Origin of the sequence: Microcoleus sp. Pol11C2, assembly GCF_036701505.1 — a bacterium.
Lineage (GTDB): Bacteria > Cyanobacteriota > Cyanobacteriia > Cyanobacteriales > Microcoleaceae > Microcoleus.
In genome coordinates this window covers 230,687-288,357 of record NZ_JAUBQX010000001.1, presented here as the reverse complement: position 1 = coordinate 288,357, position 57,671 = coordinate 230,687, and the positions used below count along the sequence as shown (strand labels likewise).

52 protein-coding genes and 1 pseudogene are annotated in these 57,671 nt (G+C 45.0%); 26 read left to right on the top strand and 27 right to left on the bottom strand.

Going from position 1 to position 57,671, the window contains the following annotated elements; translation table 11 throughout:
• Position 1: 1 nt before the first annotated feature.
• The 5 genes from QUA42_RS01260 to QUA42_RS01240 all read right to left on the bottom strand — a co-directional run bounded on the left by QUA42_RS01260 (position 2) and on the right by QUA42_RS01240 (position 10,956).
• Entirely contained in the window at positions 2-736 is a 735-nt protein-coding gene (locus tag QUA42_RS01260) for a glutathione peroxidase (protein ID WP_333134388.1), read from the bottom strand.
• 200 nt (positions 737-936) lie between these two features.
• Complete coding sequence (locus tag QUA42_RS01255; RefSeq protein WP_333134386.1) at positions 937-2,766, bottom strand: tetratricopeptide repeat protein; 1,830 nt, start codon at positions 2,764-2,766, stop codon at positions 937-939.
• The gene (locus QUA42_RS01250) at positions 2,759-6,850 is read right to left on the bottom strand and encodes a tetratricopeptide repeat protein (protein ID WP_333134384.1); all 4,092 of its coding nucleotides are present in this window, start codon (positions 6,848-6,850) and stop codon (positions 2,759-2,761) included. Before QUA42_RS01250 ends, QUA42_RS01255 begins: the two co-directional genes overlap by 8 nt.
• 24 nt (positions 6,851-6,874) lie before the next feature.
• Positions 6,875-9,679 (bottom strand): tetratricopeptide repeat protein, encoded by a 2,805-nt coding sequence (locus QUA42_RS01245; protein ID WP_333134382.1) that lies wholly within the window; start codon positions 9,677-9,679, stop codon positions 6,875-6,877.
• Positions 9,680-10,092: 413 nt separating this feature from the next.
• Positions 10,093-10,956: a calcium-binding protein gene (locus QUA42_RS01240; RefSeq protein ID WP_333134380.1), complete on the bottom strand. Its 864-nt coding sequence runs from the start codon at positions 10,954-10,956 to the stop codon at positions 10,093-10,095.
• 871 nt (positions 10,957-11,827) lie between these two features.
• On the opposite strand from QUA42_RS01240, the gene QUA42_RS27635 reads away from it, so the two are divergent.
• Positions 11,828-11,950, top strand: a complete 123-nt coding sequence (locus QUA42_RS27635) for a hypothetical protein (protein ID WP_445301272.1) — start codon at positions 11,828-11,830, stop codon at positions 11,948-11,950.
• Positions 11,951-12,273: 323 nt separating this feature from the next.
• Here QUA42_RS27635 and QUA42_RS01235 read toward each other — a convergent pair whose 3' ends face one another.
• Entirely contained in the window at positions 12,274-12,453 is a 180-nt protein-coding gene (locus QUA42_RS01235; RefSeq protein ID WP_333134378.1) for a hypothetical protein, read from the bottom strand.
• A 1,652-nt stretch (positions 12,454-14,105) separates the two neighbouring features.
• Between QUA42_RS01235 and QUA42_RS01230 the strand changes: the two genes are divergently transcribed.
• Positions 14,106-14,303 carry a hypothetical protein gene (locus QUA42_RS01230; protein WP_242724634.1) on the top strand — a complete coding sequence of 66 codons (198 nt, stop codon included), beginning with the start codon at positions 14,106-14,108 and terminating at the stop codon, positions 14,301-14,303.
• Positions 14,304-15,005: 702 nt separating this feature from the next.
• On the top strand, positions 15,006-15,206 hold the full coding sequence (locus QUA42_RS01225) for a hypothetical protein (RefSeq protein WP_333056545.1): 201 nt from the start codon (positions 15,006-15,008) through the stop codon (positions 15,204-15,206).
• Positions 15,207-15,354: 148 nt separating this feature from the next.
• Here QUA42_RS01225 and QUA42_RS01220 read toward each other — a convergent pair whose 3' ends face one another.
• Positions 15,355-16,104 carry a pentapeptide repeat-containing protein gene (locus tag QUA42_RS01220; RefSeq protein ID WP_333134376.1) on the bottom strand — a complete coding sequence of 250 codons (750 nt, stop codon included), beginning with the start codon at positions 16,102-16,104 and terminating at the stop codon, positions 15,355-15,357.
• A gap of 54 nt (positions 16,105-16,158) precedes the next feature.
• On the opposite strand from QUA42_RS01220, the gene QUA42_RS01215 reads away from it, so the two are divergent.
• The gene (locus tag QUA42_RS01215; protein WP_333134375.1) at positions 16,159-16,671 is read left to right on the top strand and encodes a phosphoribosyltransferase family protein; all 513 of its coding nucleotides are present in this window, start codon (positions 16,159-16,161) and stop codon (positions 16,669-16,671) included.
• A 228-nt stretch (positions 16,672-16,899) separates the two neighbouring features.
• On the opposite strand, the gene dxr is transcribed toward QUA42_RS01215, so the two are convergent.
• On the bottom strand, positions 16,900-18,090 hold the full coding sequence (gene dxr, locus QUA42_RS01210) for a 1-deoxy-D-xylulose-5-phosphate reductoisomerase (protein WP_333134373.1): 1,191 nt from the start codon (positions 18,088-18,090) through the stop codon (positions 16,900-16,902).
• Between the two features lie 127 nt (positions 18,091-18,217).
• Here dxr and QUA42_RS01205 point away from each other — a divergent pair, with 127 nt between their 5' ends.
• Both QUA42_RS01205 and QUA42_RS01200 read left to right on the top strand, forming a co-directional pair.
• The gene (locus QUA42_RS01205; RefSeq protein WP_333134486.1) at positions 18,218-19,801 is read left to right on the top strand and encodes a DUF2079 domain-containing protein; all 1,584 of its coding nucleotides are present in this window, start codon (positions 18,218-18,220) and stop codon (positions 19,799-19,801) included.
• A 9-nt stretch (positions 19,802-19,810) separates the two neighbouring features.
• Positions 19,811-21,247, top strand: coding sequence for a DUF2079 domain-containing protein (locus tag QUA42_RS01200; protein ID WP_333134371.1), 1,437 nt, complete (start codon positions 19,811-19,813; stop codon positions 21,245-21,247).
• Positions 21,248-21,345: 98 nt separating this feature from the next.
• On the opposite strand, the gene cas6 is transcribed toward QUA42_RS01200, so the two are convergent.
• Positions 21,346-22,470 carry a CRISPR-associated endoribonuclease Cas6 gene (gene cas6, locus QUA42_RS01195; protein WP_333134369.1) on the bottom strand — a complete coding sequence of 375 codons (1,125 nt, stop codon included), beginning with the start codon at positions 22,468-22,470 and terminating at the stop codon, positions 21,346-21,348.
• A 311-nt stretch (positions 22,471-22,781) separates the two neighbouring features.
• Between cas6 and QUA42_RS01190 the strand changes: the two genes are divergently transcribed.
• The 6 genes from QUA42_RS01190 to QUA42_RS01165 all read left to right on the top strand — a co-directional run bounded on the left by QUA42_RS01190 (position 22,782) and on the right by QUA42_RS01165 (position 29,365).
• Complete coding sequence (locus QUA42_RS01190) at positions 22,782-23,144, top strand: ferredoxin-thioredoxin reductase catalytic domain-containing protein (protein WP_194012549.1); 363 nt, start codon at positions 22,782-22,784, stop codon at positions 23,142-23,144.
• Between the two features lie 146 nt (positions 23,145-23,290).
• Entirely contained in the window at positions 23,291-23,698 is a 408-nt protein-coding gene (locus QUA42_RS01185; RefSeq protein ID WP_333134367.1) for a DUF309 domain-containing protein, read from the top strand.
• Positions 23,699-23,824: 126 nt separating this feature from the next.
• Positions 23,825-26,515, top strand: a complete 2,691-nt coding sequence (locus QUA42_RS01180; RefSeq protein ID WP_333134365.1) for an AAA family ATPase — start codon at positions 23,825-23,827, stop codon at positions 26,513-26,515.
• A 229-nt stretch (positions 26,516-26,744) separates the two neighbouring features.
• The gene (locus QUA42_RS01175) at positions 26,745-27,215 is read left to right on the top strand and encodes an LptA/OstA family protein (RefSeq protein WP_333034780.1); all 471 of its coding nucleotides are present in this window, start codon (positions 26,745-26,747) and stop codon (positions 27,213-27,215) included.
• Positions 27,216-27,388: 173 nt separating this feature from the next.
• The gene (lptB, locus tag QUA42_RS01170) at positions 27,389-28,117 is read left to right on the top strand and encodes an LPS export ABC transporter ATP-binding protein (RefSeq protein ID WP_333034782.1); all 729 of its coding nucleotides are present in this window, start codon (positions 27,389-27,391) and stop codon (positions 28,115-28,117) included.
• Positions 28,118-28,198: 81 nt separating this feature from the next.
• Positions 28,199-29,365, top strand: coding sequence for an LptF/LptG family permease (locus QUA42_RS01165; RefSeq protein ID WP_333134363.1), 1,167 nt, complete (start codon positions 28,199-28,201; stop codon positions 29,363-29,365).
• A gap of 176 nt (positions 29,366-29,541) precedes the next feature.
• On the opposite strand, the gene QUA42_RS01160 is transcribed toward QUA42_RS01165, so the two are convergent.
• Positions 29,542-30,909 (bottom strand): hypothetical protein, encoded by a 1,368-nt coding sequence (locus QUA42_RS01160; protein ID WP_333134361.1) that lies wholly within the window; start codon positions 30,907-30,909, stop codon positions 29,542-29,544.
• Positions 30,910-31,372: 463 nt separating this feature from the next.
• On the opposite strand from QUA42_RS01160, the gene pgl reads away from it, so the two are divergent.
• From pgl to QUA42_RS01130, 6 genes are all read left to right on the top strand, one after another.
• Complete coding sequence (gene pgl, locus QUA42_RS01155; protein WP_333134359.1) at positions 31,373-32,092, top strand: 6-phosphogluconolactonase; 720 nt, start codon at positions 31,373-31,375, stop codon at positions 32,090-32,092.
• A 206-nt stretch (positions 32,093-32,298) separates the two neighbouring features.
• Positions 32,299-33,090 carry an FHA domain-containing protein gene (locus QUA42_RS01150; RefSeq protein ID WP_333134357.1) on the top strand — a complete coding sequence of 264 codons (792 nt, stop codon included), beginning with the start codon at positions 32,299-32,301 and terminating at the stop codon, positions 33,088-33,090.
• An 82-nt stretch (positions 33,091-33,172) separates the two neighbouring features.
• Positions 33,173-33,664 carry an FHA domain-containing protein gene (locus tag QUA42_RS01145; protein WP_333134355.1) on the top strand — a complete coding sequence of 164 codons (492 nt, stop codon included), beginning with the start codon at positions 33,173-33,175 and terminating at the stop codon, positions 33,662-33,664.
• Between the two features lie 55 nt (positions 33,665-33,719).
• The gene (locus QUA42_RS01140) at positions 33,720-34,457 is read left to right on the top strand and encodes a PRC-barrel domain-containing protein (protein ID WP_333034788.1); all 738 of its coding nucleotides are present in this window, start codon (positions 33,720-33,722) and stop codon (positions 34,455-34,457) included.
• A gap of 280 nt (positions 34,458-34,737) precedes the next feature.
• Positions 34,738-35,187, top strand: a complete 450-nt coding sequence (locus QUA42_RS01135; protein WP_333134353.1) for a hypothetical protein — start codon at positions 34,738-34,740, stop codon at positions 35,185-35,187.
• Positions 35,184-35,636 carry an FHA domain-containing protein gene (locus QUA42_RS01130; protein ID WP_333134351.1) on the top strand — a complete coding sequence of 151 codons (453 nt, stop codon included), beginning with the start codon at positions 35,184-35,186 and terminating at the stop codon, positions 35,634-35,636. The genes QUA42_RS01135 and QUA42_RS01130 overlap by 4 nt, the downstream gene beginning before the upstream one ends.
• Before the next feature lie 141 nt (positions 35,637-35,777).
• On the opposite strand, the gene QUA42_RS01125 is transcribed toward QUA42_RS01130, so the two are convergent.
• The gene (locus tag QUA42_RS01125; protein WP_333134349.1) at positions 35,778-36,356 is read right to left on the bottom strand and encodes a DUF1997 domain-containing protein; all 579 of its coding nucleotides are present in this window, start codon (positions 36,354-36,356) and stop codon (positions 35,778-35,780) included.
• A gap of 208 nt (positions 36,357-36,564) precedes the next feature.
• Between QUA42_RS01125 and pheA the strand changes: the two genes are divergently transcribed.
• Both pheA and QUA42_RS01115 read left to right on the top strand, forming a co-directional pair.
• Positions 36,565-37,491: a prephenate dehydratase gene (gene pheA, locus QUA42_RS01120; RefSeq protein WP_333134348.1), complete on the top strand. Its 927-nt coding sequence runs from the start codon at positions 36,565-36,567 to the stop codon at positions 37,489-37,491.
• 50 nt (positions 37,492-37,541) lie between these two features.
• A complete protein-coding gene (locus QUA42_RS01115; protein ID WP_333134346.1) occupies positions 37,542-38,186 on the top strand; it encodes a pentapeptide repeat-containing protein in 645 nt (214 codons plus the stop codon).
• 35 nt (positions 38,187-38,221) lie between these two features.
• On the opposite strand, the gene QUA42_RS01110 is transcribed toward QUA42_RS01115, so the two are convergent.
• From QUA42_RS01110 to QUA42_RS01075, 8 genes are all read right to left on the bottom strand, one after another.
• On the bottom strand, positions 38,222-39,160 hold the full coding sequence (locus QUA42_RS01110; RefSeq protein WP_333134344.1) for a PspA/IM30 family protein: 939 nt from the start codon (positions 39,158-39,160) through the stop codon (positions 38,222-38,224).
• Between the two features lie 216 nt (positions 39,161-39,376).
• Positions 39,377-40,018, bottom strand: coding sequence for an LON peptidase substrate-binding domain-containing protein (locus QUA42_RS01105; protein WP_006632192.1), 642 nt, complete (start codon positions 40,016-40,018; stop codon positions 39,377-39,379).
• A gap of 408 nt (positions 40,019-40,426) precedes the next feature.
• Positions 40,427-40,744, bottom strand: coding sequence for a 30S ribosomal protein S10 (gene rpsJ, locus QUA42_RS01100; RefSeq protein WP_006632193.1), 318 nt, complete (start codon positions 40,742-40,744; stop codon positions 40,427-40,429).
• 189 nt (positions 40,745-40,933) lie between these two features.
• The gene (gene tuf, locus QUA42_RS01095; protein ID WP_333034796.1) at positions 40,934-42,163 is read right to left on the bottom strand and encodes an elongation factor Tu; all 1,230 of its coding nucleotides are present in this window, start codon (positions 42,161-42,163) and stop codon (positions 40,934-40,936) included.
• 101 nt (positions 42,164-42,264) lie between these two features.
• A complete protein-coding gene (gene fusA / locus QUA42_RS01090; RefSeq protein ID WP_333134342.1) occupies positions 42,265-44,337 on the bottom strand; it encodes an elongation factor G in 2,073 nt (690 codons plus the stop codon).
• Between the two features lie 345 nt (positions 44,338-44,682).
• Entirely contained in the window at positions 44,683-45,153 is a 471-nt protein-coding gene (gene rpsG, locus QUA42_RS01085; RefSeq protein WP_006632196.1) for a 30S ribosomal protein S7, read from the bottom strand.
• Between the two features lie 145 nt (positions 45,154-45,298).
• On the bottom strand, positions 45,299-45,679 hold the full coding sequence (gene rpsL / locus QUA42_RS01080) for a 30S ribosomal protein S12 (protein ID WP_006632197.1): 381 nt from the start codon (positions 45,677-45,679) through the stop codon (positions 45,299-45,301).
• A gap of 99 nt (positions 45,680-45,778) precedes the next feature.
• Positions 45,779-45,922 (bottom strand): hypothetical protein, encoded by a 144-nt coding sequence (locus QUA42_RS01075; RefSeq protein WP_333134340.1) that lies wholly within the window; start codon positions 45,920-45,922, stop codon positions 45,779-45,781.
• A gap of 212 nt (positions 45,923-46,134) precedes the next feature.
• Here QUA42_RS01075 and QUA42_RS01070 point away from each other — a divergent pair, with 212 nt between their 5' ends.
• Complete coding sequence (locus QUA42_RS01070; protein ID WP_333134338.1) at positions 46,135-46,338, top strand: hypothetical protein; 204 nt, start codon at positions 46,135-46,137, stop codon at positions 46,336-46,338.
• A 218-nt stretch (positions 46,339-46,556) separates the two neighbouring features.
• Entirely contained in the window at positions 46,557-47,411 is an 855-nt protein-coding gene (locus QUA42_RS01065; RefSeq protein ID WP_333059034.1) for an Npun_R2479 family HD domain-containing metalloprotein, read from the top strand.
• 156 nt (positions 47,412-47,567) lie between these two features.
• Here the strand turns inward: QUA42_RS01065 and QUA42_RS01060 are convergent, their stop codons facing one another.
• The 6 genes and pseudogenes from QUA42_RS01060 to QUA42_RS01035 form a co-directional block, all read right to left on the bottom strand.
• Positions 47,568-48,083: a transcriptional repressor gene (locus QUA42_RS01060; RefSeq protein ID WP_333134336.1), complete on the bottom strand. Its 516-nt coding sequence runs from the start codon at positions 48,081-48,083 to the stop codon at positions 47,568-47,570.
• 484 nt (positions 48,084-48,567) lie between these two features.
• Positions 48,568-49,049 (bottom strand): annotated as a pseudogene (locus QUA42_RS01055) (chlorophyll a/b binding light-harvesting protein); the annotation flags it as partial.
• A gap of 549 nt (positions 49,050-49,598) precedes the next feature.
• Complete coding sequence (locus tag QUA42_RS01050) at positions 49,599-50,336, bottom strand: response regulator transcription factor (RefSeq protein WP_333034951.1); 738 nt, start codon at positions 50,334-50,336, stop codon at positions 49,599-49,601.
• 596 nt (positions 50,337-50,932) lie between these two features.
• Positions 50,933-51,895: an FTR1 family protein gene (locus QUA42_RS01045; RefSeq protein ID WP_333134334.1), complete on the bottom strand. Its 963-nt coding sequence runs from the start codon at positions 51,893-51,895 to the stop codon at positions 50,933-50,935.
• A 96-nt stretch (positions 51,896-51,991) separates the two neighbouring features.
• A complete protein-coding gene (locus QUA42_RS01040; protein ID WP_333034807.1) occupies positions 51,992-52,426 on the bottom strand; it encodes a ferritin-like domain-containing protein in 435 nt (144 codons plus the stop codon).
• A gap of 118 nt (positions 52,427-52,544) precedes the next feature.
• Positions 52,545-52,730: a hypothetical protein gene (locus QUA42_RS01035; RefSeq protein WP_333134331.1), complete on the bottom strand. Its 186-nt coding sequence runs from the start codon at positions 52,728-52,730 to the stop codon at positions 52,545-52,547.
• A 250-nt stretch (positions 52,731-52,980) separates the two neighbouring features.
• Between QUA42_RS01035 and QUA42_RS01030 the strand changes: the two genes are divergently transcribed.
• Positions 52,981-53,154 (top strand): hypothetical protein, encoded by a 174-nt coding sequence (locus QUA42_RS01030; RefSeq protein ID WP_333134329.1) that lies wholly within the window; start codon positions 52,981-52,983, stop codon positions 53,152-53,154.
• A gap of 579 nt (positions 53,155-53,733) precedes the next feature.
• On the opposite strand, the gene QUA42_RS01025 is transcribed toward QUA42_RS01030, so the two are convergent.
• Positions 53,734-53,874: a hypothetical protein gene (locus tag QUA42_RS01025; protein ID WP_333134327.1), complete on the bottom strand. Its 141-nt coding sequence runs from the start codon at positions 53,872-53,874 to the stop codon at positions 53,734-53,736.
• Here QUA42_RS01025 and QUA42_RS01020 point away from each other — a divergent pair.
• From QUA42_RS01020 to QUA42_RS01010, 3 genes are all read left to right on the top strand, one after another.
• Positions 53,869-54,798, top strand: coding sequence for an energy-coupling factor ABC transporter permease (locus tag QUA42_RS01020; RefSeq protein WP_333134325.1), 930 nt, complete (start codon positions 53,869-53,871; stop codon positions 54,796-54,798). The genes QUA42_RS01025 and QUA42_RS01020 overlap by 6 nt on opposite strands.
• The gene (locus QUA42_RS01015; protein WP_333059027.1) at positions 54,791-55,447 is read left to right on the top strand and encodes an energy-coupling factor transporter transmembrane component T; all 657 of its coding nucleotides are present in this window, start codon (positions 54,791-54,793) and stop codon (positions 55,445-55,447) included. The genes QUA42_RS01020 and QUA42_RS01015 overlap by 8 nt, the downstream gene beginning before the upstream one ends.
• 181 nt (positions 55,448-55,628) lie before the next feature.
• Positions 55,629-56,363: an ABC transporter ATP-binding protein gene (locus QUA42_RS01010; protein ID WP_333034814.1), complete on the top strand. Its 735-nt coding sequence runs from the start codon at positions 55,629-55,631 to the stop codon at positions 56,361-56,363.
• Between the two features lie 97 nt (positions 56,364-56,460).
• On the opposite strand, the gene QUA42_RS01005 is transcribed toward QUA42_RS01010, so the two are convergent.
• Entirely contained in the window at positions 56,461-57,465 is a 1,005-nt protein-coding gene (locus QUA42_RS01005; RefSeq protein WP_333134323.1) for an ion transporter, read from the bottom strand.
• Between the last annotated feature and the right edge of the window lie 206 nt (positions 57,466-57,671).

The following is a 57,671-nucleotide window of genomic DNA, read 5'->3' as shown; positions in this document are numbered from 1 at the left end:
ACTAAGCAACTGCCAAATAAGACTCTAGGGCTTCGGAACCACCGATCAACTTGCCGTCGATAAATACTTGCGGCACAGTTGTAGCCCCAGTCATAGCCCGGAGCGATTTGGTTGTGATCTCCCGGCCCAAGACAATTTCTTCATAATCCAAGCCCTTTTGACTCAGCATTCCCTTAGCCTTAGCGCAGAAGGGACAGCCCATTTTTGTAAACAGTGAAACTAGCTTCGGCTTGGTTGCTGCGGAGTTGATGTAGTTGAGCATTGTCTCGGCATCGGACACTTTGAAAGGGTCGCCCGGTTCCTCTGGCTCAATAAACATTTTTGCAACCACGCCATCTTTTACCAGCATCGAATAACGCCAAGACCGCTTCCCAAAGCCTAAATCTGTTTTGTCTACCAGCATTCCCATGCCTTGGGTAAATTCGCCGTTACCGTCGGGAATTAACGTCAGATTGTCTGATTCTTGGTTTTTTGCCCATTCGTTCATCACAAAGGTGTCGTTGACGGAAATACAAACGATATCATCTACGCCATTTTCTTTGAAAACTTTGGCCAATTCGTTGTAACCGGGGAGGTGCGTTGACGAACAAGTGGGAGTAAAAGCTCCCGGCAGCGAGAAGACTACTACGGTTTTACCTGCAAATATATCATCCGTGGTGACATCCACCCACTCGTTGTCTTTGCGAGTGCGAAAGGTGACTTTGGGTACTCTTTGACCTTCTTGGTTCGTCAGCATGATTTTAAATTTTTGGGTACTTGGGTTCAATTCCTTTGCTTACTTTAGCGTACTCATAACGAGTATGACTTGTCAAGGGGAGGCGGGTTTTTTTTAGTCAGTTGTCAGTTGACGGTTGACCGTTGACCGTTGACCGTTGTCAGTTGACTGTGGTGAGCTTTCCAGTCAACAGTCAACAGCTAACAATGCCCAATGCCCAATTACCAATCAAGTTTTCGGCCTAAATACTCCTCTAACTGCTGATTGTAAGGTCGAAAATAATCCCTTAACCAATCGCGAATTGATTGATTGACTGGCTGGTAAGAACCGGGATTAGCATTTTGGTATTCAGACAATTGATATTCCGGCAAATCTAAGAATTCTAAAACTTGCTTGACAGTTGTCGCCGCACCTGCATAAAAATCTTCACTTTTCAAAATTAACAACTGTTCTGAGGGAAAGAAAGCCCGCCAGTTTTTTATAAATTCTATGTACCTACCGCGAGCTAAATAATTTCCTGGTTCCTCGCCGATGATGTATTCTGGATTTTGATTCAACCGTTCAATTTCATCGCTAATTACTCGATCGAGCGATCGCGCTTCCCAATTTAAGCCAGTCAAGCGGTAAAATTGAGAAATCGCCCGATCGACCGGATTTCGCAAAAGTACAATCAGTTTAGCCTCTGGAAACAGCCTGTAGAGCCGTTCCGGTGCTTCCCGACAGTCAAAATAGCTCGGACTTGCTTCGCCCGTCAAAAATTGCTCTCCCGGAGGCATGGGCGGAAAATGAGCCAAATACCAATCAATCCCTCTGTCAAAGTGCCACGAGAAAAAATCCATCTCCTTTTTAATCGGAGTCAAAATTTGCGGGTGTTGGGCTAAATAAGTATAAAGAGAAGTTGTGCCGCACCGCTGAGAACCAATAATTATAAAGTTAGGAAATTGGACTGGTTTTAAGTCCCAATTTTGTAGAACAGGCATCTTGCCTGTTCTATTACTTAGAATAGATGCAAAACTTTGTTTAAAACTGACTGTTCGATAAAAATCAATCGCCTCGGCAATTTTACCTTGCCTCGTCAAAGCTTCTCCCAAATTCAGATAAGGCCAAAAAGCCTCCGGTTTAGCTGCAACAACTTCGCGGTACAAGTTCTCAACTTCATCCAGCTTGTTTTCCCTAACAAAAACTTCCCACAAATTGTAATAAAACCACCAAGGAAGATCGGGATTTATTTCTATTGCTTGGAAAAATGCCGCCGCCGCTTCCTCCCAATATTTTTGGTGGCTCAAAACAGCACCTAAATTGTAATAAGACCAGCAATCATCGGGTTTTTGGGCGACAGTTGCGCGAGAGGAGGCTAATGCGCGATCCTCTTCGAGGGCAAGGCTTACGCACTTTTCTTGCTGCTGCAACAACTCCTCTAATTTCGCTGAGTTGCCTTCATAAGTCGGCATATTTGTCAATAGCAAATTGTAAATAATTATTGCGCTTTTTGGGCGATCGTACTTGGCTAAATTATTTCCTAACAGCAAATAAAACTCCCAATTTTCCGGTGTAATTTGCAATTGAGATTGTTCTAACACTAAATTTAAATCTGACTCTGTTTGTCCGAGAGCGTATCCCAACTTCTCGTAAATTCCCGGCAAATCGCCGTCAATTTCAATAGCTTTTAAATACGTAGCGATAGCTTCATCCCACTGTTTTAGTTTAGTTAAAGCGTCGCCTAAATTGCAAAAAGACCAAGCAAAATCAGAATTGAGGGCAATCTCGCAGCGGTAAGCAGCAGCAGCTTCTTCCCATTGCCGAAGTTTCACGAAAGCATCACCCAGATTGTGATAAGACCAAGAAAAATCAGGATTTAATTCAACAGCTTTTTTGTAAGCAGTGACAGATTTCTCCCACTTTTCAAGTTTTAGCAAAACATCGCCTAAACTGTGATAAGACCACGAAAAATTGGGATTTAATTCAATAGCTTTTGTATAAGCAGCCACAGCCTCATCAAACCGACCGCTTTCTTGCAGGGAATTTCCCAAATTGTGGTAGTCATTATCCATGCAAAACTCCTGCAATAGTCAGTAATTTTTCCAGCGAGTTCAAATCCAACCGCATATTCTTATGTAAAGGTTTTGTCGGAGTTCCATCCTCTACCAAATCGCCAATTAAATAGTAATGTTCCAAACCGCACAAATTGCTAATCATCCAATAACAATGCGGAACGTAAAGGGGAGAAAAAATCTCAATTACCTTAGTTCCGGAACTGCAAAAAACTAGATTAGTCAATCCCCCTCCGTGAGGTGCGACAACTATTTTAGCAGCCGCCAAACACGATGCTTGTTCCGCTATCGACATCGTTTCCAACTTGACACTGCGAAACCCTAATTTTTCTAAGTATTGAAGTACCTCTTCCTCGTTGACAATCCGCCGATAGGATGCTTGTTGGCGGCTGATATAAATTCGCTCTGAATAGTCTGTATTTATCCGCTGCTTTTCATTTAAAAATGTCTGTTTTAGAAATTCACACTTCCATTTTGAAACCGCTCCCGATCCGTCATAAGATATTGACGGAACTATTAATTTATCGGCGGTAATGTGTAAACTGCAGCGACTTTCTAAAAGTTTATCTTGAGAAATTTCTAAAGTATTTAAAGTTTCTGCTTGATAGGAAGAATCCGAGGCATTGACAACAAACTTATCTATAGTTTCTATCAATCCGCTCCGCTGCAAAAGGTCAAATCGCGTAATCACATCAAACATCCAATGAAAATAAGCGGCTCCACCCCAGCGAGCCGATAAAAAAGCCACATTTCCATCGACGTGTTCAGCGGGAGGCAATTTGTCGGAAGTGATTACCAATTCAGCACAACCCATTGAAATATCAGGAACAAGTTTATTGTCTGAAGTAATGACGGCGCTAGTCACAACATCTGCCCAAGCTCGTCCGTTTGGCAATACGGCAACAAAAGCTTTTCTGGAATGACTTTGATGTTCCCAGAATCTACGGCTGCTATCGATTGTTTTGGACTCCGATAAATTGAATTGACTCGCAGGATGGATGTCAATGCAGGTGAGGTTAGGATTGGATTCTGCTGTAACGGTCAAATCTTCTGTAAATCCACAGTATTTTTTGAGAATACTTAAAGGTAAATTTTGATTACTGCATTTTGCCCGATCGCTCTCATCGACTTCTTCTTGTTGTTCCAGAGCATAACCTATATTATCGTAAGCTTCAAACAAATCCGGTTTAATTTGCAGGGCTTGAACTAAATTAGTGATGGCAGGTTCCCACTGCTGTTTTGCTATGAAACTCAAACCCAATCCTTCGTAACACCAGCAGGATTTTGGATCGAGATTGATGCCTTTTTCGTAAATGGCGATCGCCCTTTCCAATTCCCCTTGACTCCGCAGTGCATCACCAAACTTTTTGTACAGCCAACTATGCTCAGGTTCTAGCTCAATAGCACGATCAAAAGCCCCGGCTGCTTCCGACCAATTTTCTTGTAATTCCAGAACTTCCCCCAAACTATTGTACAGCCAACAATCATTGGGGTTTAATTCAATAGCTTTGCGGTAAGCCGCCGCCGCTTCTTCCCAATTTTCCAGTGCAACCAAAGCCCTACCTAATCTCTCGTAGGACCAACAGAAATCGGGATTGAGTTCAACTAACTTGTGGTAAGCAACAGCAGCTTCCTCGCACTCAGAAATCTCCATCAGCACATCGCCTAAATTGTTGTAAGTCCAACAAAAATCTGGATTTAACTCAATAGCTTTGCGGTAAGCAGAAGCGGCTTCGTCGTATTCCTCAACCGCCTGTAAAGTTTCCCCCAAAAAGTGGTAAGCCCAACTAAAATGAGGGTTGAGTGCGATCGCCTGTTGGTAAGCGGCCCGAGCTTCTTCCAACAGTTCTTTCTCTTGCAGAGCTTTACCCAACTTGTGGTAAGTTAAGTAGTTGCCAGACTTAATTTTACTAGCTGTTTGATAGCGGGCGATCGCTTCATCCAAATAACCGGCATTTGCCGCAAGATCCCCCAACTTTTCCCAACCCAGAGATAACAGAGTTTGCTCTTCGCCCAAACTTTGATTGCCAATTTTTTTAACAATCAGTTGATAGCCTTTGTGTACTACTTCTAACTGACTTCCAAACATCTCCAAAAAAACATCTATGCCAATTTTTGTATCTTGCTCCGGGCTGTCGGGAAACGTAAACTCGTAATCGTCAAAAATCATCAGTCCCCCAACTTTCACCAACCTCCAAGATAAAATCGCATCTTGTAGAGCACTGGTGGGTTTGTGACAGCCGTCAATGTAAGCAACATCGTAATATTCCGAAGTCAAATTCACTAACAAATCTTGAGAGTAACCTTCTAATTCAATTACCCGATCTGCTGCTCCAGTTTTAACAAGATTTCCCTTAAAATGTTGTTGAAAATACAAATCAATACAAGTAATCTTTGCCGTCGGATGAGTTAAAATATTATCCAGCAGCCAGCAAGCAGACATTCCCTGAAAACTGCCGATTTCCACAACTTGAAAATCCGCCATTCCGGTAAATTCCTGCAAATGCCGTTTCCAAATAGGAATATTGTGGGTAAACCAATCTTGAGTAAATTGATAATTTTTTGACGCACACTCAGGCCAACCCCTCAATTCGCCCGCTTTTTGGTGGCAAATAATTGCTTCTTCTAATTCCCCTAATTGCGGTAAAATATTTCCTAAATCGTTGTAAGGCTTAGAATTGCTCGGCTCGATTTCAATTTGGCGACGGTAAGTGGCAATTTGTGCGTATAACTCCTGTTGTTTCGCCCGAACATCATGGAGTTGGGCGACGACTTCCGCAGCATTGGGTTCAATTTGCAGTGCCATGCTATAAAATACGATCGCACCTTCCAACTGCTTCTGTTTTGCTAAACTATTGCCTAAATTTATATAAAACTCCGCTCCATCTAACTCAATTCCCAGCAAGCTGTGGTAAATTTTCCCGCTTGCAAGTACCTCGATACCTTGACAATAAGTTTCGATTGTGCTGTCTAAACCCGATTCGCTCCGCTTCCGCAAAACATATCCCAACCGCTGATTAATTCCCGTCAAATTAGGCTCAATCTGAACCGCGTGCAGGAAAGCAGCCACAGCTTCATCCCAAGATTTTTCGCAGGTGAAGGCAATTCCCAAATTGACATAAAACCAAGGAATATTTGGATTTATTTCAATAGCTTTGCGGTAGCAACTAATAGCTTCGGACCACAGTTGTTTTTGAGCCAAAGCGTCCCCTAAGCAATTGTATGCCCAGTAGGAATTATCATTAATTTCCAGAGTCTGACGGTAACATTTAATGGCTGCATCAAAGTCCTTTTTTTGCGCGAAAACATTACCTAAACCCACGTAAGCACGAGCGTAGTTGGGATTGAGTTCGAGGCTTTTGTTGTAACAGGCGATCGCCCGATCTAATTCTCCTCGCTCCGCCCAAGTTTTACCCAAACTGTGGTAAGATTCAAAAGAATCTGGATTGATGGCAATGGCTTGTCGGTAATTGGCGATCGCCTCATCCCACCGCTTTTGACCAACCAGCATTTCCCCCAAATTGTGATAAGCTGTTGCTAGGTTTGGATTTAACGCAATTGCCCGCGAATAACACTCAATAGCGCGATCGAACTTTCCCAATTCAACCAAACTATTTCCCAGAGTGACGTTTTCCTCAGCAGTTGCCCACTTCGGCTCGATATTAAAAGCTTGATACCAACAGTCTGCCGCCTCTTCTCGCTTCTCTAACTGCGTCCAAATTCTCGCCAACTGCCGATAAACAGCAGCAAAATTCGGCGCTAGCGAAATTGCTTTTTCACAATTTGCGATCGCCTTTTCCCACTGTTTCCCCTGAGAATACAAAATACCGAGATTAGCATAAACTTCCGGCAAATTTGGATTGCGATCGATCGCCGATTCATACCACTGCTTAGCTTGCTCGATTTCACCTCGAACCTGCATCACCTTTCCCAGCGTCTGGCAAGCTGCAGCCAAATTCGGTTCAATTTTCAACGCTGACTCGCAAGCAGCAACTGCCTCATTCAACTTTCCTTCGGCTAAATAAACTTCTGCTTGCCGACTCAAATCAACCGCTGCCTTTTCCATCTTCTCAATCGAGGGCATAATTAAACTTGCTCCAGACACCAACTAACTCAAACCCACCACCTCAACCATCCTTTTCAGCGAACTCAAGTTCACTAAAATATCCTCAGTCAGCGAATTCTGATACATCAACTGTCTAATAGGATAGCATTCAAAAGCCTCGCCCGCTAAAAAGTAATGTTCCAACTGCAAATATTGACTGATTCCCCAGTAATAATGGCTGATATAGTGAGGCGACACTAACTCAATTACTTTAGTTCCCTGGCGACTAAAAATCGTATTTGTCAAGCCGCTGCCGTGGGCTGCCACTATCACCTCAGCGTGGTAAAAATGAGCAATTTGCTCGGCCAAAGACATCGACTCAGGTAAAATAGAAACAAAGCCAAATTTCTCCAAAACCTCAACCACATCTTCCTCGTTCAAAACTCGTCGATATCTTGCTTTGCTGCGGCTGATATAAATGCGTTTTGGATAGCTCGAACTAGGTATAATCCCCTTGAGAAACTCGCGCCTCAAAAAATCCATCGCCCACCCAGAAGGCCAGCCCAAATATCCCGCAAAAGACGGCACAATCAACTCGGTTGCTTGTATGTGAGGCAAGCGATCGCTCTCCAATACTTTTTCTTCGGGAATGCCCAAAATTCTCAGACTTTCCCGCTGAAATTGGTGCTGACAACTATTCACCAAAAACCAATCAATTTCCGCCAAATCCCTACCGCTGTGCCGCAGCAATTCTATCCTCGGCAAAACGTCAACCATCCAGTGAAAATAGACATTTCCCGACAAACCAGAAAGCACCGCCACTCTGCCGTCAATTTGCTTGAGAGGCGGGAATGATTCTAAATTAAAAACGCTGTGTTTTCTAATATCATGCTTTTCGCATCCAGGTAAAAACCCCGGATAATCTCTCGACACATCACCCAACAAATAATTGTCAGGAGTAATTACAGCGATCGCCTTGCAAATCAGCCAATAATTTTCCTGCGGCACAATCCAAACTCGACCGTTGGGAATTGCCGCCACAAAAGTCTTGGGCGACTCCACAGGTATCGGTTGCGAGTTGGACAAACGGCAAACTCCCCAACCCAAATGCACCGGATCGAACCACTTAGAAAGTCGCTGCAAACACAGCCCGCAAGTTAACCCAGCACACTCGGAATTTGCCAATTTGAAATTGGATCTCGCAAATTGGGAATTTGGAATATTTTTTGCAGTTGCTTCTGGTGCCGATTTCCAAAATATTTCCACATAATTGTCAACATTTAACTTAGCATTAACCAGCCAATCCCAACTCGATAAATAAATAGCGTGAGGAGGTTTTATAGAAGTGCTATCTGGCAATATAAAACTCTGTTTTTTCCACTCTTTCTGGTCTCCATACCCGTGCAATTGCAACTCCAAAACTTTTTGATAATAATCGAGCGCCCGTTCCCAGCGCCCCTGTTTTTCCAGCAGTTTTGCCAACTCAAAATAAACCTGCGGTAAAGCAGGTTGAATCGTCAAAGCCATTCGGTAAACTGCAATTGCTGCACTGAACCGCTTTTGCTGAGCTAAGGAATTTCCCACCCGCCAGTAGATCTCTGCATTCTGTGGCTGAATTTGCAAAGCTTTTTGATAATAAGCGGCGGCAGATTCGTGTCCGCCGTACTCTGTTAAAGCATTTCCCAAATGCAAGTAAATTTCGGCTAAACTATCGCAAATTTCAGCAATTGGTAATGGGAGATTGAGGATTGGGGATTGGGGATTGGGGATTGGGGATTGGGGATTGGGAATAGTTTCTTTGTCTTCCTTCTTCCCTCTTCCTTCTTCCTTCTTCCTTCCAGTTAGTGCTGTGAGAAATCGATCGCACGCAGCGATCGCCCTTGACAATTCATCATCTTCTACCGCCGCAACTCTGCGACTGTCTCCCAAGCGGCAGTAAGCCTCAACAAAATCAGGCTTCAGAGCGATTGCCCGCTCAAAATAAGGCATGGCTTCAGCAATTTTGCCCAAAACCATCAAAGAAAACCCGGCGTCTGTATAGCCCGAAATATAGTCGGAATTTATCTCGATCGCGCGATCGAAACAAGCAAGAGCTGCCGAATGTTCCCCCTGTAATTGCCACGCTTTCCCTAGATTGTAGTGAGCCAAAACCATGTCCGGCTCCAACTCAATAGCTGTGAGGTAAGATGCGATCGCCCGATCGGGACTTTTGTCGAGCAAGGCTTGACCCAAATTATTGTGCAGCGTCGCCCAATCCGGCTTAATCTCCATCGCCCGCTGGTAAATTTCGATCGCCTCAGCAGCCCGATCCTCCTTGAGCAAAATCACACCCAGATTGCTGTAAGCTTCCACGTAATCCGGCTTCAGAGCAATCACCTGTTGGTAGGTATCCATTGCCGCTTCGAGCTGACTATTTTCATCTAAAACCACAGCCAGATTGTAGAAAGCATCGAGATAATCGGGTTTTTTGGCGATCGCATTTCGGTAACAGTCGATCGCCCCCAACAAATTACCCTGCTTGTGAAAAATATTTCCCAAGTTATAATGAAGTTCCGCCCAGTCTGGTTTCAAATCCAGAGCTTGTCGGTAGTGAAAAACCGCCTCATCCAGCCACGCATAGTCGCTGTAAAGTTGACCCAAATAAGCATGAGCCAGAAAAAACTGCGGCGAAATCTCCAAAGCTTGTACAAAAGCGTCTCTTGCCGCCGTCGGCTCGCCTTGAGCTTCGAGAATTTCGCCTAAAGTCGTGTAAGCCGAGGGCGAAAACGGTTGAAGTTCGATCGCCTTTTTGCAAAACTCGATCGCCTCAGTTAACTTCCCCCGGTTCAAATAAATTTGGGCTTGCCGGATATATTCTTCAGTGCTCATTGCTAGCCAGCAGTTGCGGTTTCTTTACCGCTTCATTCAGTTGACAGTTGACAGTTGACAGTTGACCGCACGCGGGGCGACCTCTACCTGGAAGGAAGAGGATTGGAGTAATGAATAGTCTTCTTTTAATTTCTCCCTACAAGGCTTGGGGCTTTAAACCCATTCTTTCTGGTAAAAGCTAGAAATTCTAATTTAAAAACTTTGTATTTATATTTTGCCCGATCTGGCGATCGATTAATTTTATCAATAACTCTCGATCTATTTTTTTTAACTGCCCCTGCTTCAGTTCCTGCATTGAATATTTCAACCTCACCCCGCTTGTGGCAGAGTGAGGTTGAAATCCTTTAAAACTATCGGTTTTGTGAGAACAGCCCCGAATCTTATCCGGTGCTGCCCCACAACAGCCAGTTGTTTTAGAACAACTCGAAGTTGTTCGAGGTAATTGTCAGGCCAGGCTGCAACTGAGCCACAGTTAGCACTCCGCTGGTGCCGTTGAAGAACAACGTACCGCTTGTTGGGTCGTAGACTAACTTGTTCGTCGTGCCTGTTCCTGGAGTAGCTGCGTTGAAACCCGAAACGACGACAAACTCGCTTGCCTCGAGGCCGCTACCCAAACCAGCGAACACACCGCCCTGTTTCAAGCGGATCTTATCTTCGCCTGGGGTAAAGTCAGTGATCGTGTCTACGCCATAATCGCCACCGCTGGAGAAGAAGTAGAACGTATCGCTGCCAGCACCGCCGGTCAAGACATCAGCGCCTCTGTCGCCAGAGATAAAGTCATTGCCCGATCCGCCATCGACAGTATCGTTTTCTTTACCGCCGAACAGGCTGTCGTTGCCCTCGCCACCGCTGACAATATCGTTGCCTCGGCCACCAAAGACTGTATCGTTGCCACCGCCACCGAGTACGGTGTCGTTGCCGTTGTCGCCAGAAACCAAGTCATTGCCATCACCGCCGTCTACGAGGTCATCCCCTTTACCAGCAAAGATCCGGTCGTCGCCGCTGCCACCAGCTACAACATCGGCGCCGCTGCCTGAAAAGATATTATCGTTGCCGCCGCCGCCGCCGATACTGTCATTTCCGCCTCCGGAAATAATCAGGTCGTCGCCACCGCCACCAGCGACCACATCTGCGCCAGCAAAAGTCAGGATGATATCGCTGCCTTCGCTGCCGTTCAACCTGTTGGCGCCGGCGATGCCGATAACGGTTGCGCCAGTGCCACCACTACCACCTGGTAGTGAACTTGCTGGCTGTGTTGGATTAGTTACCTGTGTCATTTACACTCCTCCTAAAAGATCAATCATTTTTCTACAATACACTTTTCCCTCCAAAGGGATTCAATAAATGAAACCGGACATCGGTTGAGACCCTAATTGACCCGGCTGCTATAAGCTGTCATGTAATTTAAATTGTCAGCAGCGAGCCTCGGAGCGCGAGTTGAATCCTGTATTCGTTGAGCAGCAAATCTCGGTTGTTTCCTGCTTTTGACTCTCGACTCCACCACTGCCTCCTCTAACACGAAAATATTCCACTTAAACGTTTGCGAGTTTACCATAATGACCATCGATATGGCTAGTCATTATTAAAACAATACCCGGAAGATACACAGAGACCATTTTTAGTGGGACTATGCTCTCAAGATTGAGAAGTTGCACTGGGCCCTTGGCACTGTCGATCGCCGGAGAGTTCGATCGCCCGCAATGGGGCTGGAACTGAGCTGCGATTTCTTTTAAGTACACTGTAGTTGACCAGACTTTTGATTTTCGCCAATAGTTCCCCAGAAATCAGAATTTTTTAACTGGCTTTGAAAGCAAGCCCGCGCACGCTGGAGGCCGTATTTAATCAAAAGAGCGTCCCAACCCAGTCCCCGACGGACTTTTGAGCCTCATCACCTTGATGTTTCCAGCCCAATCCCTCACGCTCAACGCAGGATTTTGGCTAAAAAACCCAGTTTTTCAACTACAATCCGTCATTTCAACCATGATCCCCATCCATCCGGACAATCAGACAATGCAGCGCTCGTCTTTTGGTGAAGTTGGAATGAACGGTGAGCTGGTAGATTTGTGACGGTACTGTCACTAGATTTTAGATTTTAGATTTTAGATTTAGTCCACAGATGAATCGCAGTTATGGGTAGGCGCAATTGTAGTGATGGATAATTTACCTGTTCATAATGCTGAAGCCGTCATTTTTTTGATGGTATCTATCCTCGGCTCCCAAGTAAATTTCTTACCTCCATACTCGCTGGCTTTATCTCCCATCGAGTTGTAGTGCGCAAAAATCAAAGCGATTTTCCGTTCTGAAGCATATCCACCTTCAAATCTTCTTGATGAAGCGATTACTAAAGCTATTAATGCTCTTACTGATGAAAATGCTTGACGATCCTTTCATCACTCTGGTCTCTTTTGAGAACCAATTAATATAGTTGATTTTTGTGGTACATTCGATGGCTAATACCTGTGAGTGAAAATATTAAGTTTTTAGCAAAGAGTTTTTTACTAATTGTGGTTAACTTCGAGCTGAGCATTAACGAGCCGCAAATTTCCAGAAATTGGGTTCGGCATTCATTCAGAGAAAATCTCTACAATTTATTCCTAGCGGTGTGCTTCTAGTTGCGCTGGTGAGGCGTTGGAATTACTATGGCTGTCGTACCTGTAGATGTGAGCGTCACTCTCGAAAATATAATTGATGGAAGTAGCTGCATAGTAGGTCAGCGCTAGCAGCGACAATAGATTAAGAACTCTATAAATTGGTTTCTCAGATACTTCGTTCATTTTGACTCCTACTTTTTATGCAAATAACGAATTTGGATACCGTGACGGCACTTTTTTTTAGAAGTTCCCAAACATCTCGTACCTCTAAAAACTTAGCTGGCTCCCGTTATACACTCCTGATGCCCGATTGCCAAAAATAAGTCGTACTTGAGATTTGAAAGAGTTTTTGTTGCCTATTTCATATTGCAGTCTCTGCCTTTAATTGTCTATCTAACTGCGGTAAGAGTTAGGCATTTTGGACGCAAACGAACTCTACAATTTCCTGTTTAGAGCGACTAAGATTTGAAGAAAGGGAACTCGAAAAGCTTAAAGGGCAAAGAGCCTAGCTGTTTTTCCACGCCTCGCCAGGATTTTCCCACCTTCGATGAATGGTACCCAGCGGCCAGAAGTAATGAAAATTCTTAAGTTGGTCAGCGGCAGGCGAAAATATGTCTGAAGTTATATTTTTGCAAACAACAGGCCATGTTACATTACATATTAATTTTGAGCTTGGTTGAGGTGGTCGATAATTTTTGAGTAAAAAAATAGTGTGGTCGCTGTCCGACAATTTTGGTCTGACAGTTTTGCCTGAACAATTTTGACTGAGCCACACCATTAATTCACAATCTCACCGAAGAAAATTAGGTATCACTCGATTGGATACTTCTGCGTGAGACGTTCGGCGATGGCTGAGTAAATCTCGCTCAGTTGAAAGATTGGAGATTTGAGATTTATTCAACAGAGGAATCGGAGAGCTTGAAGAAAAGCCTAAAATTAAGGGCTGCTGCCGACTGCTGTAGGAAACTTGTATCCGTTTTTGGGCGGGATCAAAAAGCAGAAGGCAGAATTTGATAGCGGTAAAAAAATACTGTTTTAGGATTCAGAATTTTTATTGGATTCTACCTTCTAGCTGCATTTTTTTTACAATTAAAAAAGATAAATTACTCGCTGCCAGGAGCGATGGACGCAGAATAATTTAGGAGGAGATAAGCGACTTTGTTGAAGCTAGTTACTTCCACAATTTATTAGAATTCTTGCTCGCATTGAGCTGTTTTTACCACAGACTTTTTGCTGGTAATTTGCAAAATGGATAGGGGCAGAACAACAGGCCAAAACAGAGGCCCCATTATTAGGGCTATCCAAGATATAACGTCTTTTTTAGATGTGGCTGTATCATTCCAAAAACTTTTGAACCAAACAAGAAAAACGATTAAGGCAATCGAAAAGTAGCTAATCATTATCATTTTTTTACCTGCCTGTCTGTCTATAGATGGGATAGAAGTATTTATAATTATTGTATCTCAGGGTGTGGCTCGCCGATCGCAACTTTCTGCCCTGATCTGCAAGCTGCAAGTGTCTAAAACCCAAAGTTTCACAGCTATCCAAGTCCAGAGCCTGCGATGTAGAGCGGACTTACTCCCGCTGCGCGGCGGTCTTGGGATCTCAAAGCCTTGCGTTCAGGGCTTTTCGATGTTTTGTCAAACCTTGATGCTACCACTCCAATTATAGCTTATGCGATCGAGGTCTGTGGTTTTATGTGATTTAAATCACTTATACTGGCAGACTTTGGTCACAAATCGAGCCGAGAACGATCACACAGCTTACCCGACTGCAATCACCCTAGTCTTTTCTCAAATGCTCGATATTATAATAGTCGAGTTCAACGAGATTTCATGCAAGCTCTGACTTTAAAATCTGATCGGGCGATCGCTGAACTGTTCTATCAAGTCACTCATTCAGGCAATCTGACTCGCACTCAAAGCCACGGATTGCGGGAACTCTGCCAAAGTGCTCTCAGCGAAGACGCCAGAGATGCAGTCAACCGCCTGCTGCACGCCATCCGCCGCGGATGGGTCAGGATTTCCGATTAGTCCCCTCACACAAAAAGTTGAGATGAGTATTTCTACTTTCTCTCCTGTCAAGCTTTGCCAACAATCAGATTTTCGTGAGTAGGTCGCTCCATTAACCCTCTCCCAAAAAAATTGTACTGCGATCAAAAAGCTCGACCCGGTTTCTTGAAGAAGCCGGGATTTTTGATTTGAAGCAGCCAGTCGATTTGAGCTTTGAGCTTTGAGATTTGAGATTGACTTCACAGATGAATCTCGGAGCTTGAACTAGAGCTTAAAATGGGGGGCGGATGGCCCCTCCTGTCGGAAACTTGTATCGGTTTTTGTGCGGGTTATTAAGTATATCCACGGAACAAAAACCACACGAAGAAACTAGGTAAATCTAGGTAAAAGCGGGTTTATAAACACCGTAAAATTTTTACGTTGAATTAAGCCAAGCGATTTAGCTAGCAGTCATTAGTAATCTATTAATAGATAAGTATTAACAAATTTGTCACAGTCTCTTGACAAAAAGTAGAGATTTCGGAGTTGCCAAAAGCCAGGAATCGGGACAGAGTTGGTGTTTCAAGTAGCAGGGCTATCGAGGACATATCCGATTCCCTAGTCCCGCTGACACAAATCACTCATCAAGAGCCAATGGATCACATTTACTGCCGTAGTTGAATCACATAAAAATTGGGAAAATCAGTCAATACTGTCAAGAGTGAGTTCAAAAAAAAACACATGATGACCACCCAAACGCTTTTACCTCAATTTACTATTGCAGAGCTAGTCTTTCAGGTATATCACTCCGGTCTGCTGACTCCCACTCACCGACAACAGCTCAAGACAGCCCTGTTAAATGACTGTCTTACCGAAGAAGATCAAACAGCCATCAACCGCTTGCTCCACGCCGTTCGCCGTGGCTGGCTGAAAGTTGTAGATTAAAGTCGCTTCTAAATTTTTTGCCACTACTCTTTAAATGCACTGTCACTTAAAGGCAGAATTAAATCCCCTTAAAAAAATCAGGCATTAGCCTAAATGTAGGGTGCGCCACAGGCACCCTGCCGTTTTAACTTATATTTTCTCAGCTTATTTAGTCAGAGATTGTGCCGTCAGGCATCATGGCCTCTCTCAGATTCGCTTCATCCAAATTTGTCCCGCGCAAAGAAGCTTGATGCAAGTTTGCTCCCCGGAGATTTGCTCCCTTAAGGGAAACTCCGCTCAAATCTGCTTTATGGAGATTTGCACAGCTCAAGTTAGCTCCGCTCAAATCGGCTCCCTTCAAATCAGCTTTTTCCAGATTTGCTTCCGTCAAATTAGCCCAACTCAGATTTGCTTGAGTTAGGTTAGCCCGGCTGAGGTCAGCTTGTGTTAAGTTCGCATCCGTTAAATTTGCTTTGCTCAGGTTGATTCCGCAAAGCTTTACTTCTGTCAAGTTTGCACCTTGCAAGTTAGCGTTAACTGCATAAACTTGAATCAAAATTGCCCCCTGAAGGTTTGCATCTCTCATGTCTGCACCCCTTAGACTCGCCCCCGTTAAATCGGCCCCGCTGAAGACGACACTCCGCAAGATGGCTCCGCTCAAGTTCGCTCCCACCGCCTCGCATTCGCCAAAATTAGCGGACATGAGGTTGCCTTGGGAGAGGTTGGCTTGACTGATATCTGCTTGATACAGATTAGCTCTGTAGAGGGTGAGACCGATCGAATTTGCACCTTTTAAATTAGCGTGACTCAGGTCAATATCGCGCAAATTTGTCCTTGACATATGGGCACCGCTCAGGTCTACTTTGTGAAAAACCCGTTCTCCGCCTGCATACCGTCTGAGAAGTTCATCTGCATCCATGTCATTTTCCCCAAAATAATTAATAATACCTTTGATATTTCAATAATATTAGGAATGAGTGACCTTTACGTTTCTTGGCCTGAGTACCATCGGAAAATTGAGGATTTGGCTGTAAAAATTGAGGAATCTCAGTGGAAATTCGATCGAATTGTCTGTCTGGCGAGGGGAGGGCTGCGGGTTGGAGATACTCTGTCACGGATTTTCGACAAACCTCTGGCGATTTTAGCGGCCTCGTCCTATGGTGGGGCAGAGGGAAATGTCCGGGGTGCGATCGAGTTTGCCCGCGATTTGACAATGGTGGGCGATAATTTGGGCAGCCGCATTCTCCTGATTGACGATTTGGTGGATTCGGGAATTAGTTTAGAGCAAGGTATCGCTTGGCTCAAGAGTCGCTACGGCGAAGATATTCAGGAAATTCGGACTGCGGTGCTTTGGTACAAAGCTTGTTCTGTTGCAAAGCCGGATTATTATGTAGATTATTTGGCTGAGAATCCTTGGATTCACCAACCGTTTGAAATGTACGAAAAAATGAGTGCGGCTGATTTTGCGACGAAAGTTGGGAGTTAGTTAATAAAAGACTAAAGCCTGGTCAACCTTTAATAGAGTTTTGCCGATATTTTGCACTTTTTGGCATAGTCCGTCAGGGGTGGAAAACCCTGTCTCATAGCTAAAGGCCTCTGAAATAAAACTCAATATTTATTAAGGTTTGGCAGCCGATTTCAACCGACTTTAGCTATGAGACGGGGAATTAATTCCTCGGCGGGCTTGTGGCTAAGTGCAAGTCTGCTGATACAATTAGCGAATCGAAAGAATACGATCGCCCAATTCCATACTATCTGCCAAAACTTCCTGCCGCGCCCACCTATCCGCGGCCAAAATATCGTCTAAACCAGGGCTTTCACAGTTATCGGTTTGATGTTTGTCGCACGCCTTCTCAATCAGCTTGGGAATATCTAAAAACTGAATCTTCTCCTGCAAAAATAGCGCTACTGCCTGTTCGTTTGCCGCATTCAGCACCGCCGGCATCGAACCGCCCGCACGTCCAGCCGCATAAGCCAACTGCATACAAGGATACTTTTCGTGGTCGGGTTCTCGGAAAGTTAAATCCCCAGCTTTTACCAAATCCAGCCGTTCCCAATCTGTATGAATTCGTTCCGGCCAAGACAAAGCGTAAAGCAGCGGCAAACGCATATCCGGCCAGCCCAATTGCGCCAAAACTGAGGTATCTTGCAGCTCAATTAACGAGTGAATTATGCTCTGAGGATGGATGACAATATCAATGTCGTCATAATCCATTCCGAACAAGTAATGAGCCTCGATGACTTCTAATCCTTTATTCATCAAAGTAGCAGAATCGATAGTGATTTTCTGCCCCATCGACCAATTCGGATGTTTCAAGGCATCGGCTACTGTTACTCCTGCTAATTTGTCGATCGGCAAATCTCGAAAAGAACCCCCCGAAGCAGTGAGAATAATTCGCCGCAACCCGCCAACCATAACACCTTGGAGACACTGAAAAATTGCTGAATGTTCCGAGTCAGCCGGCAATATTTTAACGCCGTATTTTTCGATTAAGGGGTTGACAACGGGGCCCCCTGCGATTAATGTTTCTTTATTGGCTAAGGCGATATCTTTGCCTGCTTTGATAGCCGCAATTGTGGGCAGCAAACCGGCACAGCCAACTATGCCCGTGACGACGGCTTGAGCGTCACCGTATTGGGCAACTTCGACAACGCCTGACTCGCCAGCAAGTAAAATAGGTTGAGGGTCGAGATCTGCGATCGCCTCCTTCAATTCCAGTAATTTATCTTCGTCGCAAACCGCGACAATTTCCGGTCGAAACTGGCGAATTTGCTGGGCCAACAACGTTACATTTCGTCCGGCAGTTAACCCGACAATCCGAAATTGATCGGGGTATTGAGCTACAATATCCAGAGTCTGAGTGCCGATGGAGCCTGTGGAACCGAGAAGAGTTATTGCTTTCACAATTTTTTAATGTTTTGTGGATTATTCTAATATTACGATTGCGGGGATAACAATTAGTGGTTAACTATTGCGTGGAAAGCACATTCGATGGAATCATATTTTGAGTGACCACCTAGTGCCAGATTTCATGCAGAATAGGGAAAATTTTGCAGATGACCGTGAGGACATCAGTGTCTCGATCGCCGAAAATAGAGAGGAAGGTCGATCGCAGCTACCGTCGAGTTTGGTTTGGGCGATCGCTACTGCGGCGGCAATTTTCTTTGTGTGTAGCAGTTTACGGCACGCTTTATTCCAATCAACTGCTTTCGATTTGGGAATTTTTGATCAAGCAATTTACTTGATCAGCAAAAACCAAACGCCTTTTTCTTCTTTAATGGGGATGCATATTTTGGGCGATCACGCAGCGGTAATCTATTATCCGCTAGCTTGGCTGTACAAAATTTCCCCGGATGTGCATTGGCTGCTGTTGGTACAAGCAGTTGCATTATCCCTGGGCGCTTGGCCTAGCTGGAGTTTAGCGCGTTTGGCAGGTTTAAATCAAGAACAATCCCGTGCGATCGCATTGATTTATTTGCTCTATCCGGTGGTATTTAACATCAATTTATTTGATTTTCACCCGGAAGTAATCGCTTTACCCGCACTTTTGGCAGCAATTTTGGCCGCGCGTTTAAATAAAATTGTGTGGTTTTGTACCGCTATTGTGTTAGTTCTCAGTTGCAAGGCGGTTTTGTCCCTAACCGTTGTTGCTATAGGTTTCTGGCTGTTTTTTTGCGAAAAAAAGCAACGGTACGGGGCGATCGCACTTTTGCTAGGTGCAGCTTGGTTTTTGATAGCTTCCCAGAAAATCATCCCCTTCTTTAGCGGTAGCGAAGTCGCTGGAGTCGGGCGCTACAGCTATTTAGGCAAATCCGTAGTAGAAATTATCATCAATCTCATATTAAAACCACAGTTAGTATTAGGAAAAATCCTTTCATTCGATACATTCAAATATTTATTTCTCCTCACCTTACCTGTGATTTGGCTGCTATTGCCCTTTTCCGGCAAACTACGCCTAAAATATTTAACCGCCCTAATTCCTGCCATCCCTACCCTGCTGATCAATATCCTCTCTGACTTGTCATTTCAACGCAGTTTAGCCTATCAGTATTCAGTGCCTGTAATTCCATTTTTATTTTTAGCAGTAATTGCGAAGGAAGAAACAAGGAACAGGGAAGAAATAAAAGGCAACCAGGAAGAGGATAAAGCAAATAAGCAACATTTTTTAACATGGGTCAATCTGCCACAATTTAAAAACTTCCGAATTTCTCAACTTTGGCAGGGAATTCAACTGCCGAGAATCATGATAATTTGGTCATTACTAATTTTTCTATGTGTGGGCGAATATAAAGATTTTTATCTGTATATAAATCGACTGGATACCTGGCAAGCTACACGCGAAGCAGTCGCACAAGTTCAACCGCAAAGCAGTATTTTAACAGATAATAGACTTGCCCCTCACTTTACCCACCGCCCCATAGTAAAATTGCTGTCACAAATTTCGCCCCAAACAAATTTAGCTGAATTTCAATACATATTATTAAACCTGCGGCATCCCTGGCCTGATACTGAAAAACTTGGTGCTACGTTAGCAAATAAACTTAAAAATTCTCCCGATTTTAAATTAAGTTATCAAAAAAACGAAGTCCTGCTATTTAAACGAAGGGCTGATTAAACCAATAAAATGCTAACTTTCAAATCCTTAAAATCTCATCCAGTATTTTTAATGATTGTCGTGACCACGATAGTCTTATTTGCCGCCAGCAGCGCGCGGCACGCTTTGTTTCAGTCAACTGCATTCGACTTAGCAATTTTTGACCAAGCAATTTATTTAATCTCCCAAAATCAAACGCCATTTTCCTCTTTAATGGCAATAAATATTTGGGGGGATCACGCTGCTTTTATTTTCTATCCACTAGCTTTACTTTACAAAATATATCCAGATGTTCACTGGCTTTTTTTAGTGCAAGCTGTTGCCCTAGCTTTAGGCGCTTGGCCGAGTTGGAGTTTGGCACGTCAAGCGGGATTAAATAATAGCATATCGTGGGCGATCGCCTGTATTTACCTCCTCTATCCATTAGTATTTAATGTCAATCTCTTCGACTTCCACCCAGAAGTCATTGCTTTACCAGCACTGCTAGCAGCAATCTTAGCCGCGAGGCTGAATCAAACCTTGTGGTTTTGTGCTGCTATTGTATTAGTTTTGAGCTGCAAAGCCGTCCTATCTTTAACTGTGGCTGCCATGGGTTTGTGGCTGTTGTGTTTTGACAAAAAACGTAATTGTGGGTTCATAGCTCTCTTTCTAGGCGCGGGTTGGTTCCTAGTAGTTACTCAGGCAGTTATACCGTATTTTAATCAGGGAAGAGAACACGCGGCAATTGGGCGATATCAATATTTGGGCAACTCACTTTTTGAAATTGCTATTAATTTAATAGTGAAACCCAATCTAGTTTTAGGGCGTTTATTTTCTTTAGATACATTTGAATATTTAGCTTTATTGCTATTACCAGTAATTTGGTGGCTATCCCCGCATCATCTGTCATCTTTAATTAGTGCTGTGCCGATGTTGGCGATGAATATTCTTTCCGATCGCCCCGCTCAGCGGGATTTAGTTCATCAATATTCTGTGCCGATATTGCCGTTTTTGTTGGTTGCCGTAATTTCCAGTTTAGCAGCTAGCAATCAGCAAAAGGGAAAGACAATATTTGATAGATTGCCAATTCCTAATTATCCATTGCCGAGAGTCATTGTAATTTGGTCGTTGATTGCTTTCTTAGCTTTAGCGAAATACGGCTATTTTTGGACTATTTATTTAAATGGGATCGACACTTTGCTAGCTACCAGAGAGGGCATTTCTCTTGTTGAAACCAAAGGCAGTGTTTTAACAAATGTTCAGATTGCTCCGCATTTAGCGCACCGCCCTTTAGTAAGATTAACTCAGGCTAACGCGCCGCCTGCAAATCTCGCAGAATTTGATTATGTATTGCTGAACCTCAGATATCCTGGCTGGATGAGCGATCGAGCTTTTGTGGAAAACCTCATAACTCAACTAAAAAACAACCCTCAATTTCAGCTAAAATATCAGCGAGACGACATCTACCTATTTACTAAGAGTTATTAGTCAGCAGTCATTAGTCAGCAGTCATCAGTCAGTAGTCAGTAGTCAGCAGTCAACAGTCAACAGTCATCAGTCAACAGTCAACAGTCAACTAATTCGCGCTAATCCTCCACTTTCAAAGCCCTTCTTGCCAACTTCACGTAAGTTTTCACAGTTTCATAAGGCATTTCCAAATCAGCAGCAATATCAAACAAAGATTCCCCCAATTCCCGGCGCGCCAAAATCGTCGCCCAAGTTTCCGCAATCTCAGCAGCGCGACTTCCACCTTTACGCTTTCTCAGTGCCATAAACTTCTTTGTCAATTCATCTATTCGCGCCCCCAAGACGCTTTGTATTGACACTTCAGGTAGGGCTTCTGTCAACCATTGTGCTCGCGTTTGTCCCAATCCAAAAGTTGTTTTGTGGCCCGTGCCGCAATAAGGCGCTAACCGCCCCAAAGCATAAAATAATTGTACAAAATCAGGACGATTGTGAGCCGATCGCCCTAGCCCAAATTCCACAGCCCCAGTGAACCCCGTTACCATGCCTTTTTTGCCCGCCGCTACCTTTTGCGACTCCAATTTGTGGCGGCTAATAATTGCATTTTCATCAATCCAATTCAAAAATTCTGTTTGGTCAAAATTTACCCCAGAAAAATTATTCCAGCGACGCAAATAGCTGTGAAAAACATTTTCGGGAACTGGCAGAGGGAAGTGATGGCCTTTGCTACGAAAGCTTGTAGGAGTAACAAAACTAAGTTTGATGGTTGGGAAAAATGGGGTTTCTGCTGTTAATAATTGTTCGTAATTTGTGGGTGCAAAAGCAATATCCCAAGAGCGAATTAGCAGCGGAGCATTTCGCAAATCTATCTCTTTGGGCAAATTTTGCAGCCACTGACTCAGCCACTGCACTACGGGCTTTGAAAGTCCTGTTACGTACCAGCGATAAATGCGATTGCCCAAAAGTTGAAATTCTTTGCCACCAGGGAGCAAATCACCTTCCAATCCCGAAATAGTAAAGGCTTTTTCTGACTGTTCATCGTGCAAAAGTTGCGATAAATCCGGGTCAGTTTGCTGTACTTGACCTAAAAACCAAGCGTGCAAACCTATAGCATACTGCGCGTACAGATAGCTAGCAGCGCGGGGAGTCAATTCCAACACTAATCCGACTAACTCAGTGTCAGCCGGCCAAATCAGCCCAGAAAGAGGAGATTTTTTGCTGTGGGTGCGGTTCGGGGAAGTTGCCATCAGATGCCGTGGCTATAGCCGTCACAGAAAGAGCGCCGTGCTATCTTATCAGATTTTAATCCCCTTTGGGGGATGATAGTTGAGGGCGAGCGATCGCCCAAATCTTTTGGCAGCTCCAAAAACCAGGTCTGCCGCAAGTTTGCCACACCCTCCGGGATAGACAAAAACCACTAAAAAACCAACAACCTAAAACTCAATCTTTGTCAAGGTTTTCTTCCTTGTAACTAAACAGAAATATACCAGTGTTTAAAATCACATTCTGCGCTACAATTGTCAAAAGCTCGTAGCATCCTCAACTCCGATCCTAAACTATGAACACAACAGAAAAATCTAAACTCTCCAACGAAAAAACTTTGGAGGCGATGAAGAATTTCTCCGAAACCTACGCCAAGCGCACGGGAACTTACTTTTGTTCTGAACCTTCCGTCACTGCTGTCGTGATAGAAGGACTAGCAAAACACAAGGATGAACTAGGCGCTCCCTTATGCCCTTGTCGCCATTACGAAGATAAAGAAGCCGAAGTAAAAGCCGCCTACTGGAACTGTCCCTGCATTCCCATGCGCGAGCGCAAAGAGTGTCACTGTATGTTATTTTTGACGCCAGATAACGATTTCGCTGGAACTAATCAGGAAATTGGAATGGATCAGATTCAAGCTGTCAGAGAGACTATGTAATCGGTTAAGTAGGCGGTCGTGAAATGGCAGTAGTTTTGAAAACAGGTCGTGATTTTTCCTGTTTTTAAAACTTAGCTATTAAAAAAAATCGATCGCCGCCTACTCAAACACATATCCGCCATCGAAAATTCCCCATCTCCAATCGAATGACAGAGAAAATTCCGCTCGAATTTTGGCAAGGTATTGAACAGTTTAACAGCCAAGAATTTTACGCTTGTCACGATATCTTAGAAGCTTTATGGATGGAAGCAGGTGAGCATGAAAAAAGGTTTTATCAGGGAATATTGCAAATTGCGGTCGCGCTTTATCACTTAGGAAATCAAAACTGGCGCGGTGCAGTAATCTTGCTGGGAGAAGGAATAAATCGGCTCAGTTATTATCAGCCTAGTTATGCTGGAATTGCTGTTGAAGACTTGCTCGAACAAAGTGCTAAACTTTTGAGCGCTTTGCAACAAGCTGGGCCGGAAAAAGTAGCAGAATTTGTGCCGCTTGTAACAGGTACAGAAGTTGCAGGCTTGCAATTGCCGCGAATTATAAAAGTAGAACAAATTTAGATATAGAGGTATATTAGTGTATTATAGTAACAAATTAGCAGTTTAATCCTGTGAGTCACGGTATTAAGCAGATGCTCAAACTGAGGAAAACAAAAAAAATACAATTGTACCATCGACTCTAACAATATGCTTCTCAAAAAAGTTTTCATTCGCTTCTATAAATCATTCAATGACGACTTCCTAAGAAAAAATGATGACAGGGTGAAGCCTAAACCTTGGGAGCTAATAAAGGATGCTTTTTATCCATATATTGAAGTTCCCATAGAGCCCAAAATTACAACAATTGTTGGCGCGAACGAATCGGGCAAATCTCACTTGTTAAGTGCCATTGAGAAAGCTTTATTTGTTAAAGATACTGAACCAAGCGATTTCTGTCGCTATTCTCCACTTTTTACGGTTAAAAAAAATGAATTAAAATCCCCAGATTTTGGTTCTGAATGGTCGGGTCTTTCTAAGTCGGAAAAGGAAAGTATAAGAGAAATCATAAAAGAAATTCCTGAGAAGATTATTTTAGATCGGCTTTTGATATTCGGCAATCATGTTGACGATTTAACGTTATATTTGCCTGAAAAGGGAGATTACAGACCATACAAACTTGAAAAAAAACAGGTTATTGAGTTACAAAAACTACTTCCTAGACCATTTAGAATTGAGTCTAATGTTGCTCTGCCATCAAGCGTTCCCATTAAAAAACTTGTTGAGTTGGATCGGGAAGATTATTCAGGTAGTAAAAAATTTGAGCTTTTAGATAGAGAGCAAAGAAATCGAATAGTAAAGGCACTTGATGTTTTTAGCAATAATCCAGAATTAATTACTAGCATTCGCCATCTGAGTGGTGAAAAAAGGGAAGAAATTGAACATGAAGCAATTACCTCACTAAAGTCAATCATCTCAGCACTTGATGAAGTCAGTTTCAGTGATATAGAGAAAGAAAGAAGAGAGAAAGAATTCAACCTAGCTTACAAATTGATTTGCAAAATTGCTCAAGTCGATACCAATTCTTTACTTAATCTGGCTGATGCGATTCAAAATGGGATGCAAGGTTTTGCCAATGGAATCATTGATAAGATCAACGATCAATTAGCAAGTAATTTAAACTTTCCAAACTATTGGGTTCAAGATCGTAACTTCTGTCTAAAAGTAGTGGCAAGAGACTATGACTTAGTTTTTACCATAACCGATAGAACAGGAACTGAATATTCATTTGATGAAAGGAGCCAAGGATTACGATTCTTTCTCAGCTATTATATTGAATACCGCTCTCATGAACCCCATCAAAATAAAAATGAAATACTGTTGATGGATGAACCAGATGCTTACCTGTCTAGTCAAGCTCAACAAGACTTACTTAAAGTATTTGACCTTTTTGCAAATCCCGAACCAGGTTCACATTTAACTCACCCAATTCAGGTAGTTTACGTGACGCACTCTCCTTTTTTAATTGATAAGAACCATACCGATCGTATTCGAGTATTACAGAAGGGAAATGAGGATGAGGGAACACGAGTAGTTAGAGATTTTGCTAAAAATCGTTATGAACCTCTAAGGTCTTCGATAGGTACTCTTATTGGCGAATCAGTTTTTATTGGGAACTGTAATTTAATGGTGGAAGGCATTTGCGAGCAAATAATTATTGCCGGGGCTGCAAGATACCTTCGACCTATTGTTGAATCTGATAAATTAGAAACTTTAGATTTAAACCACATCACGATTGTTGACTCAGGGGGAGCTAACCAAGTTCCCTACATGGTCTATTTAGCTTGTGGAAGACACGTTGAGCAAATAGCAGTTATCGTTCTATTGGACAGTGATAAGTGTGGAAATGATGCTAAAAAGCAATTATTAGGTAGGGGAGCGCAACATAGAAGACCTTTAATTAAACCGGAATTTATTCTTCAGCTTGGCGATCTAAAACAAGAATTCTCTTTGGTTGCTGATAATGCGACCGAAAAACTTGAAATAGAAGATATTATTCCCTTGTCAATCTGCATAAAAGCAACGAAGCTATATTTACAGGAATTTCTACAAGTGGATGAAACTTCAGTTTCTTTTTTAACTGAAGAGCTAATTTTAAGTAAGATTGATAATCTGACTATTCTTGATGCCATACAAGAAAGTATTTCAGAATCTTTTTATAAGGAGTTGAAAGTTAGTAAAGCTGGCTTTGCTAGGAATGTTATTCAAGTGGTAAATGAGTGGTCACAGAAACGAGGTGAGCTAGATGAGAATCAATCTAAGGCACTGCAAATTTTCGAGGAAAACTTTAAAATTCTATTTAAAAAGTTGAACTTTATGCAACGTAGTGCTCAAAAGAGATTGACCAAAGAAATGCTTAAACAAAAAATCAAGCGTTTAAATAATAGCTTTATTGTACTTCATCCTATTTCTGCAAAACGTGAGGATGGTGTTATTCTGCTAGACGAAATCGAAGATGTTATAAAAAGCAATATAGAAAATGAGTCACCTCAAGAAATCGAAGCAATTCAGAATGTGATCCAAAATTTGCGTCGTCATTACAAGCTTGATGTCGAAATGAATAAAACGATCGACGATTACACTGAATTTAAAATGGGTTTAGAGAGAATTAATAATGCAGGGCTTTTAGCGAGTCAAGAAGAAACTGTCGAGGCTCAAGCAGAGGAGTCAAATATTTCAGAAGAAGTGCTTGAGGATACTAAAATGGATAAGTCTCTTAAGGATGGGCATGAACAATTGATTAATGAGCAAGTATCTACTACGTCTGAGGTAGAAACTGCTGAAGTTTCCGATCGCTCTGCAAACTCTAATATGAGGAAAAAGCCTAATCCACCCAAATAGTATCGAGGTTGTGCGAAACTTCCCGATCGGGGAAACCGTCAAAAAACTTGCTTTCTCGAGCAAATCATCCAAACAGCCGGAGAAAGTGCTGCTCTCTTGCTACGATAATTGGTTGAGACTATCGGGTCAATCGATCGACCTCACGGGAATCTTTCTGGCCGTTAAGATAAAATATCTAACTGGATATAATCCCCTTCAGCAATTTCACAAATATTGAGGCTCCAAGCTTATGATGCCCTCCGCTAAACTACTCAATTCCCGACTATTCAAAGGATTATCACTGCTTTTGCCCCTGACTCTGGCAGGCGCGATCGCCTCTCCCACCTACCCGCAAGCCGGGCCACCCCGCACTCTCAGTGTGCGATCGGACATTCAAGAAGCCGACTCCAAAACCGGCATCGTGACAGCCCGCGGCAACGTCCAAATCAACTATCCAGCCCGCCAAATACAAGCAACTGCGGCTCAAGCTCAATATTTCAGCCGCGAGCGCCGGATCATTCTGAGCGGAGATGTTTACGTATTGCAGCAGGGCAACAGCCTGCGCGGCGAAACCATAACATACCTCATCGACGAAGGGCGATTTATTGCCCTCCCAGACAACCCAGGACAGGTAGAATCTGTTTATCTGGTTGCCCCCGAACAAGATGCGGCAGCCCAAAATGCAGTGGGCTCCCCACGTCCAACTACAGCCCCCCGGTAACAGTGGCTCGCAGCAGCGAAATTTCGCCTCAGCCAAAACACACTACTTGGGATAGATGCGAAATTTCGTCTTTATAATACCAACCAACTTGAAAAAGTAGAATTTAAATTAGAGACTCGATCGCACAAAGCCGCAGTCTGAAATTGAGCTTGTAGAGGTTGCCGGGAGCGAAAATGAAAATTGTACTCGAAAATATTCACAAATCCTACGGAAAACGCAATGTAGTTAGTCGCGTCAACCTTTCGGTAGCCCAAGGAGAAATCGTAGGATTGCTCGGCCCCAACGGTGCCGGCAAAACCACAACATTTTACATAGCAACCGGATTAGAAAAACCCAATCAAGGCACCGTTTGGCTAAACGATTTAGACATCACTAAATTGGCGATGCACCAGCGAGCACATTTGGGAATTGGCTATCTCGCTCAAGAAGCAAGCATTTTCCGAAACATGAGCGTGCGGGACAACATTTTGTTAGTCCTAGAACAAACTCAAGTGCCGCGCTGGGAATGGCGCGAGCGAGTCGATTTCCTATTGCAAGAATTTCGATTAGAAAAAATAGCATCTAGTTTGGGAATTCAAATATCGGGGGGAGAAAGGCGACGGACTGAACTAGCCAGAGCATTAGCCGCAGGGCGAGACGGGCCGATGTTCCTATTTTTAGACGAACCGTTTGCAGGCGTCGATCCGATCGCCGTAGACGAAATTCAAACCATTATTGCTAAACTGCGCGATCGTAAAATAGGCATCCTCATCACCGATCACAACGTCCGAGAAACCCTCGAAATTACCGATCGAGCATACATCATGCGAGACGGCCAAATTTTAGCCTCCGGGGCTGAAGAAGAACTCTACAGCAACCCTTTAGTGCGACAGTATTACTTAGGTGACAACTTCGTGCGATAGTCTTTTGAAGGAATTCCGCATCCGCCATAATTTTAGATTTGAGATGTTAGATTGAGGAGCCAACTGCAAAAATCCCAAACTATGAAAATAGCACTATCCAATTCTTTGAATCCCATCAACTGGCTGCCGAGAATTTCAGTAATGGACTGGTACATTACCAAAGAACTAATCGGCCCCTTTTTATTTGGCGTCGGACTCTTTACATCCGTCGCCGTCACAGTTGGAGCTTTATTTGAATTAGTCCGCAGAGTAGCAGAATCCGGCCTCCCCTACGGCGCAGCCATAGAAATTTTTCTCCTGCAAATTCCCTACTTCGTAGTATTGGCTTTCCCCATGTCAATGCTGCTAGCAACCTTAATGGCCTACAGCCGAATGTCAAGCGACAGCGAACTCATCGCCCTCCGCAGTTGCGGAGTTAGCGTTTATCGATTGATACTGCCTGCAGTGGTTATGAGTTTAATTGTTGCCGGCTTCACCTTTGGTTTGCAAGAGTTAGTTGTACCCGCCGCCAGCTACAGAGCTACTCTGACTTTAGACAGAGCCCTGAAGCGAGAAAAACCCACATTTCAAGATAGAAATATTATCTACACAGAATTTCGCAAACCAGAAAAAGGCGGCGACGAAATCCTGGCCCGCTTTTTTTATGCAGAACAATTTGACGGCCAGCAAATGAAAGGTTTAACAATTATCGATCGCTCCACCCCAGGCCTCAATCAAATCGTTTCTTCAGAATCCGCTACTTGGAATCCCTCAGAAAATACCTGGGATTTTTTCAACGGAACCGCTTATATAGTAGCTCCTGATGGCTCTTACCGCAATATAGTTAGGTTTCAACACCAGCAATTGCAACTCCCCCGCACGCCCTTAGACTTAGCTGCGAGAGCCCGGGATTTTAAGGAAATGAACATTGCCCAAGCTTTAGAGCGTTTGGATATCCTTAAAAACAGTGGCGACGAACCGCAAATTCGCAAATTAAAGGTGCGAATTCAAGAAAAATATGCTTTTCCTTTCGTGTGCATGGTATTTGGTTTAGTGGGAGCGGCTTTGGGAACTCAACCGCGCCGCTCCGGCCGAGGAACGAGTTTTGGTATTAGCGTAGTTGTGATTTTTACTTACTACGTATTTTCTTTCATCACCAGTTCTATGGGCGTGAAAGCTGTTTTGACTCCGATTCTGTCGGCTTGGCTGCCGATCATGTTTGGCTTGGGAATCGGAGGATTGTTGTTGGTTCGGGCCGCCGCTAGGTAAGTTTTACCACTACACTAACATTGGGAATGGCGAATTCGGAACTTGTACTGCAATTCGACTGCCTTCGGCTCCCTTCCCTCCGACTATGCTGAGGAAAACCAAGTCGAAGGCCAGGAACTGCGTAGCCTAAGTATTGGGAATTGATAATATCGTTTTCGTGGCCGAACTTCTTTCATTTAAGGATTAGAAAAAGTATTGATTTCGCCACCGCCAATGTAGCGTCCCGGAGCCAGGGAGCGGGGTGTAGCAAAAGTTTGAGGTTGAATGGGCTGCACGCCCTGATTTGTATTTTGGGGAACAACTCCAAAGTTAGGTGGCTCCGGCAAATTAAGCTGACTCGGTGGAGGTGTTTGAAATTGAGAATTAGCTGAATTAGGAGAGAATTGAGGGCTAATTATCTTGCTTCCGCCAATCCCATTCGGAAAGGGAGAGGGACCGACATTTGGAAGTAGAGGTGTTGGCGAAGGTATGGTTACTGGAAGTACCACAGGTTGAACTTCAGGTGCGAAGACTGAGCCAGATAAATTAGTTTGGTAGGGATTTTTCGGCAAACCCACCGTTGCAGCCCCTGCATTAATTTCGGGAAGGCTCGGTACTCGGGAAGTTAACCCCGCCAATGATTCAGGGACTGTAGCTGTCGGTTTTAAGAATTCTTGAGATTCCTTGCTCACAGTATTTGTCGGATCCACAAGTGGGAGAAGTGCTGTGGGAACATTCACAGGATTTGCTCCACTTTGAGCTGTAGCGGTTGTTGGGAGTAAATTTGTCGCATTTCCTGCAGCCGGATCGGAAGCCGGTCGATCGAGCAATTTAGCCGAGTCTGCTGTTTTCTTAGCCGAAGCCGCCGTTGCCGAAGTGTTAGCAACGACGTATTTTTTCATAGCTGCTTGCAGCGGACTCAAAGGCAGAGAATTTTCGTTTTGTTTACCTGAATTAGCATCACTCGCCGCCTGGGATAAAGTTGCTGTCGCTGTACCCCCAGACTCAGGCTTGATCGTTTTTATCCCGGAAGTTAGTCTCCCACTGCCAGATAAACTCAACGCTGATGTGGCGTTTGAACTTGGCAAGCTGGAATTTTGGGGGTTATTGTTTCCGGCCTCGACCGCAGGATCTGCTAAATTTGGCAAGGATAAAAATCCGCTGCTTCCTACCCGCTTGGGGGCTGAAGATGGCTGAGGAGTTTCTAAGTCCCGATCTCGAAGTTCCTCGAATAAACCTTTGCTTTTTACTACTGATGAATTTAACAAGTTTAGTTCAGAAGCAGTAGAGCCATTAAACTGATTGACTAGCACTGGTAAGCTGTCGATTTCAGCCGCAATGGCGGTATCTTCAGCAGATAGCCCCGATACCGAAGCTGGAGTGTTTGAGGCTGGTTCTTCTTCGCCATCTATGCTCAACCTTTCTGGATTTACAGAGACCTCCCAGATAAATAACCCCCCCGCACACAGCACGGCTAAGGGAGCCCAAACTGCGGGTTGCGTCCAGTGGCGCAACCGCGCTATTAGATAGCGGACAGATGTAGGAAATCGCTTAAAAATTGACATAGTTTTGCTTCCATCCGATCGTGCGGATTTAAAACTATTTTTCCTAGTCTACCACATCAATCTTGATTATTTTTGCTATGCCGGGATAAGTGCGATCGGGAGCATCTTGGTTTGGCTTTTACAGTCGGTGTGCGATCGTCCGGCTGGCTATATTTATAGATTTTGCTGTGCGGGAGGGCTCGGACTCCCAAAAAACGTTTTTTACTTTCTGCATAGATGCTCCGAGTACAATCAAACTTTTGATTGAAAGTTGCGAAAGCTCAATGCAACCGATGAAAATCAATAAAGCACTGGTAGAAATATGTCTTGCTTTCCTTAAATCAAGGGGCATAAGATGATAAAATATTATGGCGTGCTGTGCCCGGCCTGCCGGGTCTGTCAGCAGATCGACCTCAAACCAAAATGTCAAGGTAAAATTGGCAATTGCTGAGAATAACACCCAAGGAAAGTTGAGAGGAAATTAATGAAAAAAGTAGTTGAAGTATTAGCAAATCGGGAACAACTAATAGATCGATCGCTGGAGATTGTGCTGTCGAAAATCTCCGAAGCCATAGCCGAACGCGGACTTTGTACGATCGCCGCAGCGGGCGGAAGCACACCCGAACCCCTCTACAGAGCGCTCGTAGCCCAAGACCTGCCTTGGGAGAAAATTCACGTTTTCTGGGGCGACGAACGCTACGTTCCCCCAGAACACCCAGACAGCAATCAAAAAATGGCGCGCCTCGCGTGGCTTGATCGAGTGAAGATCCCCGCCAGCAACATCCACCCCATGCCCACAGGCGCCGGCGACCCCGCAGCAGACGCGGCGGCGCACCAAACCGAATTACAGCAGTTCTTCAAAGTATCCGAGGGCGAGTTTCCTGCCTTCGACATCATTTTATTGGGCATAGGAGACGACGCCCACACAGCCTCTCTATTTCCCGGCACAGCAGCCTTGGAAGTCCGGGATGCCCTAGTAACTGTCGGCAACAAAGACGGTCAACCCCGCATTACCTTTACAGTCCCCTTAATCAACCGCGCCCGGTGCGTCATCTTCATGGTCGCAGGAGCCAGCAAACAACCCGCCCTTGCTCAAATTTTTGCCCCCGCAGCCGACGAAATGACCTATCCAGCCAGACTCGTTCAACCAGAGGGCGAACTTTGGTGGCTGCTCGATGCCGCGGCTGGCGAAGCAGTAAAATAGCCGACAGAGCCACAAGCGTGCCAACACAGTCAGCATTATCACTAACTCAATCTTGCCCATCACAGCTAACGTCACGGCGTCAGCTCAGTTGCTAGTATTGGCGAAGCAATATAAGAATTGTGGCGGTTAAAGTTAAAATTTGACCATATACACGAGTATTTTTATGAGGCTGATTTGAAAATCTGGCCGATAGCAAGGAGAAATCGATGATTGTCTGTCCCAATTGCAATCACCAGAACCCCGACGGGGCCAGCCAGTGTGAGGCTTGCTACACGCCTTTACCTGTTACCGCAAGTTGCTCGAACTGCGGTGCAGCAGTTCAGACAGATGCAGCATTTTGCGGTCAGTGTGGCTTTAACTTGCGTCCGGGTTCCATAGTTCCAGAAGTTGAGGTGACAGTACCGTCCCCCTCGCCTGTAGGCCCCACAGTGGTATCCTCACCGGCGCCGGATTTAGTACCACCCGATCCCCTGATGGCAATGGAACCTCTAGTTACCCTGAATAAGGGGCTTAACTTGGAAAAAACTCCCGCCAGCATTCCGACGATTCCCGATCCCCCGCCATCGCCCTCGGTTCCTGTTACAACTGAATCGGTGGCAACACCAGTAAATATCTCTCCTCCGGTTCCGGGCCCACAGCCAGCAGGTGTAGCTAAAACTCAACTGCAACAGCAGTCGGCCCGCCTGCTACACGTTCAGACAAATACGCCGATGGAATTGCCTCACAGTTTGTCTGTGGTTCACATAGGCAAGCCAAATGACTTAGTACCGCCGGATATTGATGTTTCGGGATTTGCTAATTCTGAGATAGTTTCTCGGGTACACGCAAATCTCCGGGTGGAGGGAGATGCTTGCTACCTAGAAGATGTAGGCAGTTCCAACGGCACTTACGTCAACAATACTCCGCTACCCAAGGGAAACCGCCACCGGTTGCGACCGGGAGACCGAATCTCTCTGGGCAAAGGAGACCTGGTTACGTTTTTATTTCAAATCTCTTAGAGCGAGTTTGGATTGGGCGATCGAAAGTCTAAAATCTAAAATCGCATATTAAGGCGCTCTACCAAAACTCAATGCTGCCAATGTGATTAAGCTGACCTTGCTACATCCACTCCAGTCTATACCCGTCCGCAGTTGGATCTTTGAAGACGAGCAGGTCGTCCGGATCGGGCGCTCGACCGAAAACCACGTCGTTCTTTTTAGCGCTGTGGTTTCACGTCGCCACATCGAATTGCGGCGTAGCGGCATAACTTGGGAACTGATCAATTTAGGTACCAACGGCACTTACCTCGATGGTAAGCCGATCGCTAAGGTTCCCATTGTGGACGGTCTGATCGTTCACTTGGCTCGCTCAGGGCCGAAAATTCAAATCAACGTAGGCCCGAATCAGTCCTCAGTCCAGTTAGGACAAATTAACGTCAAGCCCAGGGAGGCTAAGGAAATTAACGCTCCCTCGGGCGGCGTGCACATTAGCACGATTCCTGTTCCTGACCAAAAAGAAGTTGGCACTTCCAGGGAAGAGGAGGAGTTAACCGAGGCAGATAATAATCGCCATTATTCGGAAGAAGAATATTAAATCGGCTTCTTTGGACGATCGACATTTTTCAAAGACGGCACTCAGGAGTTTATTTATGAGTACATCACCACAGATTGTTAGGCGCAGCGAACTGCTCAACCGACGCACGATCGACCGCAGAACGGCGGAAGAGGTCGGCAGGGTAGATCGAGTTTGGCTCGATGCTCACTCCCAGCGGGCGATCGGCTTTACTTGCAAGTCGGGACTTTTGGGCAGCAAAAAAACTTGGTTCGCTTGGGCGCAAGTTGATACGGTGGGGGAAAATGTTTTTGTCACCATTAACCCGGAACTGCCGGAATTGCATCAGCCGGAACAAGCTGTTTGTCCGATCGGCCTTGAGGTGCTCACGGACGCTGGGAATAAGGCAGGTGCAGTGGTTGACTACCTATTTGATGTCCGCACGGGTTCAGTCACCCACTACCTATTTAAATCGAGCGGCTGGCGCGGTGTTTTAGACGACATTTACTTGTTACCTGTGGCAGCTATTTCGACTATCGGCAGCAAGCGCGCGATAGTCTCTGAAGCTGCTGTATCGGAGCCAGTGCAGTACGCGGAGGGACTGCACAAAAAAGTCGGTCTGGTAGCAGAGTTTTTACATGAAGATTTCGACAGAACTCTCAAAAATGTGGCAGGTGTGAAGCGGGGCGCTCAAAGTCTGGCGGAAAAATTCCAAGATAAAGCTCTCGAAGTCAGGGATGTAGCTCAAGAAAAAGTTGCAGAGTTGAAGCGGCAAAGGCAAGAATCTGTCCGACCAGAGCCGAACCCGGAGCCGCCCGACTTAGATTTGAGCTGAAGTTTGGCCTTCCCGCTCGCCGGGGGACTAATTGCCGATCACATTTGGGGACCGCGCGCGCGAGGAAGGTCGATCGGTATTTTCGCTATGAGAGATTGATGCGTTGTCGCTCAAAATTCCAGTGCTGCTCAAAGCATTGTATTTTAAAGGTATCGCATCAATAAGGAAAATGTTAGCAACTCAAAAAGACCTATGCTGTTTGATACAATCAACAAGTATTTTATCTAGAGACCCCAGGATTAATAATTGGTTAACTTCTTTCTTTATAAACAGCGAGTCGTTGATCAGTGACTGTCGCCCGATCGAGAACTTGAATCAGCGGTGCAACCCGCACGGGTCTGAGTTAAATTCTCGGGTTCATCAGCGGGAAAAGGATTATTTAGCCGAGCGAATTGAGTGGCTCACCCATCGGCACAATCGCGTCCTCACAGACCAAATTAATCAAGCGGTTTTAACCACTGTCCATCACTGGGAAGTTCACCCGATTAATAACATCGTGTGTGGTTGTTACCGAGGACAGCAAAAATTTGCGCCTGCCCCAAAAGCTAACCCTCAAAAGTTGGTTGAAATGCCTCAAGCCGCCAAAAGTTCTACTTTTACGGCAGATAGAGGGAATAGTGCCGCACTGACGACGCCTTTAAAAAGCAAATTTTTTGCACTTTTCTCCCAAAAAATCTCTCTGGAAGTATCCCCGTTTCTGTCTGGCGGTGGAGTGTCAAAACATCAGTGATTACCTTAACTCTTTTACATCCTATCCAGTCTGTCCCAGTTCAAAGTTGGTGTTTTGAATCAGAACCGGTGGTTCGGATCGGTCGATCGAACGACAATGATGTAATTATTTACAGCGCTGTAGTTTCCCGCCACCACGTAGAGCTGTGGAATCACGCCAATGGCTGGGAAATTATTAATTTTGGTGCTAACGGCACTTATGTAGATGATAGACCGATCGCTCAGGTGTCCGTTGTGGACGGGATGACAATTCGCTTGGGCAACTCCGGGCCAAAAATCAGGATTGGGGTAGCCGCCACGAATCAACCGGGCAAAATAATCAAGCCACCGCAGCAGGACCTCCGTCAAAAGGAGGAAGTTTCAAAAAACAGGTCAACTGCTTGGCCTGGGGGCGTGGGAATCATCGAAGACGATGAACATGGGGGGCTGACTCACATCGATCTTGACTGACCAGCAGCTATCTCTCCCTGCTGGCTAGTTCCAACAAAGCGACCGATGCCCAATTCAAGCGTCTCACTAATATTGTGGTAAGTAGCCTGATTTGTGCCTAAATATCCCTATACATTAATTAACAGGTTGTGTCGTAGAATGTCAGCCTTCTAAAGATAAGATTGGGGGGAGATCGCTCGATATTAGCTCACTTTCGCTGTTTGCCCAGCGGCGGTAATCTAAGAGCAACTGATACATCAACCGCTGTTTCACGCTCAGCAGTACGCTTTTGAGCAAAGCATTCCCCGTTGCTTCTAAAATGGGTTTGGGCGTCAGCCAAAACGGCGGCGGTAATTCTACTTGCACTTCCAAATCCGCTTTTCCCTTCAAGTATGCTACCCCGCTGCTTTGGTGTACACAAAGCTTTCCTTTGAGATTGAGAGCAAAGCGATCGTTTATATAACCTACGCCACGAATGTCGCAGGCGACGGACTCTAAATTGATTGTGCCATCCGACTCAGCCCACACCCTCATGTCTACGGTGGGTTGAATGCTCAGCATCATAAATTGTAACGGTCGCATTTTTAGGCGGAAACAGTCATCGCTTAGCTGTTCTGTGCGACTTTGATCGACAAGGGCGTTCACCAGTCGCCTTGGCTGGCGCAGATAATGTTGAATGGGAACTCGTTCCTCTGGTACGGCGATCTCAACGGATTGGGAAGAATTAAAGCGGATATACATGAGAAAATATCAAAATAAAGGATTCCTAAGCATATCTTAATAAAGTATCACCTTTTTTAAGGTGACATAAGTCGCGCATTAAGTCGCGAACCCAGCAATGTCATCCGAGAAATCACTGATAAAACCTTTCGCGACATCGCTAATTTTTCATCATACTTCCTAGCTGATGAGAGTAAAGCAAACATTTGTAACCTAAAATTGCCTCTAAATGAAAATTTCTATCGCACATCTCGGCCCTGTTGGTACAAATGCAGAAACAGCGGCTCTAGCTTATGTCAATTGGTTGAGCCAAGAAACTAACTTGGAATGCACCCTGTGTCCTTATTCCACCATTTCCCAAGCGCTAGAGGCATCGGCCGTAGGGCAGGTTGACTATTCAGTTGTGCCCGTTGAAAATTCGATCGAAGGCAGCGTGACTGTCACCTTAGATACACTGTGGCGACTTGATCAACTCCGCATTCAACACGCCTTAGTTTTGCCAATTTCCCACGCCCTGGTATCTAATGCCAAAAATTTTAACGAGATTCAAAAAGTTTACTCTCATCCGCAAGCGCTAGCTCAGTGTCAGGTATGGTTGGGGCAGTTTATTCCCTCAGCTCAATTAATTCCGGCCAATTCAACCACGGAAGCATTGCAATATCTGGAAGATAGAAATGTAGCAGCGATATCTTCGCCAAGAGCGGCTGAACTTTACAATTTGCCAGTGTTAGCTCACCCCATTAATGATTATCCCGATAATTACACTCGCTTTTGGGTACTCAGCAGGAGTTTTGGAGAAATCGGAAACGTAGAACCTGGGGAGCGCTCATCCATTAAATCCATTACACAATCGGCTCCTGAGTTGATCCTCGATGCTTCACCGTCTAATTGCACCCATACCTCCCTAGCTTTTAGCGTACCTGCCAATATGCCCGGAGCACTGGTAAAACCTTTGCAAGTATTTGCCAGTCGGGGTATTAATTTAAGTCGGATTGAATCTAGACCGACTAAAAGATCGCTCGGAGAATATATTTTCTTTATGGACGTTGAGGCTAACGCCTGCCAACCATTTGTTCTCTCAGCACTAGAAGAATTAAAAAATCACACAGAAACTTTAAAAATCTTTGGTTGCTACAATGTACTGTCAGTAGTATAATTTTCTTTTATGTAGTATACTTTTTAAGTCAAGCTTAGGAGGCTGGTGAGATGAAAGCTGATGAACTTCTCAAGCGATACGCAGCCGGAGAAAGAAATTTTCACGAAGCCAATTTGATAGGCGCTTTCCTGTCAAAAGCTTTTCTAATTCACATTAATCTAGCCTGTGCGAATTTGAAAGAGGTCAATTTAGCTTTAGCAGACCTAAGTTGGGCTAACTTAATAGATGCCAACCTCAAGAATGCTTGCCTAGTAATGGCTAAACTCGAGGGCACCGATTTAAGCGGCAGAGCCGATCTAAGATTCGCGAGATTAACAGGAGCTGACATGAGTGAGGCAAACCTGGCAAACGCTAACTTGAGCGATACGAAAATGATTGGTGTTGATTTGAGCGGTGCAAACTTGTATAAGGCAAACCTTATGGAAGCCAACCTCATAGATGCTTGCTTGGACAATACAAACCTCGACAAAGCCAATTTAAGCAATGCTAGACTGCGGGGAGCGAGTTTGCGGGGAGCAAGTTTGAGAGGCGCATTTTTGTGTGAAAGTAACCTTGAGTACGCAGATTTGAGAGAAGCTGACTTGCGCGGCGCTAATTTAAGCGGGTCATTTTTGTGCGGTGCTAATCTCCAAGGAGCTAAGCAAGAGGGGGCAATTTTTAGCGGGGCGATTCATTTTTGCTTCAGACAAGTCTGATCTCAGACAATATAGCTACGCGGAGAATCCGACAACTAAGGACTAAAAAATATACTATTGACTTGGCTGAAAGTGAAGTCTATTTGCTGCTGTACCTTAGCAAAATGAAGCTGCATCTTGAGGATCTCTTTCTTGGAATTAGCTTGAGCAATCTTACTTTCCAAAGCCAGCAAGTTGCGGTTGAGATTTTCTACTCGCACAGTTTGGTAGTCTAAGTCAGTTTTTAGTTCGGCGGCCCGATCGACTTGAACCTGCTTGCGAACCACGGCGACGCGGACTGAATTTTCATCCTGTGTCTGAAGAGCTAGCAAAGCTCGTTGCTGCCACTGGTTGGCTTGAGATTCAACTTGATTGTAGAGCCACTGAATCCGCAGTTGGGCGGAAATCGCAGTGCCAACAGCCTGACGCAGTTCTTTGAGAGGTTCCTGAATTTCTAAGATTAATAGTTCCCAAAGATTCCTCAGTTCGCTGGTAAATTCTTCGCGTTCTACAGAGGCTACCAGTGCTTCTAAGAGCAACAAATTTGGTTGCATTTGCTGCGTAACTGTCTCAAATATTAACTGTGCTTCGGACATTTGCCGATCGTAATTTTTTTCTGAGACTACAGCGGATGAGCGCTCTAATATTTTTTGAGTGCTGTCTACTTCAGCTTTTGCATCTACACTGGCAGCTACAAAGGCCTGTAATTTTTCAGGGGCGATCGAACTTAGTTTTTTTCGGAGCAAATCGCAGGCCGCCCGCTGCACTGGCCCTGTTTCGCTTTGACAAATCTTGATGACTATTTTTAAGCCGGCATCGCCGTAATTCAATGTCTCTCTCAGGGCGGCGATTCGATGTTCGCTGACAGAACTAGACAGTCGGTGTTTAACTCCTGCTAGTCCGCCGAGCACTACACCGCCCACAGGAGGTGGCAGTTGACCGCCTCTAACTGCATCGTATGGTTTCGGTTGATCGAGATTTTCTAACACAAGCATTTACTGCTATAAAGAACCTATCCGAACCTGTTTGAAGTTAAGAATTAAACAGATACCAGTTCCAAAAAAGAATGGAACTGTAGGCCCGCGATCCAAACCCTTAGTTCATCAGTCAATCGAAAATCAAAAATCAAAAATCGAAAATCGAATGATTTGTGTGTAATTCTTTCTTCAATGCAGGCAAAGTCGATCGTACTTTTTTCCTGCGCCCATTGGCTACTTAAGCGTATCTTTAAGTACAGTCCTCGCTGCCAAGTGATTGCGAGTAGAAGTCAAAATTTCGGTTTCGCGTTCCAATCTCGCAGCAGTATCTTGCAATTCTAAAAGAGTTTGCTGTTCTGTCGCTGCACCGTAAAGGTAGCTGGCTACCCAGTAGGACAATTCGGTGGGCAAACTGGGAATGTCTTCGGGCAGGTCGATCGGCTGATCCATTAATTTGCTGGAGAGGCGAACTACATCTCTCAGCAGTTGTTCGACATCTTTTCCCAAAGGTCTGAGGTCTTTTTGGGGCGGTTCGTCTTCAATCCATTCTACTAGACCGACTAAATAGGGTTTTTCCCGAACTGCGTCGAGCACTCGGAACCGTTGCTGTCCGAGAGTCATAATTTTCATGCGGTCGTCGGGGAGGCGCTGACAGTGAATCACTTCGGCGCAACAGCCAACGGCAGAGACTTTGTTTTGGTTGGGGTCCCACATGAGTACACCGAAACGCCGATCGCCCTCCAGAATCGTATTCATCATGATTCGATAGCGAAACTCGAAGATTTGCAGTGGGAGTGGCCTACCTGGAAATAGAACCACTTCCGGCAACGGAAATAAGGGGAGTTCGCGAACTGCTACAGAGGAAGAGGATGCCATTGTCGCTCAAAAGTGACGGTACTTGCGCTTATTTTTCTTACTTTAACTGATTAAAGGCAATTCCGGGGCAGGAGCGATCGGGCTTTTTCGCTCGCCACGGAAGCGACGGCGAGCTATCTCCGGTGCTGGCAGCTTGACAAAGGCGTTATTTCGTCAAAATGTTAAATATACCTTTTTGGTAAACTAAGTGAGTCCAAAGGCGATGATAGCGACTGCTAAAGGAGCATTTTTGTAGTGATCGCGCCTTAATTAAGAATAATTATTTAAGTTCGTGTCGGAGCAGAAGTTTTTGCTAATTATTCACTAATAACTAATACCTAATAACTAATGACTAGGAAAATTTCAACAAAAAGAAGGAACAATTTATTTAATCTTTGTTCCTTCTTTCCGAGTTTTCGATAACTCAATCTACAGCTTGACTTCGATATCTACGCCGGCTGGCAAATCCAGTTTCATCAAAGCGTCAATTGTTTTGGCGGATGGCTGGTGAATGTCGATAATGCGGCGGTGGGTGCGGGTTTCAAAGTGTTCGCGAGAATCTTTGTCTACGTGGGGCGATCGCAGCAAGCAGTAAATCCGCCGTTTGGTGGGCAAAGGAATCGGGCCGATCGCTGTGGCTGCTGTCCGATTTGCTGTATCTACAATTTTTTCGCAGGATGCGTCTAGAATTCGGCGATCGAAAGCTTTGAGGCGAATGCGAATTTTTTGCTGTTGAATTGTTGCCATTTTTGTTTCTTGAATTTTCGAGGTTCAGTTTGTTGTTTGTTGTCTGTTGTCTGTTGTCTGTCGTCTATTTGCAGTTGTTTTTGGGTTCACTGCTAACAGCAGACTCCTGAGTAATAACTAATCACTAAATAGCAGAAAAGCCTGATTAAATTTGGTGGCTTTTCTGCTATTTAAGCTGTTATTGGAGTCCTACTTAAGGATTTTGGAAACAACGCCGGCGCCGACGGTGCGGCCGCCTTCGCGGATAGCGAAGCGCATTCCTTGTTCGATTGCGATCGGGTGAATCAACTCAACAGTCATTTTGATCCGGTCACCGGGCATCACCATTTCTGCTTCACTACCGTCATCAGCGGTGAATTGTGCGATCGTGCCGGTCACGTCAGTGGTACGGACGTAGAATTGAGGACGATATCCAGAGAAAAAGGGCGTGTGCCGGCCGCCTTCTTCCTTCTTGAGGATGTACACTTCAGATTCAAACTGGGTGTGAGGCATGATGCTTTTCGGCTTGGCAATCACCATTCCGCGTTCAATATCCGCCTTTAAAATCCCCCGCAGCAGTAGACCAACGTTGTCGCCGGCCAAGCCTTCATCCAACTGCTTGGTGAACATTTCCACACCAGTCACCGTAGTGCTGCGAGTGTCCTTAAGACCCACCAATTCAACTGTTTCGCCGACTTTGATTGTGCCGCGCTCAATCCGACCAGTAGCAACAGTACCCCGACCCGTAATCGAGAATACATCTTCTACAGCCATCAAGAAAGGCTTATCAATTTCGCGCTCTGGCGTGGGGATGTAAGCATCTACTTCTTCCATCAGCTTGTAAATTTTGTCAACCCACTCATTTTCGCCCTTGACAGTCTTGGGATTAGCAAGCATCGCTTCGAGAGCTTTCAATCCCGAACCTGTAACGATGGGGATGTCATCGCCCGGAAAATCGTAAGAGCTCAAAAGTTCCCGAACTTCCAGTTCTACCAATTCCAACAGTTCAGCATCATCCACCATGTCTTCTTTGTTCAAGAACACAACCAAGCTGGGAACGCCAACTTGCTTAGCTAGCAGGATGTGTTCGCGAGTTTGAGGCATGGGGCCGTCTGCCGCTGACACTACTAGGATGCCGCCGTCCATTTGAGCTGCACCGGTGATCATGTTTTTCACATAGTCAGCGTGTCCGGGGCAATCTACGTGGGCATAGTGCCGACCTGTGGTTTCGTATTCCACGTGAGCAGTATTAATCGTAATACCCCGTGCTTTTTCTTCAGGCGCAGCGTCGATGTCGGCGTAGTTCTTAGCCTTTGCTTGACCTAGTGCAGAGAGAGTCATCGTAATCGCGGCGGTCAAAGTTGTTTTGCCGTGGTCAACGTGACCGATCGTGCCGATGTTTACGTGGGGTTTATTCCGTTCAAATTTTGCGCGTGCCATTCTTGATCTGTTCCTTGTTTCTTTTAGCGATTTTAGACTTTAGATTTTAGATTCTAGACTTTGGATTTAATCCAAAATCCAAAATCTAAAATCTAAAATCATTAGTTTCCTTTGTTCTTAGCGATAATGGCTTCAGCCACGTTTCGCGGCACTTCTTCGTAATGGCTGAATTCCATTGTGAAGATGCCTCGACCTTGGGTTTTCGAGCGGATGTCGGTGGCGTAACCAAACATTTCTGCTAGTGGAACTTTTACAGAAACTTTGGCTATCCCCTGATCCGTCTCTTGACCTTCGATCTGACCCCGACGCGAGTTGAGGTCTCCGATGACGTTCCCGATGTAATCTTCGGGAACTTCAACCTCTACTTTCATCATAGGCTCTAGCAGCACTGGCGACGCCTTCATCACGGCTTCTTTGATCGCCATTGAACCGGCGATCTTAAATGCCATTTCTGAGGAGTCTACGTCGTGGAAAGACCCGTCTACCATAGTAGCTTTGAGGTCAATCACGGGATACCCTGCTACGATACCTGATTCGCAGGCTTCTTTCATCCCTTGTTCTGCCGGGCCGATGTACTCTTTTGGTACAGTGCCACCAACAATTTTGGAGACAAATTCAAAGCCGCTTCCGACTTCGGTGGGTTCTAGTTCGATCACAACGTGACCGTACTGACCTTTACCGCCACTTTGGCGGATAAATTTACCTTCGGCGCGGACGGATTTGCGAATGGTTTCGCGGTAGGCTACTTGTGGCTGACCCACGTTCGCTTCTACTTTGAATTCCCGCAGCATCCTGTCTACCAGGATTTCCAGGTGCAGTTCGCCCATGCCGGCGATGACTGTCTGGTTGGTTTCTGGGTCAACGTTGACTCGGAAGGTGGGGTCTTCTTCCGAGAGTGACTGGAGGGCTTTGGAGAGCTTCTCCATGTCTTGTTTGGTTTTGGGTTCGACAGCCACCGAAATCACTGGCTCTGGAATAAACAGAGATTCCAGAATCACTGGCGCTCCTTCTTCGCAGAGGGTGTCGCCGGTGAAGGTGTCTTTCAAACCCAAGGCTGCTCCCAAGTCTCCTGCCCGCAGTTCCTCAACTTCTATCCGATCGTCCGCTTTGAGTACAATTAGGCGAGAAACCCGCTCTTTTTTGTCTTTGGTGGAGTTCAGGACGTAGGTTCCTTTTTTGAGGATACCGGAGTAGACGCGAACAAAGGTCAGCCTGCCGTAGGGGTCAGCCATGATTTTGAATGCCAGGGCTGACAGGGGCGCGCCGTCGTCTGCAAATCGTTCTGCGGTGTCGCCGTTGGGCAGGAGTCCTTGAATTGGGGGAACTTCCAAGGGCGACGGCAGATAGTCGATGACTGCATCCAACAACAACTGAACGCCTTTGTTTTTGAATGCCGAACCGCACAACATGGGGACGATCGTACCTTCGACAGTGCCGTGACGCAGGGCCAAGCGGATTTCGTCTTCCGTTAACTCTTCGCCTTCGAGGTATTTCTCGGTGAGGGCGTCGTTGGTTTCTGCTACCGACTCGATCAGCTTGGTGCGGTATTCTACGGCTAGATCCTTTACTTCATCGGGGATTTCTACTTCCTCGATGTCGGTTCCCGTGTCGTTGTTGTAGATATAGGCTTTCATTTGCACTAAGTCTACAATTCCCCGGAAGTTTTCTTCACTGCCGATCGGGATTTGGATGGGTACGGCGTTCGCTCTCATTCGATCGCGAATTTGGCCGTAGACTTTGTAGAAGTTTGCGCCCATCCGATCCATTTTGTTGACGAACACTATCCTGGGTACTTTGTACCGATCGGCCTGTCGCCAAACTGTTTCGGATTGCGGCTGCACTCCCCCTACCGAGCAGAACACTGCGATCACTCCGTCGAGCACTCGCATCGAGCGTTCGACTTCGATCGTGAAGTCTACGTGTCCGGGAGTGTCGATGATGTTGATTTTGTAATCTTTCCAACTGGTGGTGATAGCAGCGGCAGTAATCGTAATTCCCCGCTCCCGCTCTTGCTCCATCCAGTCAGTGACTGCTGTTCCCTCGTGCACTTCACCCATTTTGTGAACCATGCCTGAATAGAACAGAATTCTTTCAGTTGTTGTTGTTTTGCCCGCGTCTATGTGGGCTGCGATGCCGATGTTGCGAGTTTTTTCTAGCGGGACGGTACGTGCCACAGCTACCTCCTTAATCTTGTGTTGCTGTTATAATACTATTATACTACACAGTAACCCTATTTTGCACTCCCCAGTGACTTACAAAAGTCTCTGGAGCTTATTGTTACATTTTAATATTTTTTGCAAGATTTGTTTACAAAAATATTAAGGATGCGACATGGAGGATTCAGAGAGTGCATGAATTTTGAGTGCATGAATTTTGATTTTGAGAGTTTTGAGTTTGCTTCACGAATCGCAAGTGCGCCAAGAGAAGCAATCTCAACACTCAAAACTTACACTTTCCAATTTCTCACCCGATGCTTTTATACCGCACGATCGCGCTCTTCTCCATGCCCGGTGTTGCAGTTAGTAGCGGTAGTGAGCAAAAGCCTTGTTAGCTTCAGCCATGCGGTGAGTTTCTTCGCGCTTGCGAATAGCACTCCCTGTTTCGTTAGCTGCATCCATCAGTTCGTTGGCTAGCTTGGCTGCCATCGAGCGGCCGGTGCGGGCGCGGGCAAATCTGATCAGCCAGCGGAGGGCGAGGGTGGTACCGCGATCGGAACGCACTTCCATTGGAACTTGGTAGGTGGCGCCACCTACCCGGCGGGCTTTGACTTCTACAAGAGGTGTCGCGTTTTTGACTGCTTTTTCAAACAAGTCTAACGGTTCAGCCCCTGTCCGTTCTTGGATGGTTTTGAGGGCGTCGTAGACGATGCTGGAGGCAACGGATTTTTTGCCGTGCTGCATGATCCGTCTCACCATCATGCTTACCAACCGGCTGTTGTAGGTTGGATCTGGTGGAACTGGACGTTTTTGAATAACTGTGCGGCGAGACATAGTTCTATTTGGGATTTTTGATTTTGAATGATTGAGTTTGGGGTTTTGGGATCACATCTCGATTTTTGACGATCGAGCGTGCAATGGATCGGTGCGATCGGATTTATTTTTGCTTCCCAACCCCGACGAGCGGGCGAGTTCCGTGTTATTTTTTCTCTTTAGGACGCTTAGCCCCGTATTTAGAACGACCCTGCTTGCGGTCTTTCACCCCAGCGGTGTCTAATGTACCCCGAATGATGTGGTATCTAACTCCGGGCAAATCTTTTACCCGACCGCCCCGGATCATTACTACCGAGTGTTCTTGCAAGTTGTGACCGATCCCAGGGATGTAGGCGGTGACTTCAAAACCAGAGGTCAGCCGTACCCGAGCCACCTTCCGCAGCGCCGAGTTGGGTTTTTTCGGGGTGGTCGTGTACACTCTGGTGCAAACTCCGCGGCGCTGGGGGCAACTCTTGAGAGCTGGCGATTTGGTTTTTTTCTGCGTTTGTTCCCGTGCTGAACGGATGAGTTGCTGAATAGTGGGCATGAGTTACGGCATTTCTAGCTTTTTGCTGAATATAGTGATTTGGCTGTATCCGCACTGAAAGTCCCTTCCCCTCTGGGGGGACGGGATGAATGAAAATAATTATGGGTAAGTGAGGATACCAGACTCTGTATTGTACACGACGCGAGTTTCTTTGGCAAGAAATTTGCGCGACCCGCGATCAAACTTCCTTCCTTGCTGCAAGTTGGGAGGGGGCGAGCGCAACGGGAAAATGGTATGTGACATCTTATAATTTAGGCGCAACTATGATGATTTTCAGAGCCGTCAGCAAAATTTATGACGATCGCAATATCGCGCTTTTTCGATCAAATTACGATTGTGAGGAGAAGTGCATTAACTCTTGCCTGGGATCGCATCACAGTCTATAGCCGATCTACATCACATAAAATTATCTAAAACTGCCGGACAATAAGAAATATACATTGAGTTGACTGCAGATGACAACCAAAGCTTATATTCAGGAATATAAAATTTCCGAACTTTACTTGAATATTTGGAAATCCGGTAAAATCGATCGGACTGTGTTCCAGCAAATTCAATACGCAATTAATTCTCACAGTTTAAAAAGTTCAGAGGATCGAAAAATTGTCAGCAGGCTGCTGTATGCAGTACGGCGGGGATGGGTGTTAGTGATGGACTGAGTTGCTTGGGAATTTTGACTCAGGGCGCGAGATTGCTTGGTAACTCCCCGGGCGTAGCTGCGTCAATGAGTTTTGAGATTGCCACCCACCTGCCACCCACAGAGCATAACGCACACGGGGTGCATGAGTTGTGAGCTAAAATCTCCTCCATAAAATTAGAGGACTCCCAAATAGATGCACTGCTCTTAAAAGGAAATATTAAGGTAAAAGGACAGGGTATGTTTAATTCTACAGAACTGCTGATCGAGGCTTTCATCGAACAACTTCAGAACGGGTACAGCCGCACTTACGGAGGCTACAAATCAGACTATGCTGACATTATTGCCTGGGTGGGGGCAATGGCGTTAGAAAACATCGCAAACAGCGATGCTCTTTATCACAATGTAGAACACGCCATTTGCATTAGCTTAGTCGGTCAAGAAATATTGCGGGGAAAACACATTCGCAAGGGCGGAGTTTCCTGCGAAGATTGGCTGCACTTCATCATTTCTTTGCTGTGCCAAGACATCGGATATGTCAAAGGAGTTTGCCGGCAAGACCAAGAATCAGAAGGATTGTATGCTACTGGAAAAGATGGCATGAGAATTGCACTTGCTCCCGGTGCAACAGCGGCTAGCTTAGCTCCTTACCGAGTTGACAGAGCTAAATTGTTCATTGACGAGCGCTTCGGCAACCACAAGCTAATTAATGCTGAGATAATTAAGCAGAACATAGAACAGACTCGTTTCTCGGTGCTTGACGGCAACACTGACGAGGATGCAGGTAATTATTCTAGTTTAGTGCGCGGTGCTGACTTGATAGGTCAGCTCAGCAACCCGCAATATTTGCAGAAAATTGGCGCGCTGTTTTACGAGTTGGAAGAAAGCGGTGCTACTAAAGTTTTGGGCTATCGACATCCGGGCGACCTGCTGCAAAGCTACTCTAAGTTTTACTGGAGCGGCATTTATCCTCACATCAGTGAATCTCTCGGTTACTTGCAGTTGACGCAGGAAGGCAAACAGATTGTTGCTAGTTTGTACGCTAACATATTTCGGATGGAACACCAACGTTGCGATTCTTCTGAGGTTGCTTGATTGCAAAAGTGAATTCACCCGTCACCAGTTAGCAGTCAGTTGTCAGTTGTCATGGGGTATTTTTAGGTGCTAATAACTAACAGCTCATAACGAATAACAAAGCACAAATTACCAATGACCACCAATTCCCTATTGCCGAAGTGTATTTTATCCCAATCAACTAATTTCTTCCTCCATTTCCGAATGATATCTGGGACACAACCAATTGCTGGGTACCAAAGAAGGCCATCCCTCTCGTAGCGCTTCCAAACAAACAGCTCGTACAGTTAATTGACAGTCAAGCAGTTCTACCCCAGCTTTTTCAACTTGCTTTTTGCCAATTCTTAAAATAGATTCATCGCTAAATTCAAAGGTTTTGTGACACTGAATGCAAACCAGGTGGTGGTGGTGGTGCAATTCGGGAAAATTCAGTTCGTAATGTTTGTGTCCTTCTGCTAATTCTAGTTCACGCAAAATTCCTATCCTTGCTAATAAATGCAGCGTTCTGTAGACAGTAGACAAGCCTATTCGTTCTCCTTGATTCTGCAAAGTCCTGTATAATTCTTCCGCACTTAAATGATTGCCTTGTGGCAGATTTTGAAAAACACTCAAAATAGTTTCTCGCTGGGGAGTCAGGCGGCAGCCTCTTTGGTTGAGTTCGACCTTGAGTGAGTTAGCACTGTATAAATTCATGTCGGAAAAAATAAATAAGTTGAGCGAGGATTGTCATGGATTATTTGTTATTTATTCGTGCTATTTTTTAGATGCTCCTAAAGTATATTTTCCGTGATAATCCATATAAATCTAGACTCCCCCTTTAATCCAGGGTAAGCTTCTAGCCACCTATCCCCCTTGATAAAAGTGGAATTAAAAAAGTTGTTTTCGGTATTTCTGCGTAATTTTTGTGAAGTTGAGAGCAATGTTGCGGATAAGCATTGGTAAAACAAGTCTTAGGTTCAAAGTCAGTGCAACCGATCGCATCTTCAGTACAAGCAACGCACGGGCGCACTGTAAATGTGAGGCGGTAGTCCTTAGTAAAAAAATCCCAATAACAAGGAATTGGATACAAGCGCTTGATTTGATGCACTCATTCTGGCAATGTTACGGACAGACTCCACAAAAATAATCAAAGTGGCAATACATAACTATTAGAAAAAGACAGTCATAAACCACCCTAATACATAGCTTTGGCCACCAACAAGAAGGTAGGGACACCCAGCCAAACTAGGTGGATGCCCAAGATGGTGGTCATTTTGTCTGCGTCTTCCCATGTGTAGCCAAAAAAAGAAGTTCTTGCTTCGAGGGTTGCTAGCCCTTTGAGCGAGTGAAAGATGCCGCCGAAGCCGAGAAAGGCTGAGCTGATTAGGTGAATCGCCCTAACGGCGAAGTACGGATCAGTATCGCCAATTTTGCCTCCCGCACCGCCGCCCCAGCCGAGTCTGGCTAGGTTTGGCAACAGGATTAAGCCTGGTTCGTACATGGGCAATTCTGGGTTAAAGCGGGAAAGCTCTAATAGGGTATAGGCTCCCGCCCAGAAGACGATGAGGCCGGCGTTGGCGACGTGGGTACCTAGCAAACGGCCGGAAGGTTGATTAAGCGGGCGTTGCCGACCCACGAGGGAAATGATTTTCCTTCGGCTGGGAAGGATTTTTTTGCCATGCTGGTCACGGCGATTTACCTCTTGAGAAAGATGCCAGGGGAGTTTTAAGCGCTCGCAGGTTATTGATATAGATAATCAACAATTTTAGTAGTTTCGTCAAGGGGTATTTGAGAAAAATTTTCACTGATTTGAGTTCAGGTATGTAAATCAGTAGGAAAAAAGCTCGTTATATCACGGTTATGACTGTTTTTGGCGCTTGAGCGGAGTTTGGCTTCTAGTTAGCAAAAATAGCAGCTAAAGGAATATCTCAAAAATTATTGATAAATAATATTATTAAAGAGTATTATGGCTAGAGTATTGTTTAAGTAGGTATCCCATCCTCTCGGAAAAGACAAGGTGGAAAAAGAAATCCGGTACTTTCCTATGGACAAGCTTCTCTAACAGTATGGTTAGAGGGGGGTGCGGGATTGTTTTTTTCCGAATCAAGAGACTTAATGCCTACTTGTTGACATATTCATCTCAAACTCCAAACAACCAAGCCTGAGAGCATTTGCTCTCAGGCTTTTCTAGCGGGATTTTTAACTGCTTGTGGCATTTGGCGCGCTAGCTCACGCAGAGGATTTGGTTTCTTCAGCTACTTGCTCGTTGTTGGGCAACTCCAGGCAATAACCAGCCCCGTATACGGTTTTGATGTACCGAGGATGTCGGGGATCGGGTTCCATCTTGGTTCTCAGGTGTCTGATGTGTACACGAATAGTTTCGATGTCGTCGTCGGGGTCGTAACCCCACACTTCTTTGAGAATTTCGCTGGGAGAGACTGTCTGACCGTGGCGCTGAAGCAAGCAGTGCAGCAACTCAAACTCTAGGTGGGTCAGTTTGACGGTCATATCGTACCAAACAGCTTCAAACCTTTCGGGGACAAGGGTCAGCGGGCCGTAATTCAGGATTTCGGAGTGTTTGGCAGCTTGGGGGATGCGGTCTGTGCGCCTTAGTAGAGCTCGCACTCGGGCTAGCATCTCTTCTAGTTCAAAGGGTTTGGTCAGGTAGTCATCGGCGCCGGAGTTGAAGCCTTCTACTTTGTCTTGAGTTTGACTTAAGGCGGTCAACATCAAGACGGGAATGTCTGAGGTGCGCTCGTCACGCCGCAAACGCTGACATACGGTGAATCCGTCTACTCTAGGCAGCATGAGGTCTAGCATGATCAGGTCGGGGAGCAGTTGTATTGCTAGTGCCTGACCTTTGATGCCGTCTTCTGCCTGGGTGACTTCGTAGCCAGCCATTTCTAGGTTGACTGCTACGAGTTCGGCGATCGCCGCGTCATCATCAATAACAAGTATCCGAGGCATCATTATTTATCTCACCGCTAACCGAATGGCAGATCCTACAGCCTTCTGGGGGTTCCAGGTAACTTTAACGAACAATTTTTTAATTTTAAGCTTCATTAAGGATGATAAGGTTGATTAAGAACTCTCGGGGCTCTGTAAATATTCTTGTACTTATTATAAGCCCTAAGAGCGCATATCAGAAAACTGTTTGGCCCAAATCTTGCTGGGGGCAGATTCTTGGTCGGGAAGAACAGCCTTAACTTTTGCAGCGTGCGCCTGGGGCTTCACAGGATCGCCCTAACGGTAGTCCGCGTTTTCCATAACCCTGTTAACCGTTAACTGTAATTTTTTTAAGTGAGTTAATTTTGCTGATAAAATTTTGGTGTTTTTTGAGGGTGTATGGCTTGCTTTTTTGGGGAATTGACGGTATTATTAAATAATATCAATACAAATATTTATAAAAAACTAAAGTCGATTAACATTTTTAAATCATATGATATAAAAGTCAAATAATCAATCCCGCAACCTAACAATTTTTGGGCAATTTTTTGCCTGGTCCGCTAATTTTTTTCTCGGGCTGGAATCAGCAAAACAACCCATAACAACTGCTTGCATACCTACTGAGGGCGAGTTTCCGATCGAGCTGGCTGAGTATTTTGCTTGGGAAGAGTGGCCTTAGAGCCTAATTTTTGGAAATAAAGACTGCCGATGGTGGCTAAAAATATTGTGTAAGCGGCTGCTTGGACGAGATAAAGTCGATCTCTGTATCCAAAAAGTGCTTTGAGAATCACTCCTGGAAATTGTCGATCGGGCAAAATTTCTGCTGCATTCCACACCATAGGCCCTAAAATACAAGAGTGGAGTGGTGCCAGGCGATCGTAATAAACACAAATTGCTGCATATGTGCTATTCATCTGTGACAAAATGCCAGCGGCTTGGTCAAAATGTTTGAGTGCAGATACTGCCAAACCTGCCACGATTAACAGCAACAAAATCCCCATAAACTTGAAAAACAGGCGGATGTCAATTGTTACGCCCCACTTGAACAGTAGCGCGCCAATGATTGCCGCCCCTGTCAAACCACCCAAAGCACCTAAAACAGGAGTTAAACCTTGTTGAAATTGAGCGCTGACAAATATAACTGTTTCAAAACCTTCGCGTAGTACCGCAATAAAAATTAAGCCAAATACACCCCAGCCGGCATTGCTATTTTCTGTCAAAGCTGCTGTAACTGCTCCTTCAACTTCTGCTTTGAGAAAGCGAGCTTGCTGAGTCATCCAAATTAGCATCCAGCTTAGCATTGCGATCGCCACAATGCCCAACACGCCCTCTAAGAGCTGTTTAATTACTGGTGCGTAAGGCTGCTCGGATGTTGATAGTGCTACGAGCAATCCATTGAATAAAATACCCACAAAACCGCTAGCACCAATGCCTGCTGCAACACCTGCATAAACCCAAGAATTGAGGTGACTTTGCTCGGCTTTTTTGAGGCAAGCTAGTACAATTCCGATGACTAAGGCGGCTTCTACGCCTTCGCGCAGGGTAATTACAAAAGTTGGTATGGCTTCACTAAAATTCATTTTTTATAATCATGGCGCATGGGTATGGGGGATTGGTCATTGGTGATTGGAAATAACCAATAACCAATAACCCATAAGAATTAACTAATGATTAAATCAACTATAATCCCGCAGCATTTTTTTCAGTTCTACTTGGTGCAATTCTTCTTGTCCAATTAGATTGCGGGCATATTCTTCCAAATAAACGCTGGAGTTGGTCACGACTTCAAGTAAAGATTTATACTTTTTGAGGGCTTTTTTCTCGTGATTTAAACTTTCTTCTAACAAGTCTTTCACCGAGTGTTTGTAGGTTTCTTCGATGGGAGCAATTTTCTGACTGGGATGCCCCTCTAAACCGGTGAGAATTTCTCCTGCTTGTTGGGCGTGGAGTAGAGATTCCGTTGCTTGTGCTTTAAAAAACTGCACGATGGGAATCCGGTTTGGCCCTGTCACCATTAGTGAATAGTGGGTATAGCGCACGACACCTGCAAGTTCCCATTCCATGATGGTGCATAGCAGTTCCTGGGTTTTTTTCTCGTCAAGTTCTTTCATTTGTTGTTTTAGAGGTAGAATGCCTTAGAGGGCGCTGTTTATAATATCACATTTAAGTTAAAAATGAAAAGTAAGGTGCGGATGGCGCACCTTACCGGATATAGATGTTATATGTGAGTTAGGGGTTAACTTCTAAGGTTCCAGTAGGAGCAAACACTACAGTAAACTTAGCGACTGGTGCTGCATTGTTGCTGCTAGTTTCGGGAGATTGGAGGAGATTTGGTAAAGGAGTTTCTTGGGTGTAATCCTTGGCTGGTTGATTGAGTGGCTCGAAATTGCCGTAGCTTGCGGGGCGGAACGCCATCGCCCCATCTTGACTTGTACTGACTCGATAGACTAGATTTTGATTGAACGTAGGGCTAGTTTGCCAACTTCGATCAATGCGATCGTAGACTTTTAGAGCTAACTCATCTAATTTTACGGCAGCCGTAATTTCTGCTGTCTGATTTGTTCCATCTACCGCCTAAACTTTCTGCGGGGCTGCTGATACAGGTACAGCTTGGACAGTCTTATCTGTAGGGCTACTCGCAATAGCCGTTTCAGTAGACGTATTAGTGAAACGTACAACGTATGGACACTTGTCAGGCAAATTTTTGGGGTTGTCAACAGCTAAACTGGAATTATTTGCAGCCGAAAGCGGACTGTTAGTTGTAATAGCTGGTTATGCCACCCCCTTAGCAACAGCATTAGCGGTATTTTGCTTCTCGATTGTCAAAGAATTGACATGAAAACCGCGAAACTTTTCTTTTTGGCTAACGCGCGAGAGCATCTCACTTTTGCAGCCAAGCTAAAAATTGGAGTTTTGATGTAGGAGGCAGGAGGGAAGAGGAAGAAGGAAGGAGCCAGAAGAAGTGTTTTTGCAAATATGATATATTCCCTAACGCGCCACATTGCGATGGTAAAAGTCAATCGATTTTAGATTTTAGATTTTAGATTTTAGATTAAAGCATTGACCTCACGGATAAATTATGGGGGCAAGTTTCATCGGATACAGGTTTTTTATTTCTCCACGGATGAATCCGGGGGCTTGTATCCTGGATGCTTTCGGTCACAAATTTAATGTAAGTTATTCTTAAGAGTGGGAATAAAACCAATTAGGGATTTTCAGTTTTTTCTTGATATTTTTTTTTAATTATTGCTTGAGCTTGGTGGTAAATACATTTGGCAGGTGAATCTGTAAACAAACATTGATCGTTCTTATCAAAAAGCTTGAATGTAGGGGTGTTCGGTAAAATATCCGGATAATTCTTCAGGATTATTTAATGTTGCATTTTTCATCCTCAAAACTTTGGCTGTGAAGCCCGAATCTATGTCAAATCAGCGATCGCCCGCCGCAAATCCCCCGATCGCTCGATCGCATTAATGCCCCCAGAGGGGGTTTTAAATTTTTGTAAAAAATAGTTGACTAAAGAGTTGGAAGTTCTCTCGTTTGGGATAGATCGATGCACATACCTGATGGTTTCCTTTCACCGCCAGTAGCCATTGCCACCGGCATAGCAAGCGCAGCAGTAATTGCAGTTGCCCTAAATCGAACCCGCGCCAGTCTTGGACTTCGACAAGCCCCAATCATGGGCTTAACCACAGCTTTCGTGTTTGCAGCTCAGATGATCAACTTTCCCGTAGCCGGGGGCACCAGCGGCCACTTGTTGGGAGGAGCGCTCGCATCCGTCGTTTTGGGGAGCCCTTGGGCGGCAACTTTAGCGATGAGCACAGTTTTTATAATTCAGAGCGTCTTGTTTGCCGACGGGGGCATCACCGCCTTGGGAGCCAATATTTTTAACATGGGGCTAGTTGGCATTTGGGTTGGCTGGTGGCTGTTGCAGCCATTGCAGCAACTTTTGGGAGGTTCCAGAAATCGTTTGCCCCTAGCCGCGGGCATCGCCGCTGGCCTCAGCGTCGTGGCTGCTTCGATTAGTGTGGCGATCCAATTGGCAATTTCTGGTACAGTAGGGCTCAATATCGCATTGCCAGCAATGGTAGGCGTACATATTTTAATTGGGATTGGCGAAGGGGTAATTACAGGCGGCGTTTTAACTTATCTCGTCAAAGTGCGGCCGGATTTACTGCCGGGACAACAGCCACAATTGCAGAAATGGGTAGTGCCAGTAATCGGAGTTTTATTAATTTCCGGGGTGCTTTCACTGTTCGCTTCAAGTTGGCCTGACGGGTTAGAAGCGGTAGCCGAAAAATACGGATTTAAAGATAAAGAAGCTGTGGCGATCGAAAATCCCACTCCTTTAGCAGATTACACAGTTAAAGGATTAGAAGAACAGCCTATTGGTACTAGCATTGCTGGACTTTTAGGGTCTGCCTTCAGCTTCGGCGCGGCTTTTGGGATTGCTCAGTTGGTGGTAAAACCTAAAGATGTCTAAACTCTCCATACCTTTTCGATTGCGAGTGTCTCTCACAATTGTGATTGGCATGGGTTTTCTGAAAACAGGCGCTTGGCTGTGGCTGGGGATTTATGGGGCGATCGCACTTTTTTGGTCGTTTTGGCTCAGGGCTCCGGTGCGAACCCTAGCGCAACTGTTGGGAGCAGAATTGCTTTTTCTCTCCTTATTAGTGCTGCCCCAAGGTTGGGAACGCGCCAGTTTTTTGTTGCTGCGTTCCCTAATTTGCCTGCTAATTATGAACAGTTTTCTGCTAACTTTGCCACCCCACAGTTTCGGAATCGCCCTCAAAGGATTACCCCTACCAGCAGGTTTGCAAGAGATTGTACTTTTAACAGGACAATACTTAGAAATCCTGCTAGCCGAAGTCAACCGCATGAAAATATCTGCCCAACTCCGGGGCTTGTCCGGTACGGGAGGATGGCTGCGTTACGCCAGTGCTTCCATGATCGGAGCGCTTTATTTGCGAAGTCTCGATCGGGCCGAAAGAGTACACGCAGCCATGCTAATTCGCGGCTATAAAGGAAGTTTGCCCTCCGACTCAAAATCGACACCTAAAGAGCGACTCTGGCTGACATTAGCAATTTTAATAGCAGCCGGATTAACAATAGCTTCTTACGGTTATTCGTAATTGGGCATTGGGTATTTAACTGGTTCCCGGCTCGGCATGGGAATCGATATCCAGAGGCTCTACCTCGCTTCTTGCGGAGGAAAAATGGAGGCAGAGCCGACCGATCTGCGTTACCAGGCCGAGCCTGGTAACGAGTTAAAATTATTCAATCTAAAATCTAACATCTAACATCTACAATCGGATGACTAATCTCAAATCCGCACCAACAATCGAAGTGCAAGACTTAGTATTTGGCTATCCCGATCAAAAGCCAGTATTGCGGGGAATTTCTTTTAGTTTGCAACCGGGAGAAAGAGTTGCTCTACTCGGTCTGACTGGTGCTGGTAAAAGCACTTTGCTCGAAAACTTGATCGGATTAAAAATGCCTCAATCGGGCGAGATTAGAGTGCAGGGAAAAAAGTTGGAAGAGGCGACTCTATCGCAGGCGCGCAGGCAGATTGGATTTTGCTTTCAAGATGCTAACGACCAGCTATTTATGCCGACTATTTTAGAGGATGTCATGTTCGGGCCACGCAATTACGGAGTGCCGCCGGGAGTTGCGCGCGATCGAGCTTTAGCCCTATTAGACGAATTTGGTTTAGTAGAATTTGCCAACCGTTCGGCCCACGAACTTTCGGGAGGTCAAAGAAGATTAGCAGCCTTGGCAGCAATTTTAGCATTAGAGCCGGCAATTTTAATCTTAGACGAGCCGACGAACGGACTCGATCCCTCGTGGCGGCGTCATTTGGCTAAGGTTTTGTCCCAATTGCCGATCGAGGTAATTTTGATCGCTTCTCACAATTTGAATTGGATCGGGAAAACAACTCAAAGGGCTTTAGTTTTGGCGGATGGTGAGATTAAAATTGACAGAAAAACCAAAGATTTGCTGGCAGATAAATCAACTCTCGAATATTACAATTTGCCACCAGATTGGTAATTAACTATTGACCCTTACTCATTACATAAAGCAATCATTACTAATTACAAGCGATAATAACGATGGGGTGGCAACCACAGGCCATGTATATCTGTAATTAAAGCTCGAATTTACGGACTGCTTCATTGTACAAATGAATAGCTAAATCGCGCAAAATTTGCTCATTTTGGAACTCATTTCCTAACTTCTGTTTTGCCATTTGAACACACATTTTCATCAATTCTGACGAACTTTCGATGTGAAGTGCGATCGCACTTTGGTTTTGTTGAAACCCGACCTCGATTTCCGCCAGCATTTTGATCGATTGATAATTAGCAGATTGTTGTAAATTTGCCGCCATTTTTTCCTGCTTTTTCCTTTGGACTTCCTCGGAAAAACCCGCAGCAATGAGCCCCGCAGGTAACGCAAAAATTCCGATTCCCAAAAATGCTAATATTGCGCCTAAAAATTTACCTAAAGGAGTGATTGGATAAATATCACCGTAACCGACAGTAGTTAATGTCACCACTCCCCACCACATTGCATCGAGGATGCTCGCAAAAGTTTCTGGATGCGCCTCGTTTTCAACAAAATACATGACGCTAGAGGCAAATATTAACAGAATAAAAACTGCAAATGCAGTGGCAATTAACTCCTCTTTTTTAGCGTACAATACTGCTCCCAGAGTTCTGAACGATTCTGAATAACGGCTCATTTTTAGCAACCGCAATAAGCGCAGTAGGCGAATCAAATTAACGAAGCTTAAATTAGGAAATAACAGCAATGAGTAAAAGGGTAGGATTGAAATTAAATCGATCAGACTTAGCGGTGTAAGACCGTATCTCAATCTTCCCCAAAGCGCGTGACTGTATCTGCTATCGACTGTACAAACCCAAAGCCTCAAAAGATATTCAATTGTAAATACTAAGGATGAAACAATTTCGATATTTTCCAATATCAACTTTTGTTCTAGCGACAATGTCGGCGAAGTAGAAGCAATAAAAGCTGCGACGTTAATCACAATTAAACAACTTATAAAAATATCGTCTACTAAACTGTATAAATTGCCCATCTCTGATTTTTCTAAAATTTCATAAATTTGAGTTTTGATTTTTTTTTGCATCTGATTTTTTCCTAAAAATTAGCAAGTAACGATCGAGCGTTACTACAGTATAAGCAATTATATTCAAAACAATAAGCAAGACTTGCCTTACGGCTAAAAATCTGGTTTCTTGAGAGAGGCATCGTTGCGAAACTCAATATTGATCGTGGAAACTGGGTTGTTTGGGGCAACGGCGTTCTACTAAAATTTAGAGTTAATCTGAAAAG

Coding starts and splice junctions, on each gene's coding strand:
- QUA42_RS01180 (WP_333134365.1), top strand. CDS start 23,825: ATGCTTCTCAAAAAAGTTTTCATTCGCTTCTATAAATCATTCAATGAC.
- QUA42_RS01250 (WP_333134384.1), bottom strand. CDS start 6,850: ATGCCCTCGATTGAGAAGATGGAAAAGGCAGCGGTTGATTTGAGTCGG.
- cas6 (WP_333134369.1), bottom strand. CDS start 22,470: ATGGCAACTTCCCCGAACCGCACCCACAGCAAAAAATCTCCTCTTTCT.
- rpsG (WP_006632196.1), bottom strand. CDS start 45,153: ATGTCTCGCCGCACAGTTATTCAAAAACGTCCAGTTCCACCAGATCCA.
- QUA42_RS01165 (WP_333134363.1), top strand. CDS start 28,199: ATGAAAATAGCACTATCCAATTCTTTGAATCCCATCAACTGGCTGCCG.
- QUA42_RS01050 (WP_333034951.1), bottom strand. CDS start 50,336: ATGCCTCGGATACTTGTTATTGATGATGACGCGGCGATCGCCGAACTC.
- QUA42_RS01205 (WP_333134486.1), top strand. CDS start 18,218: ATGCAGAATAGGGAAAATTTTGCAGATGACCGTGAGGACATCAGTGTC.
- QUA42_RS01020 (WP_333134325.1), top strand. CDS start 53,869: ATGCACATACCTGATGGTTTCCTTTCACCGCCAGTAGCCATTGCCACC.
- QUA42_RS01245 (WP_333134382.1), bottom strand. CDS start 9,679: ATGAGCACTGAAGAATATATCCGGCAAGCCCAAATTTATTTGAACCGG.
- QUA42_RS01040 (WP_333034807.1), bottom strand. CDS start 52,426: ATGAAAGAACTTGACGAGAAAAAAACCCAGGAACTGCTATGCACCATC.
- QUA42_RS01010 (WP_333034814.1), top strand. CDS start 55,629: ATGACTAATCTCAAATCCGCACCAACAATCGAAGTGCAAGACTTAGTA.
- QUA42_RS01185 (WP_333134367.1), top strand. CDS start 23,291: ATGACAGAGAAAATTCCGCTCGAATTTTGGCAAGGTATTGAACAGTTT.
- QUA42_RS01075 (WP_333134340.1), bottom strand. CDS start 45,922: ATGTCACATACCATTTTCCCGTTGCGCTCGCCCCCTCCCAACTTGCAG.
- QUA42_RS01070 (WP_333134338.1), top strand. CDS start 46,135: ATGACAACCAAAGCTTATATTCAGGAATATAAAATTTCCGAACTTTAC.
- QUA42_RS01215 (WP_333134375.1), top strand. CDS start 16,159: ATGAGTGACCTTTACGTTTCTTGGCCTGAGTACCATCGGAAAATTGAG.
- pgl (WP_333134359.1), top strand. CDS start 31,373: ATGAAAAAAGTAGTTGAAGTATTAGCAAATCGGGAACAACTAATAGAT.
- QUA42_RS01260 (WP_333134388.1), bottom strand. CDS start 736: ATGCTGACGAACCAAGAAGGTCAAAGAGTACCCAAAGTCACCTTTCGC.
- QUA42_RS01230 (WP_242724634.1), top strand. CDS start 14,106: ATGCAAGCTCTGACTTTAAAATCTGATCGGGCGATCGCTGAACTGTTC.
- QUA42_RS01115 (WP_333134346.1), top strand. CDS start 37,542: ATGAAAGCTGATGAACTTCTCAAGCGATACGCAGCCGGAGAAAGAAAT.
- rpsL (WP_006632197.1), bottom strand. CDS start 45,679: ATGCCCACTATTCAGCAACTCATCCGTTCAGCACGGGAACAAACGCAG.
- QUA42_RS01045 (WP_333134334.1), bottom strand. CDS start 51,895: ATGAATTTTAGTGAAGCCATACCAACTTTTGTAATTACCCTGCGCGAA.
- QUA42_RS01015 (WP_333059027.1), top strand. CDS start 54,791: ATGTCTAAACTCTCCATACCTTTTCGATTGCGAGTGTCTCTCACAATT.
- QUA42_RS01150 (WP_333134357.1), top strand. CDS start 32,299: ATGATTGTCTGTCCCAATTGCAATCACCAGAACCCCGACGGGGCCAGC.
- QUA42_RS01160 (WP_333134361.1), bottom strand. CDS start 30,909: ATGTCAATTTTTAAGCGATTTCCTACATCTGTCCGCTATCTAATAGCG.
- QUA42_RS01235 (WP_333134378.1), bottom strand. CDS start 12,453: ATGAACGAAGTATCTGAGAAACCAATTTATAGAGTTCTTAATCTATTG.
- lptB (WP_333034782.1), top strand. CDS start 27,389: ATGAAAATTGTACTCGAAAATATTCACAAATCCTACGGAAAACGCAAT.
- QUA42_RS01035 (WP_333134331.1), bottom strand. CDS start 52,730: ATGGCGTTCCGCCCCGCAAGCTACGGCAATTTCGAGCCACTCAATCAA.
- QUA42_RS01065 (WP_333059034.1), top strand. CDS start 46,557: ATGTTTAATTCTACAGAACTGCTGATCGAGGCTTTCATCGAACAACTT.
- QUA42_RS01060 (WP_333134336.1), bottom strand. CDS start 48,083: ATGAATTTATACAGTGCTAACTCACTCAAGGTCGAACTCAACCAAAGA.
- QUA42_RS01005 (WP_333134323.1), bottom strand. CDS start 57,465: ATGCAAAAAAAAATCAAAACTCAAATTTATGAAATTTTAGAAAAATCA.
- QUA42_RS01110 (WP_333134344.1), bottom strand. CDS start 39,160: ATGCTTGTGTTAGAAAATCTCGATCAACCGAAACCATACGATGCAGTT.
- QUA42_RS01190 (WP_194012549.1), top strand. CDS start 22,782: ATGAACACAACAGAAAAATCTAAACTCTCCAACGAAAAAACTTTGGAG.
- QUA42_RS01225 (WP_333056545.1), top strand. CDS start 15,006: ATGACCACCCAAACGCTTTTACCTCAATTTACTATTGCAGAGCTAGTC.
- QUA42_RS01125 (WP_333134349.1), bottom strand. CDS start 36,356: ATGTATATCCGCTTTAATTCTTCCCAATCCGTTGAGATCGCCGTACCA.
- pheA (WP_333134348.1), top strand. CDS start 36,565: ATGAAAATTTCTATCGCACATCTCGGCCCTGTTGGTACAAATGCAGAA.
- QUA42_RS01220 (WP_333134376.1), bottom strand. CDS start 16,104: ATGGATGCAGATGAACTTCTCAGACGGTATGCAGGCGGAGAACGGGTT.
- tuf (WP_333034796.1), bottom strand. CDS start 42,163: ATGGCACGCGCAAAATTTGAACGGAATAAACCCCACGTAAACATCGGC.
- QUA42_RS01140 (WP_333034788.1), top strand. CDS start 33,720: ATGAGTACATCACCACAGATTGTTAGGCGCAGCGAACTGCTCAACCGA.
- QUA42_RS01175 (WP_333034780.1), top strand. CDS start 26,745: ATGATGCCCTCCGCTAAACTACTCAATTCCCGACTATTCAAAGGATTA.
- QUA42_RS01240 (WP_333134380.1), bottom strand. CDS start 10,956: ATGACACAGGTAACTAATCCAACACAGCCAGCAAGTTCACTACCAGGT.
- QUA42_RS01105 (WP_006632192.1), bottom strand. CDS start 40,018: ATGGCATCCTCTTCCTCTGTAGCAGTTCGCGAACTCCCCTTATTTCCG.
- QUA42_RS01255 (WP_333134386.1), bottom strand. CDS start 2,766: ATGGATAATGACTACCACAATTTGGGAAATTCCCTGCAAGAAAGCGGT.
- QUA42_RS01200 (WP_333134371.1), top strand. CDS start 19,811: ATGCTAACTTTCAAATCCTTAAAATCTCATCCAGTATTTTTAATGATT.
- rpsJ (WP_006632193.1), bottom strand. CDS start 40,744: ATGGCAACAATTCAACAGCAAAAAATTCGCATTCGCCTCAAAGCTTTC.